This is a genomic window from Buttiauxella sp. S19-1, from assembly GCF_022134725.1.
Classification (GTDB): Bacteria; Pseudomonadota; Gammaproteobacteria; order Enterobacterales; family Enterobacteriaceae; genus Buttiauxella; species Buttiauxella ferragutiae.
Genome location: NZ_JAHWLU010000013.1, coordinates 1 through 57671, shown reverse-complemented (window position 1 = coordinate 57671; position 57671 = coordinate 1). Strand labels below are relative to the sequence as shown.

Annotated in this window: 57 protein-coding genes and 1 other annotated feature (1 of these 58 running past the window's edge); of the genes, 27 read left to right on the top strand and 30 right to left on the bottom strand. The window is 50.5% G+C overall.

Translation table 11 applies throughout. From position 1 onward, the window contains the following. Positions 1-688: the 5' portion of a crotonase/enoyl-CoA hydratase family protein gene (locus MES37_RS05345; RefSeq protein ID WP_064546391.1), read on the bottom strand. Its footprint begins 182 nt before the window's first position; only the first 688 of its 870 coding nucleotides appear in the window; its start codon is at positions 686-688; its stop codon lies beyond the left edge, outside the window. Between the two features lie 217 nt (positions 689-905). Here MES37_RS05345 and yciZ point away from each other — a divergent pair, with 217 nt between their 5' ends. Continuing rightward, the gene (gene yciZ / locus MES37_RS05340; RefSeq protein WP_064546389.1) at positions 906-1088 is read left to right on the top strand and encodes a protein YciZ/DeoL; all 183 of its coding nucleotides are present in this window, start codon (positions 906-908) and stop codon (positions 1086-1088) included. 28 nt (positions 1089-1116) lie between these two features. Here yciZ and fsa read toward each other — a convergent pair whose 3' ends face one another. After that, the gene (gene fsa, locus MES37_RS05335; protein ID WP_064546384.1) at positions 1117-1779 is read right to left on the bottom strand and encodes a fructose-6-phosphate aldolase; all 663 of its coding nucleotides are present in this window, start codon (positions 1777-1779) and stop codon (positions 1117-1119) included. A gap of 132 nt (positions 1780-1911) precedes the next feature. On the opposite strand from fsa, the gene MES37_RS05330 reads away from it, so the two are divergent. From MES37_RS05330 to osmB, 4 genes are all read left to right on the top strand, one after another. Beyond that, positions 1912-2811 (top strand): glycyl-radical enzyme activating protein, encoded by a 900-nt coding sequence (locus MES37_RS05330; RefSeq protein WP_237930324.1) that lies wholly within the window; start codon positions 1912-1914, stop codon positions 2809-2811. 4 nt (positions 2812-2815) lie between these two features. Continuing rightward, on the top strand, positions 2816-5248 hold the full coding sequence (locus MES37_RS05325; RefSeq protein WP_237930322.1) for a formate C-acetyltransferase/glycerol dehydratase family glycyl radical enzyme: 2433 nt from the start codon (positions 2816-2818) through the stop codon (positions 5246-5248). Between the two features lie 43 nt (positions 5249-5291). Then, complete coding sequence (yciT, locus tag MES37_RS05320; protein WP_064546378.1) at positions 5292-6050, top strand: DNA-binding transcriptional regulator YciT; 759 nt, start codon at positions 5292-5294, stop codon at positions 6048-6050. 265 nt (positions 6051-6315) lie between these two features. After that, the gene (gene osmB / locus MES37_RS05315) at positions 6316-6534 is read left to right on the top strand and encodes an osmotically-inducible lipoprotein OsmB (RefSeq protein WP_237930320.1); all 219 of its coding nucleotides are present in this window, start codon (positions 6316-6318) and stop codon (positions 6532-6534) included. A 136-nt stretch (positions 6535-6670) separates the two neighbouring features. Here osmB and yciH read toward each other — a convergent pair whose 3' ends face one another. The 5 genes from yciH to pgpB all read right to left on the bottom strand — a co-directional run bounded on the left by yciH (position 6671) and on the right by pgpB (position 10449). Then, positions 6671-6997: a stress response translation initiation inhibitor YciH gene (gene yciH / locus MES37_RS05310; protein WP_064546372.1), complete on the bottom strand. Its 327-nt coding sequence runs from the start codon at positions 6995-6997 to the stop codon at positions 6671-6673. Beyond that, positions 6997-7734, bottom strand: a complete 738-nt coding sequence (pyrF, locus tag MES37_RS05305) for an orotidine-5'-phosphate decarboxylase (protein WP_121813559.1) — start codon at positions 7732-7734, stop codon at positions 6997-6999. The genes yciH and pyrF overlap by 1 nt, the downstream gene beginning before the upstream one ends. Positions 7735-7938: 204 nt before the next feature. Then, positions 7939-9108, bottom strand: coding sequence for a lipopolysaccharide assembly protein LapB (gene lapB, locus MES37_RS05300; protein WP_121813560.1), 1170 nt, complete (start codon positions 9106-9108; stop codon positions 7939-7941). Between the two features lie 6 nt (positions 9109-9114). Further along, entirely contained in the window at positions 9115-9420 is a 306-nt protein-coding gene (locus MES37_RS05295; RefSeq protein WP_064546369.1) for a LapA family protein, read from the bottom strand. A 264-nt stretch (positions 9421-9684) separates the two neighbouring features. Beyond that, entirely contained in the window at positions 9685-10449 is a 765-nt protein-coding gene (gene pgpB, locus MES37_RS05290; protein ID WP_232885811.1) for a phosphatidylglycerophosphatase B, read from the bottom strand. 208 nt (positions 10450-10657) lie between these two features. Here pgpB and ribA point away from each other — a divergent pair, with 208 nt between their 5' ends. Then, complete coding sequence (ribA, locus tag MES37_RS05285; protein WP_064546364.1) at positions 10658-11251, top strand: GTP cyclohydrolase II; 594 nt, start codon at positions 10658-10660, stop codon at positions 11249-11251. A 36-nt stretch (positions 11252-11287) separates the two neighbouring features. On the opposite strand, the gene acnA is transcribed toward ribA, so the two are convergent. The 6 genes from acnA to topA all read right to left on the bottom strand — a co-directional run bounded on the left by acnA (position 11288) and on the right by topA (position 18823). Then, positions 11288-13963 carry an aconitate hydratase AcnA gene (gene acnA, locus MES37_RS05280; protein WP_064546362.1) on the bottom strand — a complete coding sequence of 892 codons (2676 nt, stop codon included), beginning with the start codon at positions 13961-13963 and terminating at the stop codon, positions 11288-11290. A gap of 183 nt (positions 13964-14146) precedes the next feature. Then, entirely contained in the window at positions 14147-14245 is a 99-nt protein-coding gene (gene ymiC / locus MES37_RS24725; protein WP_273693565.1) for a small membrane protein YmiC, read from the bottom strand. 161 nt (positions 14246-14406) lie between these two features. Continuing rightward, positions 14407-14577 carry a hypothetical protein gene (locus MES37_RS05275; protein ID WP_162302978.1) on the bottom strand — a complete coding sequence of 57 codons (171 nt, stop codon included), beginning with the start codon at positions 14575-14577 and terminating at the stop codon, positions 14407-14409. Positions 14578-14579: 2 nt separating this feature from the next. Next, positions 14580-14708 (bottom strand): YmiA family putative membrane protein, encoded by a 129-nt coding sequence (locus tag MES37_RS24720; protein ID WP_074388564.1) that lies wholly within the window; start codon positions 14706-14708, stop codon positions 14580-14582. A gap of 351 nt (positions 14709-15059) precedes the next feature. Then, positions 15060-16034, bottom strand: a complete 975-nt coding sequence (cysB, locus tag MES37_RS05265; RefSeq protein WP_064546360.1) for an HTH-type transcriptional regulator CysB — start codon at positions 16032-16034, stop codon at positions 15060-15062. A 191-nt stretch (positions 16035-16225) separates the two neighbouring features. Next, positions 16226-18823: a type I DNA topoisomerase gene (gene topA / locus MES37_RS05260; RefSeq protein ID WP_064546357.1), complete on the bottom strand. Its 2598-nt coding sequence runs from the start codon at positions 18821-18823 to the stop codon at positions 16226-16228. 399 nt (positions 18824-19222) lie between these two features. Here topA and MES37_RS05255 point away from each other — a divergent pair, with 399 nt between their 5' ends. After that, positions 19223-19474: a YciN family protein gene (locus MES37_RS05255; protein WP_064546355.1), complete on the top strand. Its 252-nt coding sequence runs from the start codon at positions 19223-19225 to the stop codon at positions 19472-19474. Between the two features lie 59 nt (positions 19475-19533). Here the strand turns inward: MES37_RS05255 and sohB are convergent, their stop codons facing one another. Then, positions 19534-20583 (bottom strand): protease SohB, encoded by a 1050-nt coding sequence (sohB, locus tag MES37_RS05250; RefSeq protein ID WP_121813562.1) that lies wholly within the window; start codon positions 20581-20583, stop codon positions 19534-19536. Between the two features lie 271 nt (positions 20584-20854). Between sohB and MES37_RS05245 the strand changes: the two genes are divergently transcribed. Further along, positions 20855-21616, top strand: coding sequence for a YciK family oxidoreductase (locus MES37_RS05245; protein WP_232885809.1), 762 nt, complete (start codon positions 20855-20857; stop codon positions 21614-21616). Further along, a complete protein-coding gene (gene cobO, locus MES37_RS05240) occupies positions 21613-22203 on the top strand; it encodes a cob(I)yrinic acid a,c-diamide adenosyltransferase (protein ID WP_064546349.1) in 591 nt (196 codons plus the stop codon). The genes MES37_RS05245 and cobO overlap by 4 nt, the downstream gene beginning before the upstream one ends. 32 nt (positions 22204-22235) lie before the next feature. Here cobO and rluB read toward each other — a convergent pair whose 3' ends face one another. The 3 genes from rluB to rnm all read right to left on the bottom strand — a co-directional run bounded on the left by rluB (position 22236) and on the right by rnm (position 24708). Continuing rightward, positions 22236-23114 carry a 23S rRNA pseudouridine(2605) synthase RluB gene (rluB, locus tag MES37_RS05235; protein ID WP_064546347.1) on the bottom strand — a complete coding sequence of 293 codons (879 nt, stop codon included), beginning with the start codon at positions 23112-23114 and terminating at the stop codon, positions 22236-22238. Positions 23115-23209: 95 nt separating this feature from the next. After that, positions 23210-23830, bottom strand: a complete 621-nt coding sequence (locus MES37_RS05230; protein ID WP_064546346.1) for an L-threonylcarbamoyladenylate synthase — start codon at positions 23828-23830, stop codon at positions 23210-23212. After that, positions 23827-24708 carry an RNase RNM gene (gene rnm / locus MES37_RS05225; protein WP_133521541.1) on the bottom strand — a complete coding sequence of 294 codons (882 nt, stop codon included), beginning with the start codon at positions 24706-24708 and terminating at the stop codon, positions 23827-23829. Before rnm ends, MES37_RS05230 begins: the two co-directional genes overlap by 4 nt. A 160-nt stretch (positions 24709-24868) precedes the next feature. Beyond that, positions 24869-24966 (top strand) — a sequence feature (Trp leader region). A 22-nt stretch (positions 24967-24988) separates the two neighbouring features. Between rnm and MES37_RS05220 the strand changes: the two genes are divergently transcribed. Genes MES37_RS05220 through trpA form a run of 5 tightly spaced genes read left to right on the top strand, consistent with a single transcriptional unit; the run spans position 24989 to position 31521 of the window. Further along, entirely contained in the window at positions 24989-26551 is a 1563-nt protein-coding gene (locus tag MES37_RS05220; RefSeq protein WP_232885808.1) for an anthranilate synthase component 1, read from the top strand. Then, the gene (gene trpD / locus MES37_RS05215) at positions 26551-28146 is read left to right on the top strand and encodes a bifunctional anthranilate synthase glutamate amidotransferase component TrpG/anthranilate phosphoribosyltransferase TrpD (protein ID WP_237930318.1); all 1596 of its coding nucleotides are present in this window, start codon (positions 26551-26553) and stop codon (positions 28144-28146) included. The genes MES37_RS05220 and trpD overlap by 1 nt, the downstream gene beginning before the upstream one ends. A 3-nt stretch (positions 28147-28149) precedes the next feature. Continuing rightward, on the top strand, positions 28150-29511 hold the full coding sequence (gene trpCF, locus MES37_RS05210; protein ID WP_064546335.1) for a bifunctional indole-3-glycerol-phosphate synthase TrpC/phosphoribosylanthranilate isomerase TrpF: 1362 nt from the start codon (positions 28150-28152) through the stop codon (positions 29509-29511). A gap of 7 nt (positions 29512-29518) precedes the next feature. After that, a complete protein-coding gene (gene trpB / locus MES37_RS05205; protein ID WP_064546573.1) occupies positions 29519-30712 on the top strand; it encodes a tryptophan synthase subunit beta in 1194 nt (397 codons plus the stop codon). Continuing rightward, on the top strand, positions 30712-31521 hold the full coding sequence (gene trpA, locus MES37_RS05200; RefSeq protein ID WP_064546333.1) for a tryptophan synthase subunit alpha: 810 nt from the start codon (positions 30712-30714) through the stop codon (positions 31519-31521). The genes trpB and trpA overlap by 1 nt, the downstream gene beginning before the upstream one ends. A 48-nt stretch (positions 31522-31569) precedes the next feature. On the opposite strand, the gene ompW is transcribed toward trpA, so the two are convergent. Then, positions 31570-32202 (bottom strand): outer membrane protein OmpW, encoded by a 633-nt coding sequence (gene ompW, locus MES37_RS05195; RefSeq protein WP_064546332.1) that lies wholly within the window; start codon positions 32200-32202, stop codon positions 31570-31572. 276 nt (positions 32203-32478) lie between these two features. Here ompW and MES37_RS05190 point away from each other — a divergent pair, with 276 nt between their 5' ends. Together MES37_RS05190 and MES37_RS05185 are read left to right on the top strand one after the other, a co-directional pair. Then, entirely contained in the window at positions 32479-33222 is a 744-nt protein-coding gene (locus MES37_RS05190) for a YciC family protein (protein ID WP_064546330.1), read from the top strand. A gap of 52 nt (positions 33223-33274) precedes the next feature. Then, positions 33275-33811 carry a septation protein A gene (locus tag MES37_RS05185; protein ID WP_064546329.1) on the top strand — a complete coding sequence of 179 codons (537 nt, stop codon included), beginning with the start codon at positions 33275-33277 and terminating at the stop codon, positions 33809-33811. A 70-nt stretch (positions 33812-33881) separates the two neighbouring features. Here MES37_RS05185 and MES37_RS05180 read toward each other — a convergent pair whose 3' ends face one another. Then, positions 33882-34310 (bottom strand): hypothetical protein, encoded by a 429-nt coding sequence (locus tag MES37_RS05180; RefSeq protein ID WP_237930316.1) that lies wholly within the window; start codon positions 34308-34310, stop codon positions 33882-33884. Positions 34311-34466: 156 nt separating this feature from the next. Here MES37_RS05180 and yciA point away from each other — a divergent pair, with 156 nt between their 5' ends. Next, positions 34467-34859, top strand: coding sequence for an acyl-CoA thioester hydrolase YciA (yciA, locus tag MES37_RS05175; RefSeq protein ID WP_121813568.1), 393 nt, complete (start codon positions 34467-34469; stop codon positions 34857-34859). A 15-nt stretch (positions 34860-34874) separates the two neighbouring features. Further along, a complete protein-coding gene (locus tag MES37_RS05170; RefSeq protein ID WP_083963367.1) occupies positions 34875-35522 on the top strand; it encodes a winged helix-turn-helix transcriptional regulator in 648 nt (215 codons plus the stop codon). Here MES37_RS05170 and dcp read toward each other — a convergent pair. From dcp to guaD, 5 genes are all read right to left on the bottom strand, one after another. Next, entirely contained in the window at positions 35519-37564 is a 2046-nt protein-coding gene (gene dcp, locus MES37_RS05165; RefSeq protein WP_237930314.1) for a peptidyl-dipeptidase Dcp, read from the bottom strand. The genes MES37_RS05170 and dcp overlap by 4 nt on opposite strands. A gap of 114 nt (positions 37565-37678) precedes the next feature. Then, entirely contained in the window at positions 37679-38452 is a 774-nt protein-coding gene (gene xdhC / locus MES37_RS05160; RefSeq protein ID WP_064546323.1) for a xanthine dehydrogenase accessory protein XdhC, read from the bottom strand. Then, a complete protein-coding gene (gene xdhB, locus MES37_RS05155; protein WP_237930305.1) occupies positions 38449-40794 on the bottom strand; it encodes a xanthine dehydrogenase molybdopterin binding subunit in 2346 nt (781 codons plus the stop codon). Before xdhB ends, xdhC begins: the two co-directional genes overlap by 4 nt. Then, positions 40784-42220 carry a xanthine dehydrogenase small subunit gene (xdhA, locus tag MES37_RS05150; RefSeq protein WP_237930303.1) on the bottom strand — a complete coding sequence of 479 codons (1437 nt, stop codon included), beginning with the start codon at positions 42218-42220 and terminating at the stop codon, positions 40784-40786. Before xdhA ends, xdhB begins: the two co-directional genes overlap by 11 nt. Then, positions 42217-43548 carry a guanine deaminase gene (guaD, locus tag MES37_RS05145; protein ID WP_237930301.1) on the bottom strand — a complete coding sequence of 444 codons (1332 nt, stop codon included), beginning with the start codon at positions 43546-43548 and terminating at the stop codon, positions 42217-42219. Before guaD ends, xdhA begins: the two co-directional genes overlap by 4 nt. Before the next feature lie 369 nt (positions 43549-43917). On the opposite strand from guaD, the gene ydfG reads away from it, so the two are divergent. Beyond that, the gene (gene ydfG, locus MES37_RS05140; protein ID WP_237930298.1) at positions 43918-44667 is read left to right on the top strand and encodes a bifunctional NADP-dependent 3-hydroxy acid dehydrogenase/3-hydroxypropionate dehydrogenase YdfG; all 750 of its coding nucleotides are present in this window, start codon (positions 43918-43920) and stop codon (positions 44665-44667) included. A gap of 93 nt (positions 44668-44760) precedes the next feature. Further along, complete coding sequence (locus tag MES37_RS05135) at positions 44761-45447, top strand: GntR family transcriptional regulator (RefSeq protein WP_232885802.1); 687 nt, start codon at positions 44761-44763, stop codon at positions 45445-45447. A 59-nt stretch (positions 45448-45506) separates the two neighbouring features. Here MES37_RS05135 and MES37_RS05130 read toward each other — a convergent pair whose 3' ends face one another. The 5 genes from MES37_RS05130 to MES37_RS05110 form a co-directional block, all read right to left on the bottom strand. After that, the gene (locus tag MES37_RS05130) at positions 45507-46958 is read right to left on the bottom strand and encodes a mannitol dehydrogenase family protein (RefSeq protein ID WP_237930296.1); all 1452 of its coding nucleotides are present in this window, start codon (positions 46956-46958) and stop codon (positions 45507-45509) included. A gap of 140 nt (positions 46959-47098) precedes the next feature. Continuing rightward, positions 47099-48499, bottom strand: coding sequence for an MFS transporter (locus MES37_RS05125; protein WP_064546309.1), 1401 nt, complete (start codon positions 48497-48499; stop codon positions 47099-47101). Between the two features lie 63 nt (positions 48500-48562). Beyond that, positions 48563-49576: a Zn-dependent oxidoreductase gene (locus MES37_RS05120; RefSeq protein ID WP_237930294.1), complete on the bottom strand. Its 1014-nt coding sequence runs from the start codon at positions 49574-49576 to the stop codon at positions 48563-48565. 14 nt (positions 49577-49590) lie between these two features. Next, positions 49591-50805, bottom strand: a complete 1215-nt coding sequence (gene rspA / locus MES37_RS05115) for a starvation-sensing protein RspA (RefSeq protein ID WP_064546305.1) — start codon at positions 50803-50805, stop codon at positions 49591-49593. Between the two features lie 187 nt (positions 50806-50992). After that, entirely contained in the window at positions 50993-51319 is a 327-nt protein-coding gene (locus tag MES37_RS05110; protein ID WP_121815628.1) for a YnfA family protein, read from the bottom strand. A 113-nt stretch (positions 51320-51432) separates the two neighbouring features. On the opposite strand from MES37_RS05110, the gene MES37_RS05105 reads away from it, so the two are divergent. Together MES37_RS05105 and speG are read left to right on the top strand one after the other, a co-directional pair. Further along, on the top strand, positions 51433-51783 hold the full coding sequence (locus MES37_RS05105) for a DUF1283 family protein (protein ID WP_064546304.1): 351 nt from the start codon (positions 51433-51435) through the stop codon (positions 51781-51783). A gap of 61 nt (positions 51784-51844) precedes the next feature. Continuing rightward, on the top strand, positions 51845-52402 hold the full coding sequence (gene speG / locus MES37_RS05100) for a spermidine N1-acetyltransferase (protein ID WP_064546302.1): 558 nt from the start codon (positions 51845-51847) through the stop codon (positions 52400-52402). Positions 52403-52451: 49 nt separating this feature from the next. Here the strand turns inward: speG and MES37_RS05095 are convergent, their stop codons facing one another. Next, on the bottom strand, positions 52452-53492 hold the full coding sequence (locus tag MES37_RS05095) for an oxidoreductase (RefSeq protein WP_064546300.1): 1041 nt from the start codon (positions 53490-53492) through the stop codon (positions 52452-52454). Between the two features lie 278 nt (positions 53493-53770). On the opposite strand from MES37_RS05095, the gene ydgT reads away from it, so the two are divergent. The 5 genes from ydgT to rsxC all read left to right on the top strand — a co-directional run. Continuing rightward, positions 53771-53986, top strand: a complete 216-nt coding sequence (ydgT, locus tag MES37_RS05090) for a transcription modulator YdgT (protein ID WP_034495755.1) — start codon at positions 53771-53773, stop codon at positions 53984-53986. A 91-nt stretch (positions 53987-54077) separates the two neighbouring features. Beyond that, positions 54078-54530 (top strand): DUF2569 domain-containing protein, encoded by a 453-nt coding sequence (locus MES37_RS05085; RefSeq protein WP_064546297.1) that lies wholly within the window; start codon positions 54078-54080, stop codon positions 54528-54530. Between the two features lie 80 nt (positions 54531-54610). Then, positions 54611-55192 carry an electron transport complex subunit RsxA gene (gene rsxA, locus MES37_RS05080; RefSeq protein WP_034455395.1) on the top strand — a complete coding sequence of 194 codons (582 nt, stop codon included), beginning with the start codon at positions 54611-54613 and terminating at the stop codon, positions 55190-55192. Next, on the top strand, positions 55192-55770 hold the full coding sequence (gene rsxB, locus MES37_RS05075) for an electron transport complex subunit RsxB (RefSeq protein WP_064546295.1): 579 nt from the start codon (positions 55192-55194) through the stop codon (positions 55768-55770). The genes rsxA and rsxB overlap by 1 nt, the downstream gene beginning before the upstream one ends. Continuing rightward, positions 55763-57671, top strand: a 1909-nt coding sequence (rsxC, locus tag MES37_RS05070; protein WP_237930284.1) for an electron transport complex subunit RsxC, incomplete at its 3' end; no start/stop codon positions are given. The genes rsxB and rsxC, both read left to right, overlap by 8 nt.

Sequence of the window (57671 nt, the reverse complement as noted above, 5' to 3'; positions counted from 1 at the left end):
CACCATTTAGCTTAGGCTGCAAGGTATCGATAAAGGTTCGCGTCGCAAGGTAACCCTGGCCCGGTTCAAATAATTCATCCACCAGGCCAAATTGCTGATGCCACTCAGCAGTATGTGACTCCCCTTTATAAATCAGCTCCTCAGCCAGTTTCATACCAGAGCGACGCGCAACCAGCGAATACGCTCCCATTCCAGGGAACAGGTTAAAGGCGATTTCCGGGAACCCCATGCGCGCATCCCGTTGTGCCAGGACAAAATGGTGCGCAAGTGCGGCTTCAAACCCGCCTCCTAATGCACTCCCTTCGACCATTGCAAGGCTAATCGCTCCACTATCAAAACCGCGGGAAGCCGCATGGACGCAGTCCACACAAGCGCGAGCATAAGCACGAAGTGCTTCACGACGGCCTTGCTGAATTGATTCAACAAAGAAGCCCAAATCGCCCCCCGTGTTATACATGCCTTGCACCAATGAGCCGGTCACCCAAAAATCAACGACAAAACCCTCCTGCTGCACCAGATACCGCAGGTTCATGATTTCTTCGATTAATTTATGGTTGAAACAAGGGCGAGGTTGAGCTCGTAACATCATCCATACAGTGCGTCGTTCTACTTCATAATAGCCAGACAATTGAGTGAATCGAGTAGTGTCCGTGAACAATTTGCAAGTTGGCTGGTTAATGACTGTCATTATCTTATCCTCATGTTATGAAAGCGCGTTACACGCAGGATCAGACTAATCCACTACTGCATTGGTATGAATGTATTGGAGTATTTAATAATTATTACTTATGTATTATTCGATAATTGATTGATGGATAAGAGTAAAAAAGCGCCTTAGCACCTTCTCTTTTGAGGGCTTTTTTTGCATTATGACGGTAACTTTTTCCCGAAAAACAGGATGCACTATGCCGACAGTGGACCCTCTGCAACTCGCAAAGCGTATTGATACCGTGCTGGATATTTTAGTGGGAGGCGATCATACGTCAGCCATTAATAACCTGGAGATTTTGAAAGCTGAATTGCTACTCATCGCAAATGGTGATGAACAAAAAGAAAGCGACTTAAAAAAGTCGCCCTGGGAGATTTGATCTGCTGCCGGCGAAAACCGGCACAGTTTTACAAGCTCAGTGAACCAAACGCCCCTTGCCAGTCCTTTTCGAATGTTGCAATCGCAGCATTCACCGCAGGTGTTGTCAGCAATTGCTCAGTGACATCAACCGGTAACGTAATCGCTTCACAACCCGCCAACAGGCAAGACATAGCCTGATGCGGCGTACGGAAACTGGCGGCCAGAACTTTCGATTGTGGTGCATGAAGCGTCAGCAATTGCTGTAAGTCCTGCACCATTTGAATACCATCGCCACCCTGCGCATCCAGGCGGTTCACATACGGTGCGACATATTCTGCACCTGCCAGCGCTGCCAGTAAGCCTTGCGCGGCACCATAAACCGCTGTCCCGAGTGTTGGGATGCCCAGTGCTTTTAATTGCTTCATTGCCGCCAGGCCTTCGACTGTGGTTGGAACTTTTACCACCAGACCCGGAACGCGTTTCACCAACAACTCGGCTTCTTTCACCATGTCATCAGCTTGTGCGGCAATGACTTGAGCAAATAATTTGCCTTCGCCACCCAGCGCATCCTGCAACGCGGGCAACACTTCCCAAAGGGAAATGCCCGCTTTAGCTACAATTGATGGGTTGGTAGTCACGCCCTGCAAAGGCAAAACACGCGCTAAGCGTTTCACTGCGGCAACGTCAGCAGTATCTAAATACAGTTCCATAAACTCTCCAGATTTGTCGAATATCTCATTGCTCACATCATAACGTCACTGTCTGTTCCTTTGCTGATCGAAATCAATAAAACTTTCATTCGAAAGTAATCTAATTTACGAACAGAAGATAAAGGCGGACTTATGCTATTTAATATCCAACGTTACTCAACACATGATGGTCCAGGTATCCGCACCGTGGTGTTCCTGAAAGGCTGCTCCTTAGGCTGCCGCTGGTGCCAGAATCCTGAAAGCCGTGCACGCAGTCAAGACGTTCTGTTTGATGAGCGCCTATGTCTTGCAGGCTGTGAGTTATGCCCACAAGCGGCTCCCCACGCTATCAGCCGTGTTGACGACTCGTTGGTTATCGCACGTGAGAAATTGCTGGCTGACGATATGGCCGCACTGGCCGACTGCTGCCCCACTCAAGCATTAAGCGTGTGCGGTGAGACACAGAGTGTTGATGCCATCATGCAGAAAGTCTTACGTGATAAACCGTTCTACGAACGTAGCGGTGGCGGTATTACGCTTTCCGGTGGCGAACCTTTTATACAGCCTGATATTGCTGAGCAACTGCTGCGAAAAAGCAAAGAAGCGGGGATTCATACCGCTGTTGAATCTTGCTTGCATGTACCCTGGAAATATATCGAACCGACGCTCGAACATCTCGATTTGCTGCTCGCGGATCTCAAACATGTTGACGCGAAGCGTTTCAAACAATGGACCGATGGCAGCGCCGAACGCGTGCTGGATAACTTCCGCAAGCTGGCGGCACGCAATGTCGAAATGACGATACGGGTGCCATTAATCCCTGACTTTAATGCTGATGAGCAATCTATTCGTGCCATCTGCGATTTTGCCGCCGATGAAATTGGCGTCAAAGCGATTCACTTTTTGCCTTACCACACTTTAGGTATTAACAAATACAAGCTCCTGAATCTCCCTTATACGGCCGCGCACCAACCGCTTGATGCGCCAGAACTGCTGCAATTTGCTGAGCAGTACGCAAGCCAAAAAGGGATGACCGCCTGGATAAGAGGATAAACCGATGACCCAACTGAATCTGAACACCTTAAGCCAACGCATCAAAGATCATAAAGAAGCGTTGATTCATATCGTTAAGCCGCCGGTTTGTACTGAGCGCGCACAACACTATACGGCGATTTATCAGCAACATCAGGACAAGCCATTACCCGTGCGCCGCGCCCTCGCCCTCGCCCATCACCTTGCTGAACGTACTATCTGGATTAAGCATGATGAGCTGATTGTCGGGAACCAGGCAAGCCATGTGCGCGGTGCACCATTTTTTCCTGAATATACGGTAGGTTGGATCGAAACCGAGATCGATGAACTGGGCGACCGCCCTGGCGCTGGCTTCTCGATTTCAGATGCAGATAAAGCGGTAATGCACGAAATTTGCCCCTGGTGGCGCGGCCAGACGGTACAAGATCGCTGCTACGGAATGTTCACCGATGAGCAAAAAGAGTTGCTGGCAACCGGGATTATCAAAGCCGAAGGCAATATGACCTCTGGCGATGCGCACCTGGCGGTCAACTTCCCGCTGTTGCTGGAACTAGGTATTGATGGTTTACGTGCCAAAGTCGCTGAGCGCCGCTCACGCCTGCATCTCACCGACTGGGAAGATTTGCATAAAGAACAGTTCCTGAAAGCTATCGATATTACGTTTGTCGCGTTAAGCGATCATATTCAGCGTTTTGCGGTGCTTGCTAAAGAATTGGCGGCCAGCGAAAAACGTGTTGCACGCCGTGTCGAGTTACTGGCCATGGCCGAAAACTGCGAGCTGATTGCCCACCAAAAGCCAACCTCGTTCTGGCAGGCTTTGCAATTAAGTTACTTCGTGCAGTTAGTCTTGCAGATTGAATCTAACGGTCACTCCGTTTCGTTTGGTCGCCTGGACCAGTTTCTGTATCCGTGGTATCGCCGCGATGTTGAACTTGAGCAAACTTTGGGCCGTGACCAGGCTATCGAGTTGCTGCAAAGCTGCTGGCTGAAGTTGCTCGAAGTTAACAAGATTCGTTCAGGTTCCCACTCGAAAGCATCTGCTGGTAGCCCGCTATACCAAAACGTGACCATTGGTGGCCAAACGCTAGTAAATGGTGAGGCCGTAGACGCGGTAAACCCACTCTCTTACGCCATTCTTGAATCATGCGGTCAGTTACGTTCAACACAGCCAAACTTGAGTGTGCGCTACCACGCAGGGATGAGTAATGACTTCCTCGACGCTTGCGTGCAGGTGATTCGCTGTGGTTTCGGGATGCCAGCGTTTAACAACGATGAAATCGTCATTGAAGAATTTATCAAACTGGGCGTCAGCCGCGAAGATGCTTATGATTATGCCGCTATCGGCTGCATCGAAACTGCGGTTGGTGGCAAGTGGGGTTATCGTTGCACAGGCATGAGTTTCATTAACTTCGCGCGGGTGATGTTGGCGGCGCTGGAACATGGGCGCGATGCAACCAGCGGTAAAATCTTCCAGCCACAACAACATGCGCTCTCCGCAGGCAACTTCACCCAGTTTGATCAGGTGATGAACGCCTGGGATACACAGATTCGCTATTACACTCAGAAATCCATCGAAATCGAATGTGTTGTTGATACCGTTCTGGAAGAAAATGCCCACGATATTCTTTGCTCTGCACTGGTTGATGACTGTATCGAACGCGGTAAGAGCATTAAGCAAGGCGGCGCTAAGTATGACTGGGTTTCAGGTCTGCAAGTCGGTATCGCCAACCTTGGCAACAGCCTTGCTGCGGTGAAAAAACTGGTGTTCGAACAAGGTGTCATTGGCCAGCAACAATTAGCCGAAGCGCTGGCAAATGATTTTGACGGTTTGACGGGTGAGCAACTGCGCCAACGCCTGATTAACAACGCGCCAAAATATGGTAACGATGAAGACGATGTCGATTTACTGCTGGCGCGCGCTTATCAGACGTACATTGATGAGCTAAAGCAGTATCACAATACTCGTTTTGGTCGCGGCCCTATCGGCGGGACATATTACGCAGGGACCTCTTCAATTTCTGCAAACGTGCCGTTTGGTGCTGCAACCATGGCAACACCAGATGGACGCAAAGCGACAACACCGCTGGCAGAAGGCGCAAGCCCCGCTTCAGGAACCGACCGCCTTGGGCCAACAGCCGTAATCAGTTCAGTGGGCAAATTGCCAACCAGTGAAATTCTGGGCGGTGTGCTACTGAATCAGAAACTGAATCCGGCGACACTGGATAACCCACGTGACCGTGAAAAGTTGATGATTATGCTGCGGACTTTCTTCGAAGAGCATAAAGGCTGGCATGTACAATACAACATTGTTTCCCGTGAAACCCTGTTAGATGCCAAACAACATCCTGATAAGTATCGCGATCTGGTGGTTCGTGTAGCAGGTTATTCTGCTTTCTTTACCGCCTTATCTCCGGACGCTCAGGATGATATTATAGCCCGCACAGAACACACACTTTAATAATCCAGGCGGTGCTTTATGCGCCGCCCAAAATTTGGCTGACATGAATTCCAGACAACAAATTATTTTACAGATGGTGATTGATCAAGGTCGCATGAGTGTGACCGATCTCGCTAAAAAAACCGGAGTCTCAGAAGTGACCATTCGCCAGGATCTCAATCTTCTGGAGAAAAAAAACTATCTGAAGCGTATCCATGGCTATGCCGTTCCATTGGATAGCGAAGACGTTGAAACGCGAATGATGAACAATTATTCGCTTAAACGGCATCTTGCTGATTTTGCAGCGACTTTAGTTAACGATGGCGAAACGATTTTTATCGAGAATGGCAGTTGTAATGCGCTGCTGGCGCGGGCACTGGCCGAGCAGAAAAAAATCACGCTGATTACTGTCAGCAGTTACATTGCTCATCTTCTGAAAGATACCGACTGTGAAGTTGTTTTGCTTGGCGGCATCTACCAGAAAAAAAGCGAAAGTATGGTTGGGCCTCTGACACGTCAATTTATCCAGCAGGTGCACTTCAGCAAAGCGTTCATCGGCATTGACGGTTTCTTGCCTGAAACTGGATTCACCAGCCGCGATATGATGCGTGCCGACGTGGTGAATACCGTGTTGGAAAAAGGCAGTGAAATCATTGTTCTGACAGACAGCACCAAGTTTGGTGCGATGCACCCCTACACGCTGGGGCCGATTTCATGTATCAATCGCGTGATCACTGATGACGGTATTAGCGAAATCACCGGTCAGCAACTGCAAGACACTGGTGTTCAAGTTAATATTGTTAAACAATTTCCCATTACGTAATCACGACGTTTAACTGCCTGCATCCCCCGCGGGCAGTCCTCATATCAGAATTATCCTGCACACCCTTTAAGATTATTTACCTGTTGTAATCCACCGTATAAATTAGAATATTTAACAGCGATATAACAGAACGTGATAATCACTGGCGTTATCTTTTAGGTCTATATCGACATGCAGTTTCACGGTAACTTTCTTTAAGTAGGTTAATTGCCTCTATACTTAAAGTGACTTATTTCCGTGAATCAATAATTCAGGAGAGAGTATTATGACCTTAAATAACAAAAAAATTGCTGCCGTTGCTGTGGCCTTGACCGTTGCGATGTCTTTGAGCGCCTGTTCTAACTGGTCTACACGTGACCGTAACACTGCGATTGGTGCCGGTGCAGGTGCTGTAGGTGGCGCGGTCTTAACCGATGGTAGTGCATTGGGTACCTTAGGTGGTGCGGCGGTTGGTGGTATTATTGGCCATCAGGTGAGTAAATAATTTTTGCTGCCAGCAAAAGCGTAAACGCTTTAATAATTATAAAAGCTATAATATTCAGGTCTGACTCCCGGCAGTCATAATAAAAGGCCACGGTAATTTTACCGTGGCCTAATTATTTTAGATTTCGATAGGTGAATCAACCGCCTGCTAATTTCACCTTCATACCTTTAGCTTCAAGCAGTGATTTAATCAGGTCGCGTTTGTCACCCTGAATTTCAATCACTCCATCCTTTAGCGAACCACCGCAACCACATTTCTTTTTAAGTTCTGCCGCTAAAGTCGCTAATTGCGCATCATCCATATCAATACCGGTTACCAGGCAAACACCTTTGCCTTTTCGCCCGCTGGTCTGACGTTGGATGCGCACCACACCATCCCCTTTTGGGCGGATGGTCGCGGCTTTAGGCTCATCAATACGTCCAGATTCTGTGGAATACACTAAACGGCTGTTATCGTCTTTCATCACGCCCCCTGCTGTAAAGAGGCCCGGATATCACGCAGAGTTTGAGCAGGATCTGTCGATTGGGTGATCGGGCGTCCAATAACCATGAAATCTACACCTGCAATCTGCGCTTGCTGTGGTGTCATAATGCGGCGTTGGTCGCCTGCATCACTACCAGCCGGACGAATTCCTGGGGTGACCAGTTTGAAGTCTTGACCCAGTTCACTTTTAAAACGCACAGCTTCTTGTGCGGAACAAACCACACCATCCAAACCACAATTCTGTGTCAATCGAGCCAGACGTTCTGCGTATTCAGCAGGCGTGGCCGTAATCCCGAGATCGGCCAAATCGTTGGCTTCCATGCTGGTCAACACGGTTACTGCAATCAGCAACGGAGCATCGTTACCAAATGGCAACAAAGCTTCACGAGCAGCACTCATCATGCGCGCCCCACCACTGGCATGAACGTTTACCATCCATACGCCAAGCTCGGCTGCGGCAGCAACTGCACGAGCTGTGGTATTTGGGATATCGTGGAATTTCAAATCGAGGAACACATCAAAGCCACGTTGCTGGATGTCTCGCACCAGTTGTGGCCCAAACAGAGTAAACATCTCCTTGCCCACTTTCAGGCGGCAATCGCGCGGGTCGATACGGTCAATGAAAGCTAAAGCTTTATCACGATTATCGTAATCAAGTGCGACGACAATAGGAGAATCAGTGGCAACACGGGAGGAGGAGGATGCAGTTGAATTCATGGCTAAACCTTCTGATGTTGGGCAGCAATGCGGCGCAAGAGATAAACGGCAAGCATTCTACCCGCGGGAGACACAAAATTACAGTTGCCATTGCACCTTGCAAGGCACAAACGACACGGTGTTGATGTGAGGATACCAGGATTAACTATTAGTATGTTGTAACTAAAGTATGGTGTTTTTTTATAGATGGGCAATAACTAACCGTTATTGCCCATCTAACCCCCGAATAGGTTTAATCGTCGACCAGGCACGGCAAGACGGACAATGCCAGTACAGCGTGAAAGCGGTAAAACCGCATTTTTGGCAGCGATAGCGTGGTTTGGTACGCACTTGTTCGCCAACCATATCACGTAGCACCATCAGGCTCTCTTTAGCACGCCCTTCTTCCGCTTCCTGCAAGTGATAGTCCATCAACCGATGGAACAGACGCATGGTCGGATGACGCTGGAGTTGGCGGTTGATATAAACCTGCGCGACTTCAGAACCTTCTTTTTGCTCAAGGATCTCAGCAAGCATCAGTTCAGCACCTGCCCCGGTATTTTCTTCAACACAACGTTTTAAGAACGCTTCCCACTCTGGTCGTTTGTCTAACTGTTGATAGCAAGTTTGCAACATTTCGAGAGTTTCGCTGACTAACTCGCTGTCTTGATCGATAACACGTTGTAGCGATTCCACGGCTTTAGCGTATTCATTACGAGCCATGAAGATACGGCCCATCATGATTGAAATACGCGCGCAGTTTTTATCGGCTGCGGCCCCTTTTTTTAGCAATGACATGGCACGTTCCAGGTCATCACTGGCAATCAACTGCAACGCTTGTTCACAATAGAAATGGGCAATTTCGGTGCGTTGCTTATCTTTACCAAGCTTAACCAGGCGCTCTGCTACATCAATGGCTTTTTGCCAGTCACTGGTAGCCTGGTGGATAAGCAGCAATTGCTGTAGTGCACCAATGCGGAAATCAGTTTCATCAATCAGTTGCGCGAACATATCTTCGGCACGGTCGTACAGACCAGCGGCCATATAGTCACGGCCCAACTGTTGTACAGCCAGCAAGCGCTGATCGTAAGTTAACGAGGCACTTTCCATTAATGATTGGTGGATTCGAATGGCGCGGTCAACTTCACCACGAGAACGGAACAAGTTACCCAGCGTGAGGTGAGCTTCAACAGTGCTGGTATCCTCTTTAAGCATATCGAGAAATAAATCGACAGCTTTATCTTGCTGGTTCGACAGCAAGAAGTTAACCCCCGCCACATAGTCACGCGACAGGCGGTTAGCTTCTTGTTGCTTATCTTGATGCGCGCTTCTGCGCCCCATATACCAACCGTAAGCGGCGGCAATAGGCAAGAGCAGAAACAACAATTCCAGCATGGCAGGTTATTCCTTCACAGCCGGTACCGCCGCTGCTATGGCGTCAGAATCCGTGGTAATTTGCTGCTCAAGGCGTTTGATCTTGCGATCGGCGCGTGTCAGCGAAACACGCAAACGCAGCCAAAACAGGCCACAAATAATCCAACCCAGTAAAAAACCCGCAGCAAAAAGGGTCGCCAGTAATGTGGAGACTCGATATTCGCCTTGTGCCAGCAGATAGTTAAAAGTAACAACCTGATCGTTTTGTGCGCCCAAAGTGACTGAAATCACAAAAATCGCTAGCACCAGTAAGAAAATGAATAAATATTTCACATTACTTCCCGTCATGTGGTCTTACGCGACTATCACCATTAACATTCGAGTGGCTGGCCGGCGGCAAGAAAACTTATCACGATGAGCTTACATTCGTAAGTCATCCGGTAAGTGAGTGCAACCAACATCCGCGCAGCTCGAAGGTTGATGGAGATACATTAAGCGCTAATGTTTTTCCAACTATATAAACTACCATTTCCCGGTTCTTCGTGGAATCCATTGAGCGCGTTCAATTCATAAGAAATGGGGGTTAAATCAATAATCTCAAGGCTCGGCATCCCGTTCGGCTATTTCGTCAGCTTCTTGCGGCGGCGGCGATAATGGTCCGCACAATTTCTGAGCAAGCAAGGTTGCCAGTGTTATCAGCACCCAAGAGATAAGTGTGGCAACGACTAAGTCACGGGGCCAGTGCATTCCGAGCACTAATCGACTGCCCATCACCCCCGTCGCCCAAACCAACAGTAAAGCGATGGTCCAGGTTCTTCGGCGGGGCCACAGTAGCCCTACTCCCAATAATGCCCAACTTGCCGCAAACATGGTATGCCCTGACGGGAAAGCAAAACCGGTCTCTTTTTGCCAGTGTTGGCGTAACCATTCTGGTAATTCTTGCTGCGATTTAAGCTGATTTTTTACCAACTCGCTACGCTGTTTACGTTTTAAATTGTAGAACTCATCTGTCGGAATATGTTGTGTTTTTTCAAGCCATACCACGAAAGGACGAGGTTCCTGCACTTTGTCTTTGATGACAGATTTAACGCCCTGCCCAATAAGAATAGCGGCTCCGAGAATCGCAAACAGCATCAGCGCGGCTTTTAGGCGAAACCTTAGGCACCATAAAAACCAGCCACATAGCAAAACATGGGTAATGATGCCCCAGGGTTGGGTGACGGTCTCCGTGACCCAATACATCATTTTCAACCAACTACCTTGCCCGCCAGGAACCCACTGCCAACCAGAGATCCACACGGCTAAAGGCATCACCAACAGTAATCCAGCACCCATTGTTGTTCGTTTTGCTATCGCTCGCATTGCTTATCCTTATGCTATTTGAATCTCAAGGATACCCGATAAACAGCATCGAAGGGAAAGCGGGAAGTCTTACATAGGGTAAAACCAGGAGTCTGCCCAGTCTATTAGGCGAAGTGGTCGGCGTTGTGGCAAACTAAGCAGTAGTAATTAAACAAGCCAGTCAGCTGGCAGGCACCGTAAGTGCCACTATAAGTACCTGGAGAATCACATGCAGCTTAAACGTGTGGCAGAAGCCAAACTGCCAACCCCATGGGGCGATTTCCTGATGGTGGGCTTTGAAGAATTGGCAACCGGGCAAGATCATGTTGCTCTGGTTTTTGGTGATATAACCGGAAATGATTCTGTTCTGGCGCGTGTACATTCAGAGTGTCTGACGGGCGATGCCCTATTCAGCCTGCGCTGTGACTGTGGTTTTCAGCTTGAAGCTGCATTAACCCATATCGCCGAAGAAGGCCGTGGTGTGTTGTTGTATCACCGCCAGGAAGGTCGCAATATTGGTCTGCTTAATAAAATCCGCGCTTATGCTTTACAAGATAAAGGCTACGATACCGTGGAAGCTAACCATCAGCTTGGTTTTGCCGCTGATGAACGTGACTTCACGCTATGCGCCGATATGTTTAAGTTATTAGGTGTCGATGCAGTTCGTTTGCTGACCAATAACCCGCGCAAAGTAGAAATTCTCAGCGAAGCAGGGATTAATATTGTGGAACGTGTGCCGCTCATCGTGGGCCGTAACCCTAAGAACGCACATTATCTGGATACTAAAGCCGCTAAAATGGGCCACTTGCTGTCTGAAGATTAAGTTATTTTCTCCCCCATCGCTGGGGGAGAATTCTGGCTAGTTCAGCATGTTACGAATCACATAATGCAGGATGCCGTCATTTTTGAAGTACGTCAGTTCATTACCGGTATCAATTCGGCAGCGACATTCAACCACCTCTTTTCTTCCATCCGCAAACGTCAATGATACAGGAACCGAAACGCCCGGCGTAAGGTCGTTCAGGCCACTAATATCAACAAACTCCTCGCCAGTCAGCCCTAACGTTTTGCGCGTCACACCGTCTGGAAACTCCAGAGGAAGAATGCCCATACCAATCAGGTTGGAGCGGTGAATACGCTCGAATGACTCCGCTATCACCACTCTTACACCGAGCAACCGTGGCCCTTTAGCCGCCCAGTCGCGGCTGGATCCCGAACCATATTCTTTACCGGCAAACACGGCTAACGGAATACCTTTATCGCGATAACGCATCGCCGCATCATAAATCGAAATAACTTCATCACCTGGTAGCAAGCGAGTCATGCCGCCTTCTACTCCAGGCACCATTTCATTGCGAATACGGATGTTGGCAAAAGTCCCGCGCATCATCACTTCATGGTTACCACGGCGTGAACCGTAGGAGTTAAATTCTTTACGTTCAACCCCATGATTCTGCAAATAACGCCCCGCTGGGCTATCAGGCTTAATGCTCCCTGCCGGAGAAATATGGTCAGTGGTAACAGAGTCTCCCAGCATGGCCAACACGCGCGCACCATGAATATCTTGCAGCGGTTTAGGTGTGGCTTCCATATCATCAAAGAATGGTGACAAGCGGATGTAGGTAGAATCACTCTGCCAGCCGTAAGTATCTGAGTGAGCGACTTCAATATTGCGCCATTCCGGCGTACCCTCGAACACTTCCGCGTATTCTTTGTGGAACATTTCTGTCGAAACTTGCGCGACTGCGCGGGCAATTTCCAGACTGCTCGGCCAAATATCTTTGAGATAAACCGGATCGCCTTTTTTATCATGCCCCAGCGGATCGGTTGTCAGGTTCACATTCATGTTCCCGGCCAGAGCATAAGCCACCACCAGCGGCGGTGAAGCCAGCCAGTTGGTTTTCACCAAAGGATGAATGCGCCCTTCGAAATTACGGTTCCCCGAAAGCACGGCCCCAACGGTAAGATCGCCCTTCTTGATTGCTTGTTCAATCGGATCGGGTAACGGACCGGAGTTACCAATGCACGTGGTGCAACCATAACCCACCAAATTAAAGCCTAAGGCGTTGAGATACGGCGTTAGCCCAGCTTTGGCCAGATAGTCAGAAACGACTTTAGAACCCGGAGCCAAAGAAGCTTTCACCCACGGTTGGCGTTTCAACCCTAAGGTCACTGCTTTTTTAGCCAGTAGCCCCGCGGCCATTAATACACTTGGGTTGGAGGTGTTAGTACAGGAGGTAATGGCTGAAATCACGACCGCACCGTCGGGTAATTGGTACTCACGCCCGTCCATGGTGTAGTCAACTGGAGCACGATCTTTATGAGAGGTGTTCACTTCCAGTTCGTTGCTGGCATTAAACGCTTTAGGAACATCGCCTAACGGCACGCGATCCTGTGGCCGTTTCGGCCCAGCCAGACTTGCTTCTACCTCGTCCATATCCAGTGCCAGTGTGCTGGTAAATACCGGTTCATCGCCAGTATTTCGCCACATCCCCTGCACCTTCGCATAGGCTTCTACCAGCGCGATTTGCTCCTCGCTGCGTCCACTCAGGCGCATGTAATCCAGTGTCACCGCATCAATCGGGAAGAAACCACACGTCGCGCCATATTCTGGCGCCATATTGGCAATGGTCGCACGATCGGCCAGTGGTAAAGTGTCGAGGCCGTCGCCATAAAATTCGACAAACTTGCCAACCACTCCGTGCTTACGCAGCATTTGTGTGACGGTCAATACCAGGTCTGTTGCGGTGATACCTTCACGCAATTTGCCATCAAGTTTAAAGCCGACGACATCCGGGATAAGCATGGAAACCGGCTGGCCTAACATGGCAGCCTCAGCTTCAATACCACCGACACCCCAGCCCAAAACGCCAAGGCCATTAATCATCGTGGTGTGGGAATCGGTGCCGACCAGCGTGTCAGGATAGGCAACCAACTCATTGCCCTGCATTTCGCTCCACACCGCTTTACCCAGATATTCGAGATTAACCTGGTGGCAAATCCCGGTTCCCGGTGGCACCACGCTAAAGCGACTGAATGCCTGCTGCCCCCAACGCAGGAAAACGTAACGCTCGTGGTTACGCTCCATTTCGAGGCGCACGTTTTCCTCGAAAGCTTCGTCATTACCGAAATGGTCAACCGTTACCGAGTGGTCGATAACCAGATCAACTGGGGACAGAGGATTGACTTTGGCGACATCGCCACCAAGACGTTTTACCGCCTCGCGCATCGCGGCCAAATCCACAACGGCGGGAACACCGGTAAAATCTTGCATTAGTACACGTGCGGGACGATAAGCTATTTCACGATCGGCATGGGCATTTTTCAGCCAACCTGCCAGGGCATGAATATCGTCCTGAGTAACGGAGTTTTCATCCTGCCAGCGCAACAGGTTTTCAAGCAGAACTTTTAACGACTTGGGTAAACGGGTGATATCCCCAAGTTCCTTTGCAGCCAGTGGCAAACTGTAATAATGATAGGTTTTATTCAGCGCCTGTAGAGTGTCCTTACTGGCCTCGCGTAGGGTTAACGACATAGCTCCTCCTTAAATTTCTTAGGATAGCGGTATCCCGGATGAATATCAGGGACAGTATTAAAGATAACACAAAGATGTCGTAACGATTTGATAACAACCCGAATTGATAAATCAGAAGGTGTAAAGGGAAAGGAAGAGTGAATCAGCGCCCCGGCAGAGAACCAGGGCACAAGCAAGAAAGTGTTACTGAGTCAGCATCCAGACCATTTGCGCCCAAAAGGCTAACGAAACGGTAAATGCGGTGAACCATGACCAGTACTTGACGCTACAGTGAGTATTCATAAGCCGCTCTCTTTATTTTAGTAAACACTGTGACTGAATAATTAATCAGTCGATTTGAATATTGCTGTGTGTAGTGATTACTTAAAGAGTGTGCTCTTAATCACGCTTAATTATAAAGTGTGACTGACAGCAAGTTAAATAAAGGTAAATGAGAATTATATTTATTGTTTAATATGTTCGTCTGTTGAAAACAGATCGATAAAGTCTTTTTGTTGTTGCGTCAGTTGCCACGATTCTGGCACCTGAGCTTTTCCAGGTTTCGCTTCTTGTTGTGGTTTGTCATCTTTCTGACGCACCGTTTTCTGCGCTTGTGTTTGAGCAAAGGAAGTCATTGTTACCCCCAAAAATGCCATGCAGCCACTGCAACGACTAGCCAAAACAAACCTGAGACCAGAAACACCGCCATCCAGGCTTTACGTTTCAGCCCTGATTCCCTTTGCGGTTCTTCACTTCCAGAAGGCATTGCTAACCTCATACAATCGGCACCACTTATCATATAAACTCAAACAATCGGTATAATTAATCGCTGACTGGGATTAATCCTAAAGAAACTCTAGTACAAAAGCCAGAGAAATTGCTCCCCGATTGCAGGAAAAGATTTAATCTTTTGACCTCAAATAAATAATTGAAACATTAAATTTGCATGGCGGTAAATTATTATCTACGGTTGTCTCTTAATTGAGACAGATTAACCACTTACATCTTATGGTTAATAAAAATCTGGCGGGATATTAATTATCAGGCGGGTTGAAACATATTCTTAAGTGCAACTGAGAAGAGGTATCTTTCCCTATGGAAAAGATACCTTGGGATATTATTTTGCGGGTAACTTAATATCTTTGAACATCGCCTCAATATCTTCGTTTGAACGTAATGCGACCGCAGTATCGACAACATCGCGAGTCAGATGTGGTGCGAAACGCTGAATAAAATCATACATGTAACTACGTAAGAACGTGCTGCGGCGGAAACCAATTTTGGTCGTGCTGTGGCTGAATACGCCCTGTGCTTCAATACGGACCAGATCCGGGTCAGAGACAGGATCAACCGCCATACTGGCTATCACGCCCACACCTAACCCCAACCTTACATAAGTTTTAATCACGTCAGCATCTGTTGCGGTAAACACAATACGCGGCGTCAAACCTGCACGATTAAATGCGGTATCCAGCTCGGAGCGCCCAGTAAAACCAAAGGTGTAAGTGACCAACGGATATTGCGCCAGCTCTTCGATAGAGACAGACTCTTTCGATGCTAACGGATGATCTGGGGTGACAACGATCGAACGGTTCCAGTGATAGCACGGCAGCATCACCAAATCATCGTAAAGGTGTAATGCTTCGGTTGCTATCGCAAAATCAGCATTCCCCTTGGAAACCGCTTCCGCAATTTGCGTTGGCGAGCCCTGGTGCATGTGAAGCGATACTCGCGGATAGCGTTCAATAAAGCCTTTGATCACATTCGGCAGCGCGTAACGCGCTTGTGTATGCGTCGTGGCGACGTACAAAGAACCTTTATCAGGCCAGGTGTGCTCACCCGCAACCGATTTAATCGCATCGACTTTCGACAGCACTTCACGGGCGATACGGATAATCTCTTGTCCCGCAGGCGTCACCTGCGTCAGGTGCTTGCCGCTACGAGCAAAGATCTGAATCCCCAGTTCATCTTCCAACATCCGAACTTGTTTACTGATCCCCGGCTGAGAAGTATAAAGCCCTTCGGCCGTCGAAGAGACGTTGAGGTTGTGGTTGACCACCTCGACGATATAACGAAGTTGCTGTAGTTTCATGGTGTTCCATCCGCAGTAAAAGCAGCCCCGATATGAACAGCGACGGGGATTCAGACGTGGTGAAATTTTCTTAAGCCACTATATCAGTTATATCTTCTATGTATAGTTTGAAAGAAAAAATAATAATAAGGTTATATACGCAGATATAAAAAAGCCGGAGCACAGGCCCCGGCTTTCAATGTTAAAGAGAGTTACTTCTTCCCTTCAACCCACTTACCATCCACAAAGAACGCAGACCAACCGGTCGCTTTGCCTTCTTTCTCGGAGGAAACATATTGCTGCTTCGTCTTACGGCTAAAACGAACAACGGCTTTATTGCCATCAGCGTCTTGCTGTGGTGCATCAGCCAGATAACGCAGTTTTTCTGGCAGACGGTCACGGAAGCGATACAGTTCTTCAACCAGTGGCGCACGTGTTTCACGAGATTTCGGGAAAGTGTTTGCCGCAAGGAAAACACCGGCCGCGCCATCACGCAGTACAAAGTACGCGTCTGATTTCTCACAAGGCAACTCTGGTAATGGAACCGGATCTTCCTTCGGTGGAGCCACATCGCCATTACGCAGGATCTTACGGGTATTTTTACAATCGTCGTTAGTACAAGCCATGTACTTACCAAAACGCCCCATTTTCAGGTGCATTTCAGAACCACATTTCTCACACTCAACAATTGGACCGTCATAACCTTTGATGCGGAACTCACCCTCTTCGATTTCGTAGCCATCACAAGTTGGGTTGTTACCACAAACATGTAACTTACGTTTCGGATCGATGAGATAGCTGTCCATTGCGGTGCCGCATTTAGCACAACGACGTTTCGCACGCAGCGCATTGGTTTCCGCATCATCCCCTTCGAGGACGTTGAGGACTTCATTTTCCGGCACCAGGTTAATGGTGGTTTTGCAACGCTCTTTGACGGGCAACGCGTAACCTGAGCAACCTAAGAACACACCAGTACTGGCGGTACGGATACCCATTTGACGACTACACGTTGGGCAATCGATACTGGTCAGAACCATTTGGTTTGGACGCATGCCGCCTTCTTCCGGATCCAGTTCAGCTTTACCCAACTGTTCACTGAAATCACTGAAGAAGTTATCCAACACCCCTTTCCACTCGGCCTGATTGTTAGCGACCTGGTCGAGGCTGCTTTCCATTTGCGCGGTGAAATCGTAGTTCATCAACTCGCGGAAGTTTTCTTCCAGGCGGTCGGTAACAATTTCACCCATTTTCTCCGCATAGAAACGGCGGTTTTCCACACGCACATAACCACGATCCTGGATGGTGGAAATGATAGATGCGTAGGTAGACGGACGGCCAATGCCACGTTTTTCCAGCTCTTTAACCAACGAGGCTTCACTAAAGCGCGCCGGTGGTTTGGTAAAGTGCTGTCCAGGGATGACTTCTACAAGCGCCAGTTCATCACCCTGCTCAACAGCAGGCAATGTGCGGTCTTCGTCGCCCTTGCGCAGCGCAGGCATTACTTTCGTCCAGCCATCAAAACGCAGCGTGCGACCACGCGTTTTAAGACGGAAATCACCCGCTTGCACCGTTAGGGTGGTGGAGTCGTATTGTGCAGGAGTCATCTGACACGCTACAAACTGACGCCAGATCAACTGGTAGAGTTTTTGCGCGTCAGCTTCCATATCTTTAAGCGACTCAGCAACCACACTCACGTCAGAAGGACGAATCGCTTCGTGCGCTTCTTGCGAGTTTTCTTTGCTGGAATACTGGTTTGCAGCGGCTGGAAGATATTTCTTACCGAAACTCTCTTCGATATAGCCACGCACCATGCCCACGGCATCCTGGCTCAAGTTGGTTGAGTCGGTACGCATGTAAGTAATGTGACCCGCTTCATACAGACGCTGAGCCATCATCATGGTTTTCTTCACACCAAAACCAAGACGGGTACTTGCGGCTTGCTGCAACGTGGATGTGATAAACGGCGCACCAGGCTTACTGCTGGTTGGTTTATCTTCACGCTCAAGCACTGAGTAACGTGCTTTTTCCAACTCGCTAACCGCAGACATGGTCTGCTCGCGGTTAACCGGGCGGAACGGTTTGTCTTTATGGTGGCTGACCTGAACCGGCAGACTGTCACCTTTCGGCGTCGTCAGATTCGCGTCAACTTCCCAATATTCTTCTGGCACAAACGCTTTAATTTCGCGTTCGCGGTCAACAACCAGACGTACAGCAACAGACTGTACGCGGCCGGCAGACAGGCCACGGGCAATTTTCTTCCACAGCAGCGGCGACACCATATAACCCACAACACGGTCCATAAAGCGACGCGCTTGCTGTGCGTTAACACGGTCGATATTCAGTTCGCCCGGCTTTTCAAACGCCTGTTGAATGGCGTTTTTAGTAATTTCGTTAAACACCACGCGGCTATAACGCGTGTCATCACCACCGATAACTTCCCGCAGGTGCCATGCAATGGCTTCCCCTTCGCGGTCAAGGTCGGTTGCGAGATAGATATGGTCTGCTTTTTCAGCCAGTGATTTCAGTTCTGAAACCACTTTTTCTTTACCAGGCAGCACTTCATATTGTGCTTCCCAGTTGTGCCAGGGATCGACACCCATACGATTTACGAGCGCGCCGCGTTCATCCTTTTTGACCTTTTTGGTCCCTTTGGTGGAGGCGGAGTCAGCGCTCTTCTTGGTGGTTGATCCACTGGTCGGCAAATCACGGATATGACCTACGCTGGACTTAACCACGTAGTCATTGCCGAGATATTTGTTGATCGTTTTGGCTTTTGCCGGGGACTCAACGATGACGAGAGCTTTACCCATATTCACCTTACCTAATGTAATTCTTCCAGGAACGTCGCACGTTACTTTCACCTTCCACTGGCGACTCGCTTTTCTATATTGCGACAGCGTCAATGGATATCAACTCTTTTTTCATCACCAGCCTGATTGAGCTAAATGCGCAGGTGATTGAGATAGCGAGTCTTTCGCATCGGTGACATAGCACGACGGAAGTTTGGTTGAATGTCAAGCAATTCCGTTGCCAGATTTGCGAAAGCGTCACACTCTACCTGATAAAATGAGTTAAGCAACTTTATTAGCATGCAGCAGCGTTTCCTGCCAGAACAGTAAACGGATTAAATCACCCTGGGTTTACTCAGGAATATTGCCCTTTGCAGTATAGCGGAAGTACACTACTGCCAGTTTTTAAAGGAGGAAATAATGAAACCAACCACTCAACCTATCGATAAACAATCACTACTCGTTGAAGCCAACAAAGTCATCCGCGCACATGAAGACTTCATGCACGGAATGGAAGCAACGGACGTAGAGCAAAAAAACGGGGTGCTGGTGTTCAAAGGTGAATACTTCCTTGATGAGCAAGGCTTACCTACCGGGAAAAGCACCGCGATTTTTAATATGTTTAAGCATCTTGCGCATGTGTTTGCAGATAAATATCACCTGCAAGACTAATGAAAAAAACGAGGCCAAATGGCCTCGTTTTCATTTAATGTTGTTCAGCCAAAACTGGCTTACAGCAATGGTTTTTCACCGCGCTGCCACCAGCGCATCAGCAGGTTATCAACGCTATTTGCCGCACTGCCGGTAAATCTGTCCATCATTTTCTTGCGGCGCGTATAGTGAACATTAATCACTTCATGATTTTTCATCAGATTGATCAGTAAATCGTCGCTGGTGCTTACTGCATCAATCAAGCCTTTTTCCAGTGCTTGCGTACCGTACCAGTGCTCACCTGTCGCCACCGAATCGATATCAAGTGTCGGGCGCATGTCATGAACAAACTGCTTAAATAGCAGGTGAGTTTCATTGAGGTCTTCGCGGAATTTCTCACGCCCCTGCTCGGTGTTTTCACCAAACAACGTCAAGGTGCGCTTGTATTGCCCTGCGGTATGCAGCTCAACATCTATATCATTACGTTTTAACAGGCGATGGAAGTTAGGCACCTGCGCGACTACACCAATCGAGCCAATAATAGAAAACGGTGCTGCGACAATTTTGTCTGCCACACAAGCCATCATATAGCCACCGCTGGCAGCGACTTTATCCACTGCGACCGTCAGACGGACTTTGTTGTCACGCAGGCGCTGCAATTGCGAAGCAGCCAGGCCATAACCATGCACGACTCCGCCTGGGCTCTCCAGGCGCAGTAGAACTTCATCCTCAGGTTTGACGACCGCTAATACCGCTGTTATCTCTTCACGAAGCGAAGTCACTTCGTGGGCATCCATACTTCCTTTAAAATCCAATACATAAAGTGTTGGTTTATCAGAAATAACCTTTTCACCCCGTTTAGCACGCGCTTTAGCTTGTTTTGCTTCCAGCTTATGTTTTTTCTTCTCTGCTTTATGCCAGATTTTTTGCTGGTGATGGTCAAGCCTTGCCACCTGCATTTCTTCCTGCATTTCCTGATATTGTTCACTTAAATTGGTGAGATGTAATTCCCCACGCTGATGTCTTTTACGCCCTGCCACATTCACGATAATGGTGACAAGAATGCCAATAGCCGCAACGACAGTGACGATTTTCGCCAAAAACAGCCCATAGTTTGCAATTAGATCCACACTTTCCGCCTTCCGTTCAGAGCATTAAATACCTGTCGCCCAGTGTAACCGAGCACTGATTCTACGTCTGCAACCAACTATAAATGCTGCGAGATGCATTCCTGAACGGCTTTAGTAAAAGGAAACTTTTGCAAAATGTTAATCAAAGGTATTGTCTCCTGTTGCCTGATTGAAATAACCGCCTCTTTCAGGCATAAAGCCTGAAGGCCAAATAAACCCAGGCATTTCTGAGAATTAAGACGCGAGCTTTGCATCGCGCGAGGAGTTGAAAGTGCACTATCAACCGAAAACTGATTTACTGCAAAACCGCATCATTTTAGTCACCGGTGCCAGCGATGGCATCGGGCGTGAAGCCGCCTTAACCTATGCGCGTTATGGGGCAAGCCTCGTGTTGTTGGGGCGTAATGAAGAAAAATTACGCACCACAGCCCAGGAGATTAACACCCGCTTCGGTGGCCAGCCACACTGGTTCGTGCTGGATTTTGCCACCGCTACACCTGCAGATTGCCAGCATCTGGCGCAAAAACTTTCCGGGCTCATTCCTCGTCTGGATGGAGTATTACACAATGCAGGGATTCTCGGCGATGTTCGGCCAATGGACGAACAAGATCCGCAAACGTGGCACAACGTCATGCAGGTGAATGTCAACGTCACCTTCTTTCTGACCCAGGCCCTGCTTCCTTTATTACTGAAGTCAGATTCAGGTTCGCTGGTGTTTACCAGCTCCAGTGTTGGCCGTCAGGGTCGTGCGGGTTGGGGGGCATACGCGGTGTCAAAATTCGCCACTGAGGGCATGATGCAGGTGTTGGCTGAGGAATATAAACAGCATAACCTACGCGTAAATTGCATTAATCCAGGCGGGACGCGCACCGCCATGCGCGCCAGTGCATTTCCAACTGAAGACCCCGAAAAGCTTAAAACACCGCGGGATTTAATGCCGCTTTATTTATGGCTGATGGGTGATGATAGTCGCCGTAAAACAGGTATGAGCTTTGACGCGCAACCCAACCGTAAACCAGGAATTTCCGAATGAGTGAAGATCGTTATCAACAACGCCAGCAGCGCCAGAAAGAAAAAGTGGATGCCCGTGTTGCAGCAGCGCAAGAAGAACGCGGTATTTTGATTGTCTTTACCGGAAACGGTAAAGGTAAAACTACTGCAGCATTTGGCACCGCAACCCGCGCAGTTGGGCACGGACAAAAAGTGGGCGTCATTCAGTTTATCAAAGGTCAATGGCCGAATGGGGAGCGTAATTTACTCGAACCTGCCGGTGTCGAATTTCAGGTAATGGCGACAGGTTTTACCTGGGACACGCAAAACCGCGAAACGGATACCGCCGCCTGCCAGGAAGTGTGGCAACACGCAAAGCGTATGCTCGCCGATAGCGCACTGGATATGGTTATCCTCGACGAAATAACCTATATGGTGGCATACGATTATTTACCGCTAGAAGAGGTGCTGGCCGCGCTGACACAGCGTCCTGAGAACCAGACCGTGATTATTACTGGCCGTGGGTGTCATCGGGATATTCTTGAAGTGGCGGATACGGTGAGTGAATTGAGGCCGGTGAAACATGCTTTTGATGCGGGTGTTAAAGCACAGATAGGTATCGACTATTAGTAAAAAACCCCTCAGTTGAGGGGTTTGATATTTTAGCTGCTGCGTCCACCACGGCGGCCGCCGCCAGTGGTTTGCGTGTGGCGTTTCACCGCACGACGAATCTGGTTCGCCTTCATGCGACGACGGTCTTTTTCAACCGCCACTTTGCTTTCTGTCTCTTCCGGCAACTCTACCAGCTTACGCAGGTAGTTGGTTGGGCCCAGGTCGAGTTCAGTATAGCCGCCACGTGGCAAGCCTTTCGGCAACTGAATGTCACCGTAACGCACACGGATCAAGCGGCTAACCTGCACACCTACCGCTTCCCACAGGCGACGCACTTCACGGTTGCGGCCTTCGGTCAGGGTCACGTTGTACCATTGGTTAATGCCTTCGCCACCGGTAAACTTGATGGTTTTAAATGCGGCCGGGCCATCTTCAAGCTGCACACCACGACCGAGTTGCTTCACTTTGTCGTCGTCAATTTCGCCGAAGACACGCACTGCATACTCACGCTCTACTTCACGGCTTGGGTGCATCAGGCGGTTTGCCAGCTCACCATCCGTCGTGAAAAGCAGCAGACCGCAGGTATTCACATCCAGACGACCGACCGCAATCCAGCGCGCACCGCGCAGTTTTGGTAAACGGTCAAATACAGTTGGACGCCCTTCCGGATCGTTACGCGTACACAATTCGCCTTCCGGCTTATAGTAAGCCAGCACGCGACAAATCTGTTCAGCGGATTCTTTAATAGAGATCAGGTGACCATCAATACGGATTTTCAGGGCCTGAGTCACTTCAACACGGTCGCCTAGCTTGGCAATTTTGCCATCAACGCTAACGCGGCCTGCGGAGATAATGGTTTCAATTTCACGGCGTGAACCGTGGCCGGCGCGAGCCAGGACTTTTTGTAACTTTTCGCTCTTATCGCTCATTGAGCTTCCTCGGGTGTCGCCTTCACAGGCGTCGAATTGGGATAATGGGGCACATCAGCCCCATTTTAGGCCGGACAGTATAGCTGTAGATGCACTTATAAGAAAGGTTTTGCGTCGCCCACGCCTTCACGAATAACCACTGGTGCATCATCCGTTAAATCAACCACGGTTGTCGGTTGCTGACCAAGATAACCACCGTGGATAACCAGATCGACAACCTTCTCCAGGCGGTCTTTGATTTCTTCCGGATCTGACTCCGTAAACTCACTGCCTGGCAGCATCAGTGATGTCGATAACATCGGCTCGTCCAGGACTTCCAGCAAGGCTAAGGCAATCGGATTCGACGGCACACGCAAACCGATGGTTTTGCGTTTTTCCTGCAACAAACGACGCGGAACTTCTTTGGTGCCTTTGAGAATAAAAGTGTAATTACCTGGCGTGTTATTTTTGATTAAGCGAAACGCCACGTTATCAACAAATGCGTAAGTTGAAAGCTCCGACAAATCACGGCACATCAAGGTAAAATTGTGCCCGTCGGGTAATTGACGAATGCGGCAAATACGCTCCATTGCCGTTTTATCTTCAAGTTTACAGCCCAGCGCATAACCCGAGTCGGTTGGGTAAACAATCACGCCGCCCTTGCGAACAATTTCAACCGCCTGGTTGATCAGGCGCTGCTGTGGGTTATCCGGGTGAATATAGAAAAATTGACTCATAAAACCCTCTCTTTTGCGATGTGGCCGCCACCCCAATTCTGCCAGACAGGCACCACACCTGCCGGGAGCCAAAGCTTGCGTCCTAGCTCAATCCACGCACACGGCATATGGAAATCTGAGCCCTGTGATGCCAACAAATTAAACTGCTGGGCATAACTGGCAAGCTGGGTGCGCTCATTGGGGGCTTGCTGACACTGCGCGACTTCCATGGCATCGCCACCACTTTCGGCAAACTGCGCCAGCAATCTTTTCAGCCATTTAGCCGTCAGGTCATAACGGCCTGGATGTGCCAGAACCGCCTGCCCGCCAGAATGATGAATCACATCAATAGCTTGTTCTATTGTACACCACTGTGGCGGAACGTAACCGGTTTTCCCTTTTGCGAGATATTTCTTAAACACGTCCGCCATGGTCTTGGCTTTACCGCACTCCACCAGGTAACGTGCAAAATGCCCACGCGTGACTTCCCCGCCGTTGGCATGGCGCATCGCGCCTTCTAACGCACCGGGGATATGTGCTTTTTCAAGCCGTTCGGCGATCAACGCCGCACGTTGTACACGGCGCTCACTTTGTTGCGCCAAAAATTCCGCCAGTGCCGGGTGATGTTCATCAACACCTAACCCAACGATATGGATTTCATGATTTTCCCAGAGGGTGGAAATCTCAACACCACTGATTAAACGCAATGGCAATTGCAGACGTGATACTGCTTCCCTTGCCGCGGCAATTCCGGCTACTGTGTCATGGTCGGTGATTGCCAGAATACCAACACGCATATCGACAGCACGTTGCACCAACGCCTCGGGCGTTAACAGGCCATCTGACGCGGTGGTATGGCTATGTAAGTCGTAAATCACCGCAAGTGTGGTTTCGCTCAAAATGGCTCCGGGTGTGTTAGTAAACTTAAAAAACGCCGCTCATCATAGCGATTTTATCGATAACTAAAAATCGCTATTGACTTTGAATCATCGAACTAGTTAACTAGTACGCAAGTTCACACGATAAAGGTATCTGAAAATGAAAGCGATAATCCGCATGCACAGCTGGTGGCGTACTTCCTGATAACGGGCAGTGTAATCGCTATGGCTGTAATTCAGCCCAGATACCAGGCCCGCCAACGAAGCGGGCTTTTTTTTGAACAAAATATGAGAGCAGAACATGCAAACACAAAAACCAGCGCTCGAACTCTTGGTTAATGAAGCGCCCTATCGCGATAACCCTGGCGCAGTTTTCCATCAGCTGTGCGGAGCGCGTCCGGCAACGTTGTTGCTGGAATCGGCAGATATCGATAGTAAAGACGATTTGAAAAGCCTGCTGTTAGTTGACAGCGCGCTGCGCATTACTGCATTAGGTGACACTGTCACCATTCATGCGCTTTCAGACAACGGTGCCTCACTGCTACCCCTGCTTGATGCCGCGCTGCCTGCGGGTGTTGAAAACACACACTCTCCGCAGGGCCGAGTTCTGCGCTTCCCGGTTGTTAGTTCCCTGCTGGATGAAGATGCGCGTCTGTGTTCGCTGTCAGTGTTCGATGCTTTCCGTTTAATGCAGGAACTGGTTACTGTGCCGGTCAATGAGCGCGAAGCGATGTTCTTCGGCGGCCTGTTTGCCTATGACCTGGTCGCGGGTTTTGAAGATTTACCAGAACTGGTGCAAGACAACCGTTGCCCTGACTACTGTTTTTATCTGGCTGAAACTCTGCTGGTTATTGACCATCAGAAAAAACACACCCGCATCCAGGCGAGCTTGTTTACCCCATCAGCCGCAGAAAAACAGCGTTTGCTTCAGCGCACTGCGCAGCTGATTAAACAAATGGAGCAAGAACCAGCTGCATTGCCGGTACAAAAAGTGGAACACATGACCTGCGAATGCAGCCAGAGCGATGAAGAATTTGGCGACGTGGTTCGTAAGATGCAGAAAGCAATTCGCATCGGTGAGATATTCCAGGTCGTGCCATCGCGCCGTTTTTCACTGCCTTGCCCGTCTCCGCTCGCCGCTTATCAGACACTGAAAAAGAGCAATCCAAGCCCGTACATGTTCTTCATGCAGGATAACGACTTCACCCTGTTTGGTGCCTCACCGGAAAGCTCGCTCAAATATGATGCCACTTCGCGCCAGATTGAAATCTACCCGATTGCCGGGACTCGCCCGCGTGGTCGCCGTGCAGACGGAACGCTTGACCGCGATCTCGATAGCCGCATTGAACTGGAAATGCGTACCGACCATAAAGAGATGTCCGAGCACCTGATGCTGGTTGATTTAGCGCGTAACGACCTGGCGCGTATTTGCACGCCTGGCAGCCGTTATGTTGCAGACTTAACTAAAGTCGACCGTTATTCCTTTGTGATGCACCTGGTTTCGCGCGTGGTTGGCGAGCTGCATAAAGATCTTGATGTGCTGCACGCCTACCGCGCCTGCATGAATATGGGCACCCTGAGCGGCGCACCGAAAGTTCGCGCTATGCAGCTGATTGCCAAAGCCGAAGGCGTACGTCGTGGCAGTTATGGTGGTGCAGTGGGTTACTTCACCGCCCATGGTGATTTGGATACCTGCATCGTCATTCGCTCCGCCTACGTTGAAAATGGCATCGCCACCGTTCAGGCCGGGGCTGGCGTGGTTCTGGACTCTGTGCCGCAATCTGAAGCCGATGAAACCCGCAACAAAGCCCGCGCTGTACTACGCGCCATTGCTACCGCGCATCACGCACAGGAGATTTTCTGATGGCTGACATTCTGCTGCTCGATAACATCGACTCGTTCACCTATAACCTTGCCGATCAGCTGCGTGCCAATGGTCACAATGTGGTTATTTACCGCAATCACGTTCCTGCACAGACTTTAATTGAACGTCTGGCGACCATGGACAACCCGGTGCTGATGCTTTCGCCAGGCCCTGGTGCGCCAAGCGAAGCAGGTTGTATGCCTGAACTGTTAACGCGTCTGCGTGGCAAATTACCGATTATTGGTATTTGCCTGGGCCACCAGGCGATTGTTGAAGCTTACGGCGGTTATGTCGGCCAGGCAGGTGAAATTCTGCATGGCAAAGCGTCGATTATTTCTCACGATGGCGAGGCGATGTTTGCCGGTTTGCCTAACCCGCTTCCTGTAGCCCGTTATCACTCACTAGTTGGCAGCAATATTCCGGCGGGTTTAACCATTAACGCCCATTTTGAGGGCATGGTGATGGCGGTTCGCCACGATGCAGATCGGGTGTGTGGTTTCCAGTTCCATCCGGAATCCATTCTGACCACCCATGGTGCACGTTTGCTTGAACAAACTCTCGACTGGGCGCTGCTGAAATTAAAACAAGCCAACACGCTGCAACCTATTCTCGACAAACTTTATCAGGCGCAAACCCTGAGCCGCGAAGAGAGCCACCAGCTGTTTGCCGCCATTGTGCGTGGCGAGTTGAAACCTGAACAACTGGCGGCGGCGCTGGTCAGTATGAAAGTACGTGGTGAACATCCGAATGAAATCGCTGGTGCAGCCACCGCGTTGCTGGAAGCCGCAGCACCGTTCCCAAGCCCGGACTATCCGTTTGCTGACATCGTCGGTACCGGTGGCGATGGCAGTAACAGCATCAATATTTCCACCGCCAGCGCCTTTGTTGCCGCCGCGGTTGGGCTGAAAGTAGCCAAACACGGTAACCGTAGCGTTTCCAGCAAATCTGGCTCGTCGGATTTACTGGCCGCCTTCGGTATTAACCTGGAAATGAGTGCTGAATCGTCGCGTAAAGCCCTTGACGATTTGGGCGTCTGCTTCCTGTTTGCACCGAAATACCACACCGGTTTTCGCCACGCGATGCCTGTGCGCCAGCAGCTAAAAACGCGCACCTTGTTCAATGTGCTTGGGCCGTTGATTAACCCCGCACATCCACAGATGGCGCTGATTGGTGTCTACAGTGCGGAACTGGTGTTGCCGATTGCAGAAACGTTGCGTGTGCTGGGATACAAACGTGCGGCAGTGGTACACAGCGGCGGTATGGATGAAGTTTCTCTGCATGCCACCACTCAGGTTGCCGAACTTCACGATGGCGAGATCAAAAGCTACCAACTGGAAGCCACCGACTTTGACTTGCCAGCTTATCATCAGGATCAGCTGGCAGGCGGTACGCCAGAAGAAAATCGTGACATTCTCACCCGCCTGTTACAAGGTAAAGGAGAGACTGCTCATGAGTCTGCAGTAGCCGCGAACGTCGCTATGTTAATGCGTCTGCATGGGCAAGAAGATCTAAAAGCGAACGCACAACGAGTGCTGGAAGTGTTGCGCAGCGGCGCGGCATATGACCGGGTTACAGCACTGGCCGGAAGAGGATAAGTCATGCAGGAAACCGTATTAAAGAAAATCGTCGATGATAAGGCGATCTGGGTTGAAGCACGCAAGCAACAACAACCCCTGGCAAGTTTCCAGAACAACATTGTGCCGGCGACACGCAACTTTTATCACGCACTGCAAGGTGCCCGAACTGCCTTTATTCTGGAGTGCAAAAAAGCGTCTCCGTCCAAAGGCGTGATCCGTGATGATTTTGACCCGGCACGCATTGCCAACGTTTATAAGCACTACGCGTCTGCTATCTCGGTATTGACAGACGAGAAATATTTCCAGGGCAGTTTTGATTTCCTGCCCATTGTCAGCAACATCGTCACGCAACCTGTGTTGTGCAAAGACTTTATTATCGACGCCTATCAGATTCTGCTGGCGCGTTTTTATCAGGCCGATGCTTGTCTGCTGATGTTGTCGGTGCTCGATGACGAACAGTATCGCCAGCTTGCTGCTGTTGCGCATAGCCTGAATATGGGCGTGCTGACAGAAGTGAGTAATGAAGAAGAGCTGGAACGTGCCATTGAGCTGAAAGCCAAAGTTGTCGGTATCAACAACCGCGACCTGCGCGATTTATCCATCGACCTGAACCGCACTCGCCAGCTCGCGCCTCGTTTAGGCCACGGTGTGACGGTTATCAGCGAATCGGGGATCGGCAACTACGGCCAGATCCGTGAACTCAGCCACTTTGCTAACGGCTTCCTGATTGGTTCGGCCCTGATGGGTGAAGATGACCTGAATGCTGCGGTTCGCCGTGTAACGTTGGGTGAAAACAAAGTCTGTGGCCTGACTCGTCCGCAAGATGCCCGCGCCGCCTTCGAAGCCGGGGCAATTTATGGCGGCCTGATTTTTGTGCCTGCATCACCGCGTTTTGTCAGCGATGAAACAGCCGCTGCAGTTATTGCCGCAACGCCGCTGAAATATGTCGGAGTGTTCCGCGACACGCCAGTTGGCAATGTCGTGCAAAAAGCAGAGCAATTTAATCTCGCCGCCGTGCAGCTGCATGGCGAAGAAAACCAGGCCTATATAGACCAACTTCGCGCAGCCCTTCCGGCAAGTGTCCAAATCTGGAAAGCGTTAAGTGTCAAAGAAAGCCTGCCCGCTCGTGATTTAAACCATATCGATAAATACCTGTTCGACAACGGCCAGGGCGGTAGCGGCCAACGTTTTGATTGGTCACTCCTTGCAGGCCAGAATCTGGAAAACGTGATTCTCGCTGGCGGACTGGGTGCTGATAACTGCATAGAAGCAGCGAAAGCGGGCTGCGTAGGTTTAGATTTCAACTCAGGTGTCGAAAGCGCACCGGGTATTAAAGATGCTAACAAGCTGGCTGCCGTCTTCCAGACGCTGCGGGCTTACTAAGGAAAATATCATGACATTATTGAATCCCTATTTTGGTGAGTTTGGCGGCATGTACGTGCCACAAATTTTGATGCCTGCACTGCGCCAACTGGAAGAAGCGTTTGTAGCAGCACAAAGCGATGCAGAATTTCAGGCTGAATTTAACGACCTGCTAAAAAACTACGCCGGCCGTCCAACAGCGCTGACCAAGTGCCGCAACCTGACAGCCGGCACCAAAACTACCCTCTATTTAAAACGTGAAGATTTGCTGCACGGCGGCGCGCACAAAACTAACCAGGTGCTCGGCCAGGCGTTGCTGGCAAAGAAAATGGGCAAAACTGAGATCATCGCCGAAACCGGTGCGGGTCAACACGGTGTGGCATCAGCCTTAGCCAGCGCCCTGCTCGGCCTGAAATGCCGCATCTACATGGGTGCAAAAGACGTTGAGCGCCAGTCGCCAAACGTGTTCCGTATGCGTTTGATGGGTGCAGAAGTCATCCCAGTACATAGTGGTTCCGCCACATTGAAAGATGCGTGTAACGAAGCGCTGCGCGACTGGTCCGGCAGCTACGAAACCGCGCACTATATGCTCGGCACCGCAGCCGGCCCGCATCCATTCCCGACTATCGTGCGTGAATTCCAGCGCATGATTGGCGAAGAAACCAAAGCGCAGATCCTTGAAAAAGAAGGCCGTCTGCCAGATGCGGTTATCGCCTGTGTCGGCGGTGGTTCGAATGCCATCGGCATGTTTGCTGATTTCATCAACGAACCTAAAGTCGGTCTGATTGGTGTTGAACCGGCGGGTCACGGTATCGAAAGCGGTGAACACGGCGCGCCACTGAAACATGGCCGTGTGGGGATTTACTTCGGTATGAAATCGCCGATGATGCAAACCGACGAAGGCCAAATCGAAGAGTCGTATTCCATCTCTGCCGGTCTGGACTTCCCGTCTGTCGGGCCGCAGCATGCACACCTCAACAGCATTGGCCGTGCAGATTATGTTTCGATTACCGATGACGAAGCTCTGGAAGCCTTCAAAACGTTGTGTCTCAAAGAAGGGATTATCCCGGCACTGGAATCTTCACACGCGCTGGCTCACGCCCTGAAGATGATGAAAGAAAATCCAGAAAAAGAACAACTGTTGGTGGTCAACCTCTCTGGCCGTGGTGACAAAGACATCTTCACCGTTCACGACATTTTGAAAGCGCGAGGGGAAATCTAATGGAACGTTATCAACACGCATTTGAGCAGTTACAAGAACGCCGCGAAGGTGCATTTGTTCCTTTCGTGACTCTGGGTGATCCATCACCAGAACAGTCTTTGAAGATCATCGACACGTTGATTGAAGCGGGTGCTGATGCGCTGGAGTTGGGTATTCCTTTCTCTGACCCGTTAGCTGATGGCCCAACCATTCAGAATGCCGCACTGCGTGCATTTGCCGCCGGTGTCACCCCAACACAATGCTTTGAAATGCTGGCGGTAATTCGCCAGAAACACCCAACCATCCCAATTGGCTTACTGATGTACGCCAACCTGGTGTTTAACCGTGGCATTGATGAGTTTTATGCACTGTGCGCCAAAGTGGGTGTCGATTCGGTGCTGATTGCCGATGTGCCGATTGAAGAGTCTGCGCCTTTCCGCCAGGCCGCCATGCGCCACAACGTTGCGCCAATCTTCATTTGCCCACCGAATGCCGATGACGCGCTGCTGCGTGAAATCGCCACACATGGTCGCGGTTATACTTATCTGTTGTCTCGTGCTGGTGTAACCGGTGCCGAAACACGCGCTCAATTGCCGCTTCATCACCTGGTGGAAAAGCTGGCTGAGTTTGGTGCAGCCCCTTCACTGCAAGGTTTTGGGATTTCTGAACCTTCGCAAGTTAAGGATGCGGTTGCTGCGGGCGCTGCCGGGGCGATTTCAGGTTCGGCCATTGTGAAGATTATCGAGCAGAATCTTGATAAGCCGGAAGTGATGTTAAGCGAGTTGAAAGCTTTTGTGCAGAGCTTGAAAGCCGCGACGCGCACGGCATAAGCAAACACAGAGGCCGGAGCAATTCCGGCCTTTGTTATCTCAATAACATTAGAAACGATAACCCGCCGAGAACATAAACACCCACGGATCGATACGCGTATTGATGTTCTGCTGCTCGCCACCGGCTTTAAACTTCACTTCAGTGTCGATATCCATGTACCAAACCGACATGTTCAGCAGCCAGTTTTCATTGATCATGTAATCCAGCCCCACCTGGCCTGCCACACCCCACGAATCTTTAACGCTCAAATCCGATAAGCCTGCATCTTTGCCGGTCTGGTTAAAATCAGCATCAAAGAAAGTGGTGTAGTTAATACCCACGCCGACATACGGGCGAACTTTACTTTGCGCATTACCAAAGTACCACTGCGCCATCAGTGTTGGCGGCAATTGGCTCACGGTTGCGATGTCGCCCGTTGGCCCTAAGCCAACGTGATGACGAAATGGAGTGGCGGCCAGTAGTTCGATACCGATGTTATCCGTCACCATGTAATCAAATGTCAGTCCCAGTTGGGTATTGTTGCTGACGCTAAACCCGCCCATTCCCAGCACATTGTCCGAACCCTCCGTTGGACGCACGGTTGCAGAACCGGCGCGCATGAAGAATTCACCTTGTTGATGTGCCAGCGCTTCACCTGACAAACAGGTTAATGCGAGTAACGCCACAGACAGTTTTTTCATAGCCCTCTCCTTGTTATGGTTTTAACAGCGGGCTGAATATACTCATTAATGAGTACAAAGTGATCTAGCATCGATCACACTTCACTGGCTAATTTAACATTTAATGATCTGGATTAATTTTTCCGCATATTGCTTAAAATGCCACTTACCCACTCCAGATCAATTTTTCTTACTGACAGTAACTTACTCAAGGCTTACATCTTGTCGGTGCCACATCCCTTCAACCAGGGTACAATTGGCCGCTGATTTTTAACCGAGCAACATCAAGGAGAGTGCATGTCTATCACGGCGGGTTCTGTGTACCGTGACACGGGGAATTTTCTACGCAATCAGTTTGTTACTGTCTTACTGATCGCGTTGCTTTGTGCTTTTATTTCGGTTGTGATCGGTCACGCCTTTTCACCCAGCGACGAGCAAATGTCTATCCTTAGTGAGGGAGATAATTTAGCCAATAGCGTTGGGCTGTTTGACCTTGTGCAGAACATGACGCCTGAGCAACAGCAAGTGCTACTCAAAGCCTCTGCGGCTTCGACATTTTCTGGTCTGATCGGCAATGCTATCCTCGCAGGTAGCGTGCTTGTACTTATCCAGATGGTCAGTGCCGGACAACGTGTGAGTGCCCTTCGCGCCATTGGCACATCGGCGCCTGTGTTACCAAAAATCTTTATTCTGATGTTCCTGACCACTTTCCTGGTGCAAATTGGCATTATGCTGATTGTGGTTCCGGGTGTGCTGTTAGCGATTCTGCTTTCATTTGCACCGGTTATGGTTGTTCAGGATAAAGCGGGTGTTTTCCAGTCACTGCGCAGCAGCATGCGTCTTGCCTGGGCAAATATGCGTCTGGTCGCACCTGCGGTGATTAGCTGGTTACTGGCGAAAACTGCTCTTTTGATGCTCGCGTCTTCATTTGCGGCGCTCTCACCGTCGGTTGGCGCGGTGATTGCAAATACGATCAGCAACCTTATTTCTGCGGTGTTGCTCATCTATTTATTCCGTTTGTATATGCTGGTTCGCCAATAACTTTCACCTGCTCCTGAGCATGGCGCTCAGGAGTCATTTTACGGAACAGATTATGAAGCAGTTTCTCGACTTCCTGCCCCTGATTGTCTTCTTCGCATTCTACAAAATGTACGATATCTACGTGGCTTCCGGTGCGCTGATTGTCGCCACCGGTTTTGCACTGGTGTACAGCTGGTACAAATTCCGCAAGCTGGAAAAAATGGCGCTGATCACCTTCCTGATGGTGGCTGTATTCGGCGGCCTGACGCTATTCTTCCATAACGATGAATTTATCAAATGGAAAGTGACGGTGATTTACGGGTTGTTTGCTGCCGCGTTGCTGATTAGCCAGTTCTTCATGGGCAAACCGTTGATTCAACGCATGTTGGGTAAAGAAATCTCGCTGCCAGAAACGGTATGGTCGCGGCTGAACATCGCCTGGGCACTGTTCTTTATCGCCTGCGGTGCGCTGAACATTTATGTAGCTTTTTGGCTGCCACAAAGCGTGTGGGTCAACTTTAAAGTGTTTGGACTGACAGCTGCCACACTGGTGTTTACTCTGCTCAGCGGCGTGTATATCTACAAGCATATGCCGCAAGAAGAGAAGTAATTCTCAAGCTTTAAGGCAAAAAAAAAGCACACCTTTAAAAGTGTGCTTTTTCATTTCTGGCAATGAACAATTACACCGATTTATCCACGGTGGTATTCGAACCCGAAGTCATGATGCGAACCTTATCTCCAGGGTTAAAGGTGATGCTGCCGTTATAATCCTGTACCACCTGGATTATTTGCCCGCCATTAGTCTTGATCTGCAAATTCACCTGTTGAGGGTTCTGCTGCTGGCTTTGACGGTGGCGTGAGGCTTCTACCCCGGCAACCGCCCCCGTGGCGGTCATAATCGTTTTCCCGGAACCACCACCAAACTGGTTACCAATAGCGGCACCTGCAGCACCTGCGGCAATGGTACGCAATGGTCTGGAATGAGTCTGGGTGGTGATAATTTGGCTATTTTGAACAACGCCGTATTCCACCAGCGTTTTGCTTCCCGCAAAACTGGGCTGGCTGGATAGCGTGAGAAGACTAAGAGCAATAAGTGCGAATTTCTTCATGTTGTCCACTGTGTAGTATCAATTAAACCGCGATTTTGCCAGTCTTAAAACAAAGCCTTTAAGTCAATAATGCTACTTCGTGACTGAATTGTCTGATGCTATTAAACTATAGCAAGATACATAGTAACTGACCCTTAGTAATTTTCAGGAAGACAAATGACTCAGCAAGACACTCCTTCAGGGGAATTGGTATTACGTACGATGGCAATGCCTGCAGACACTAACGCCAACGGCGATATCTTTGGTGGTTGGTTGATGGCACAAATGGATATGGGTGGCGCAATTCTGGCCAAAGAAATCGCCAAAGGTCGCGTAGTGACGGTTCGCGTGGATGGGATGACATTCCTCAAGCCGGTCGCGGTGGGTGACGTGGTGTGTTGCTACGCCAAATGTGTAAAAAGCGGAACCAGCTCCATTACCATTAACGTGGAAGTGTGGGTTAAAAAAGTCTCATCTGAACCTATTGGTCAGCGTTATAAAGCAACAGAAGCCATATTCATTTATGTGGCAGTTGATACCGAAGGCAAACCGCGCCCTATTCCGCGCTAACCCAAGCTGGTCGCTATGAAACCCCGTGACAATGCAGAACAAAACACACAGTTGCTGAGCTCTCAGGCCACCCTCGATTTAGTGGAAAAACTCAGCCCCCATGTCACGTATGTGAAAGTACCGGCGCGCCGTCGCCTGTACTACTCCGCGAAAGGCGTCGACATGTGTTATCTCATCCGATCGGGGTTAGTACACATTCGCCGCGACATCGATGAAATTGTGCTCAGCTTGCTGCCAACGCCCAATATTGCCGGAATCACTAATTTATTGTCTAAAACGGGAGCGGGACTGTTTCTTGAAACACTCAGTGAGTGCGAGATAGCAACGATAACCACCGAACATGCACATAAACTGGTCGATGATCTCAATCTTTGGGAGTTAATGGCGAAACACGTGACTAAAGTTGCCAGTAATATTTACCTTCTTCAGGTCAGACTGACTGCGCCTACGGCCTACGAAATTGTGCGCTTCCAGTTATTTGGCTTAATGCGTGAACCCGAAAGCCTCAGAGACAAGACGTCCGCCGCCAAATACATTATGGACCGGACGCACTTGTCTCGTAGCTCGGTGATGAAGATCCTTGCGCAGTTAAAACAAGGTGACTACGTGCAAATTGAAGACGGCATTCTCAAAGCGCTGAATAATTTGCCCGCCAGGTATTAGCCCTGTAACCCCCGGTTTTTCAGCATCGGTTCGCTATATGGCGCGTGTCCCCGCCAGTCGCTGTATAAGGTTTTAAGTTCGCGACTGTTGCCCTGTGCCAAAATCGCATCGCGGAAACGCTGGCCATTTTGCGCGCTCAGCCCGCCTTGTTCGACAAACCACTGATAACCGTCGTCCGCCAGCATTTGCGTCCAGATATAGGCGTAATAACCTGCGGCGTAACCCCCGCCAAAGATATGAGCAAAATAGCTGCTGCGATAACGTGGTGGCACCGTAGCCAGATTAATCCGTTCCTTTTCGAGTGCCTGAGTTTCAAACCATGCGACATCATCGATTTCACTGCCCGCAGGCAAGCTGTGCCAGTTCATATCCAGCAACGCGGCAGCGAGTAACTCCGTCATGTCGTAGCCTTTATTGAATTGCGCGGCACGGAATAATTTATCTTTCAGCGCCTCGGGCATCGGTTCGTTGGTTTGATAATGGCGCGCATAGTTGGCGAAAACCTGCGGCTGGCGCGCCCAGTGTTCATTGATTTGCGATGGAAACTCGACAAAGTCGCGTGGCGTATTGGTACCGGAAAGTGTTGCATAACGCTGGGTGGCAAACAGCCCGTGCAAGGTATGGCCAAACTCATGGAACAATGTCACAACATCATCCCAGGAAATCAGTGCCGCTTCGCCGCTGGCAGGTTTGTTGTAGTTACAGACGTTGTAAATTACCGGGTCATTTTCCAACAACGTGGATTGTTCCACAAAGTTGCCCATCCACGCCCCGCCGCCTTTGCTGTCACGGGCAAAAAAGTCACCATAGAACAGCGCCATGCCACGCCCGTCGTTATCGAAGATTTCCCACACGCGTACATCATCGTGATAAACCGGAATATCGAAACGTTCGACAAACTTCAGGCCGAAAAGCTGGCTCGCCGCCCAAAAGACGCCATTGGTTAGCACGTTGTTGAGTTCAAAATAAGGTTTGATTTGTGCTTCATCGAGGTCGTATTGCGCATGTCGAACTTGCTCGGCATAAAATGCCCAATCCCAGACTTCTGCTTTAAAGCCGCCCTGCTGGGCATCGATAACTTGCTGGATGTCGGCCAGTTCCCGTTGCGCGCGGGCAGTCGCCGCAGGCACGATATCACGCATAAATTGCAGTGCTGCCTGTGGTGTTTCTGCCATTTGGTCGGCAATTTTCCACGCCGCGTAGCTTTCAAAACCCAGCAGTTGCGCCTGTTCAGCGCGCAGGGTTGCAAGGCGTGCCACAATCGCCCTGGTATCATTGCTATCGTTATGTTGTGTGCGTTGCCAACCAGCATTAAACAGCTTTTCACGCGTTTGTCTGTCACGCAGCGATTGCAGCGCGGGCTGTTGGGTGAAATTGAGTAAAGGAATGACGTATTTCCCCTCCAGCCCTTTAGCACTGGCCTGTTGCGCGGCAGCAGCAATTTCTGCCGGAGTTAATCCATCAAGTTGCTGTACGTCATCAACCACCAGCCCCGCCGCTTTATTAGCGGCGTGCAGACGATTATTAAACTGGCTGTTCAACTGTGCGGCTTCTTTATTCAGCACTTTCAGGCGCGCTTTTTTATCGTCGCTAAGGGTGGCTCCCGCCAGGGTAAAACTCTGCCAGACCACTTCAACCAGACGCAGGGATTCGTCATCAAGCCCCAGCGTATTGCGGCGCTGGTACACACTGTTTAAACGCGAAAACAGTGCACTATTGAGGCGCATTTCATCGGCTAATTCGGCCAGCTCTGCGGCAAACTCTTCATCGAGCTGTTGCAGATAATCATTGGTATTTGCCGCGGTCATGGCAAAGAAAACCTGAGTAACGCGCGCCAGCATGTGGCCGGTTTTTTCCAGCGCCAGATAGGTATTTTCAAACGTTGGAGCCGCTGTTTCGTTGGCAATCGCCGCAATTTCTTCACGCTTAATTCGTTTCGCTTCGTCAAAAGCCGGACGATAGTGACTGTCTTTGATGTCATCAAAGTGAGGGGCTTGATACGGCAATAAACTGATGCGGTAAAACGGATTAACTGACAGCATCCTGAACTCCTGAAATAAGTCCTGCAGGAAGGTGGAACACGCTCACGCTTTTCCACCCTACGAAGAAAGTTAAGTGATTGTAGGGCGGATAAGCGTGAGCGTCATCCGCCAGGCTCAACTCGCCGCCTGATACACAGCAATTATTTCGGCGGTGATGGCTACAGCAATTTCGGCTGGCAGTTTACCTTTCACGTCCGGCAGCCCCACCGGGCAACGTAAGGTACTGAGTTGTTCCGCCGTGATGCCTTTTCCCGCCAGCCGATACTCAAAGCGCTGGCGTTTAGTCTGCGAGCCAATTAACCCGAGATAACGGTAATCGCCGCGCTTCAGTATCGCTTCGGTCAACTCCAGATCCCGCGGATGGCTGTGGGTCATGACGATAAAATAACTCTGCGCAGGTGCGGCGTGAACTGCATCCAGCGGGTCTTCTGCGTGAACGGTTTTCACCCCTTGCGGGGCGTCAGAAAATAAATCGGCGCGCTCATCAACCCAGATAATGTGACAGGGTAACGTTGATAACAGCGCCACCAGCGCCTGCCCGACGTGGCCTGCGCCAAATACCGTGATCTGCGGTTGTGCCTGAATCAACGGTTCAAACAGCACCGTGGTCATGCCGCCACAACACTGCCCAAGCCTGGCGCCCAGATTAAAATGCTCGGTATGCAGCATCGTGCTTTGCTTCTCCAGCATCGCTCGTGCCATGGCGATAGATTGATATTCCAGATGCCCGCCACCGATAGTCAGAAACGTCTGTTCACGGCCCACAATCATTTTGGTGCCACAGTTTCGCGGCACCGAGCCTTTATCAGCCAGCACAGTCAACAACACGCAAGGTTCGCGCCGCTCGCGCAACTGCATCAAAATAGCGATCCATTTATCGTCGTTCATGGCGCCTCCTGACAACCCCAAAATACGCGTTCTGGCGTGGCGGGCGCATCCAGCATTGGGTGTTTCAGGTAATCAGTGACACTTGCCACGGCGTCCTGTAAGGCGCACCACACGGATATTCCCAGCATAAACGGCGGTTCACCGACGGCTTTTGAACGATAAACGGTGTGCTGAGGGTTGGCATAATTCTCCAGCAACTTAACCCGTAAGTCGGCTGGCGCATCGCTTATCGCCGGTATTTTGTAGCTCATCGGGCTGTCGGTCAGCAACCGTCCTTTGTCATCCCAGACCAACTCTTCGCAAGTCAGCCAGCCTGCCCCTTGTACAAAACCACCTTCAATTTGCCCGATGTCGAGTGCCGGGTTCAGCGAATTGCCAACGTCATGCAGAATGTCGGTACGCAACAGACGGTACTCTCCGGTCAGCGTGTCGATAATCACTTCCGAACAAGCCGCCCCCCAGGAGAAGTAATAGAATGGCTGCCCACGACCGGCGGCACGGTCGTAATGAATTCCCGGTACTTTGTAGAACCCGGTGGCAGACAGCGGGACCTGGTTCAGCCAGGCAAGACTGGCGATTTCACTAAAGCTAAAATGCCGCCCTGGGACTTTCACCACGCCATTACGAAACTCCACTTGTTCGGTTTCGCAACCGTGTAAACGACAGAGCATTTCTACCAGCCGCTCTTTAATGGTCAGTGCGGCAATTTCCGCCGCTTTACCGTTGAGATCGGCACCCGATGAAGCCGCCGTCGGTGAGGTATTCGGCACTTTTCCGGTGTTGGTTGCGGTGACCTGGATCTGTTCGACGGGGATTTGCAACACCTCCGCCACCACTTGCGCCACTTTGGTGTTCAGCCCCTGGCCCATTTCTGTGCCGCCGTGGTTGAGCTGCACCGTGCCATCGGTGTAAATCAGCAGCAATGCCCCAGCCTGGTTGAGGAAACTGGAGGTAAAAGAGATGCCGAATTTTACCGGCGTCAGCGCCAGACCGCGTTTGAGTATTGGGCTGCTGCGGTTAAAATCCGTGATTTCTGTGCGGCGCTTTGCGTAATCTGCGCTGGCCTCGAGCTGACGGGTAATTTCCGTCATGATGTTGTGTTCGACCGTTTGATGGTAGTGCGTCACATTGCGTTCAGTGTCGCCATAGTAGTTACGTTTACGCACTTCCAGCGGATCAAGGCCAAGCTCCCGTGCGATGTGGTCCATAATCTGTTCGATGGCAACCATACCTTGCGGCCCGCCAAATCCACGGTAGGCGGTATTCGATGCCAGATTGGTGCGGCAACGGTAGCCAGTCACGCGCGCATCACCGAGGTAATAAGCGTTGTCGGCGTGGAACATAGCGCGATCGCAGATCGATCCTGACAGATCCAGCGAATATCCGCAGTTAGCCGCCAGATCGATAACCACTCCGTGCAACATGCCAGAATCAGTGAAACCCACGTCATAGCGCACAAAAAACGGATGCCGTTTGCCGGTAATACGCATGTCGTCACGGCGTGCAAGACGCATTTTTACCGGGCGGCCAGTTAATACCGCTACCAGCGCGGCGTGGCAGGCAATACCCGCCGCCTGGGTTTCTTTGCCGCCAAACCCACCGCCCATGCGGCGCATATCTACTGTGACTTTGTTCATCGTGACGCCAAGCACTGAAGCCACCAGCTTTTGCACTTCTGTCGGATGCTGGGTTGACGACCAGACCAACACACAGCCATCTTCCCCAGGCTGGACTACTGCAATCTGTCCTTCGAGATAAAAGTGCTCCTGGCCACCGATGTGAAATTGCCCCTGAATGCGGTGCGCAGCGCTTGCCAGCGCAGCATCAGCATCACCGCGTTGATGAACGTGCGGTTCCTGAACATAGTGTTCGCGACGTAATGCCTCTTCAACATCCAGCACCGCTTCAAGCACGTCATATTCGATAACGATCTTTTGCGCGGCTGCACGCGCGGCTTCTGGGGTATCGGCGGCTACCGTGAGGACAACCTGGCCGTGATACTCAACTTTGTCGCGGGCAAATAGCGGGTCGCCTGGCGCTAACGGGCCAATATCCAACTCGCCGGGAACATCCTGCCAGCTAAAAACACGGATTACACCGGGTATGGCGTAACATTCGCGAGTATCAATATCGAGGATGCGCGCGTGGGCGTGTTGGCTGAGAACCGGGCATAAGTGCAACATGCCGGGCAAAGTCAGTTTGTCATCAATGTATTCCGCTTTACCGCTGACGTGTTTATCTGCGCTTTCATGTTTGCGGCTTTCGCCTGCGCCACCGTGCAATTTGCGAGAAAACTGCTCGATCAATGACTGTTCTGACAGGCGCACAGGATTAGTTGACATAATGTTGTACCTCCAGTGCGTAAGCCGTTTCGGCGTGTTGTAGCACCAGGCGTCGTAGCAGATTTTGCGCGAGTTTCAGGCGATAGACTCCGCTGCCACGGAAATCACTTAACGGCTGGAAATCTTCGGCCAGCGCGGCACACGCCTGAGCCAGTGATTGCGAGTTGAGCGGCAAACCTGTCAGCGCGTTTTCAGCCCCTTTTGCGCGCGCCGGAACCGCCGCCATGCCACCGAAAGCCAGCCGAGCGCTCTGCACTTTTCCGGCGGAAAAATGCAGGTTGAATGCGCCAAAGACTGTCGAAATATCGTCATCCATCCGTTTGGATATTTTCCATGCGGCAAACGTCGGGGAGACTGCCGCCCGCTCAATAATCACCGCAGTGATAAATTCCCCAGGTTGCAAAGCTGTTTTGCGATAACTGAGGAAGAATTCATCGAGCGGCAACGTGCGCAGTTCATCACCGCAGCGCAATTCCAGTTGCGCACCGAGCGCCAGCAGCATTGGCGCACCATCGCCAATCGGCGAAGCGTTAGCCAGATTTCCGGCAAGCGTGGCGTGATTGCGAATTTGCGGCGAGGCAAAGCGGTCGAGCATCTGCGAAAATGCCGGGATCACTGGCTGTAAAACCTCCTGACACGCCTGCAATGTTGCCATCGCCCCAATGCGAATTTGGCTGTCGGTGATGGAAACCGTTTTGAGTTCATCCACCTGATTGAGTGCAATAATCAATGGCAGTGTCTGAAATTGCTGGGTGATAGTTAGCACCAGATCGGTACCACCAGCCAGCAAGCGAGCCTGCGGATTTTGCTGGTACAGCGATGCCAGTTGCTCAACGGTCTTTGGCAACAGGCAGCGGTTGGATTTACTAAGCTCGGCGACCTGCGATTGTTGCAGCGACTTTAAGCGTGCGACAGTTTGCATCTCAGTGCGAGTAAACTGGTCAGTACGCGTACCGCAACTTTGCTGCATCGCCTGAATAATTGGCCGATAACCCGTACAACGGCACAGGTTTCCGGCGAGTTGTTTTTCTATTTCATGACGGTCAGTCGGGCTATGCGCTTTTTGCAGTGCGAATCCCGACATCACAAAACCTGGGGTACAAAAACCACATTGCGAAGCGTGGCAATCGCTCATCGCCTGCTGCACCGGATGCAATTTGCTGCCGTCTGCTAAATCCTCCACGGTCAGCAACTGTTTGCCATCAAGCTGGCTGACCAGCGTGATGCAGCTATTGGCGCTGTCATAGCGCATTTTCTCGCCATCAACCTGGCCGAGCACCACCGTACACGCCCCGCAATCACCCGATGCGCACCCTTCTTTGCTGCCACAGCGCTGTTCACTGCCGCGCAGCCAGTTCAGCACCGTGGTATTTGGGTCAACGTTATCAAGGGTCTTTAAGGTTTGATTGAGCAAAAATTGAATCATGCCGCGACCTCCAGCGAGCCACGTTGCCAGACGCATTTACCGTTTACCCAGGTGTGCCAGATGTTACGGTCATCGCCGAGCGTCATCAGCACGAACAACTTTTCATAAATATCCCGACTGTTGGCGTAGCGCAGTTTCTGCAATGGCGTTACGGCTAAGTCCAGCACCACAAAATCCGCCTCTTTACCGGGCAGGAAGTTGCCGATTTTGTCATCCAGATCCAGCGCGTGTGCCCCGCCCAATGTAGCGTGATAAAACGCTTCGCTAGCGCACAGACGGTATCCTTGCAGTTGGGCAACTTTGTATGCTTCGGCCAGGGTTTGTAGCATGTTAAAGGTGGTGCCTGCGCCAACGTCGGTACCAATCCCCATGCGGATCCCCCGCTCATGGCACTGTTTGAGGTTAAACAGCCCGCTGCCGAGAAACAGATTTGAGGTTGGGCAAAAGGCGATGGCCGATTCAGTGCGGTGCAGGCAATCCCATTCACACTCTTGCAAATGGATGGCGTGAGCAAACACGCTGCGTTTTCCGGTGAGTTGGTACTGGTGATAAACGCCAAGATAGCTTTCAGAGTCGGGCCACAGGTTTTTCACCCATTCCACTTCGGCACTGTTTTCACTTAAATGGGTATGCAGCCAGGTATCGGGAAATTCTTCGCGCAGTGTCTGCACCACTTTGAGTAATTCAGGTGAAGATGTCGGCGCAAAACGCGGCGTCAGCGCATAGTTCAGGCGCCCTTTTTTATGCCAGCGCTGAATCAACTCACGCGTTTGCTGATAACTTTGCGCCGGTGTTTCGGTAAGATATTCCGGCGCGTTGCGATCCATCATCACTTTGCCCGCAATGATGCGCATGGAAAGATGTTCTGCTGCGCTGAAAAGCGCTTCCACCGACTGCGGATGAACCGTGCCAAAAACCAATGCGGTGGTGGTACCGTTGCTCAACAGTTGGCCAAGGAAAAATGCTGACATTTTCGCGGCGTACGAACTGTCCTGATACTGGCTCTCAACCGGGAAAGTGTAAGTTTGTAGCCATTCGAGTAACTGCTCGCCATACGCGCCTATCATTTCTGTTTGCGGATAATGCAGGTGGGTATCAACAAAGCCGGGAATGATTAATTTGCCGCGATAATCGAGATAATCACTTTCGCTACGCAAATGCATGCGCCCTTCTTCCCATGGCAACAAAGCCACCACCGTACCACCATCAATAAATAACAACGCATCATCATGGTGACGCGCATTCGCCAGCAACTCGTCAGGACGAGTTCCGGTTTGGGTTATATCGAAGAACTGGCCGCGTAACGCCTGCGTGTAATTAACTGTCATCGCCATGCCTGTAATGGTTTTGTGAAGAATGAGTTAATGATTGCAATGTTGATGCCACATTGAGGTTTGTCTTTAATCTTTTTTATAACAGTAGCTTAGAATACATTTTCCTTTGCTGCGCAACATTTAAGCAACTTTAGAGAAGGCAATCGGTTGCCTTTGGTCGCAATCGGTTGCCTTTTGGTATTATTAGTTGAGGATGCAAAAATCCGCGGGGTCTCATGCACCAGAAAGTTGCACACGGCAGATACCGCTGCACCAGCAGCGTGCAGGCCCTTGCAACGTCGTTTTTAGCACAAAGTTGAATTATCACTAACTGCCTTAGCATGCTAAGGTATTACCAAACAAAAACCTTTGAGGAACAGTGAGATGATTATTTTGGTGACCGGTGCAACTTCCGGATTTGGTGAGAGTATTACTCGTCGTTTCGTACAACAGGGTCATAAAGTCATTGCTACTGGACGCCGTCAGGAACGTCTGCAAGAGCTCAAAGATGAGCTGGGTGAAAGCATCATTACGCTGCAACTTGATGTGCGTAACCGTGCGGCTATCGAAGTGGCGATGGAACAGTTACCGGCGGCCTGGCGCAACATTGATGTGCTGGTGAATAATGCGGGCCTGGCGCTGGGTATGGAACCGGCTCATAAAGCGGACCCGGATGACTGGGAAACGATGATTGATACCAACAACAAAGGCCTCGTGTATATAACGCGCGCCGTGCTGCCTGGCATGGTCGAGCGTGATCGCGGTCATATTATTAATATCGGTTCTACCGCGGCTAACTGGCCATATGCTGGTGGCAACGTGTACGGGGCCACGAAAGCATTTGTGCGCCAGTTCAGCCTGAACTTACGTACCGATCTGCATAAGACGGCAATCCGCGTGACGGATATCGAGCCTGGTTTGGTCGGCGGTACTGAGTTTTCCAATGTACGTTTCAAAGGTGATGACGGCAAAGTCGAGAAAACCTATGAAAACGCCAACGCTTTAACCCCTGAAGATGTGACCGAAGCGGTTTGGTGGGTGGCGACACTGCCTAAACACGTCAACATCAATACGCTTGAGATGATGCCGGTTAGCCAGACGTTTGCTGGATTAAGCATTCACCGCGAAGGTTAATCACCTTGTCCATATTCGAAGGGATTTCGGGTATGGGCGACCGTGCAAATAAATGTTAAATTTGCACGGTTCTTCCAAAAAAAGAAAAATTTAATGCTACCGTCAACATTGCTTAACCCCACTCAGCCCGTTAACCAACAAATCTATCGCATTTTGCGTCGCGATATTGTGCGTTGCCTGATTCCGCCAGGAACGCCGCTGTCTGAAAAAGAAGTGGCAATCCGCTTTGAAGTGTCCCGCCAACCGGTTCGTGAAGCCTTTATCAAACTGGCGGAAACTGGCCTGGTGCAAATTCGCCCGCAGCGTGGAACTTACGTTAATAAGATTTCCGTCAGCCATGTTAAGAACGGCTGCTTTATCCGTGAAGCGATTGAGCGTGCGGTAGCGAAGCGTGCGGCAAGTATGGCGACAGACGAGCACCTTTATATGCTCGAGCAATTGCTGAACCAACAACGCATCGCCATTGACCGCAACCAGTTAGACGACTTCTTCCAGTTAGATGACGAATTTCACCAGCAACTGGCGCTGGTTGCCGATTGTAGCCTGGCCTGGGACACGGTCGAAAACATCAAAGCGACGATGGACCGGGTGCGTTATATGAGCCTTGATCACGTTTCGCCACCAGAGATGCTGCTCGCACAACATTACGATATTTTCGACGCCTTAAAACGCCATGATGAAGACGGTGTGGATCAGGCGATGTACCGCCATCTGCATGAGATTAGCCAGTCGATATTATTGATTCGTAAAGAGAAGCGTGACTGGTTTAGTGAAGAGTAATGTTTGAAGAAGAATGATTGAAGTCTCGCCCGTCACCGGGCGAGATTAATATGTAGTATTTAGAACTTAGCCACTGTCGCTTTCGCACCGTTTTCACGTAACGCCAAATAACTCTCAGTGACTCGCTGAACGAATTTCTCGTTAGCTGGCAAATCCTCACCAAAGATAGTTTTCAGCCCCAGAAGAGCTTTAACACGGGTTTCCCCTTCTTTGCTTGACGCCACCGCTTGCTGAATCGCCGGCAGTAATGGGTCGCTCACTTCAATTGGATTACCCTGCTCATCAACACCGCCAACATAACGCATCCAACCGGCAACACCCAGCGCCAACAGATCAAACTGACTACCGTTTGCCAGATGCCAACGAATGGAGTCTAACCAACGTTGTGGCAGCTTCTGGCTACCGTCCATGGCAATTTGCCAGGTACGGTGGCGCAGTGCCGGGTTGGTGTAACGGGCAATTAATGAATCCGCATATTTTGCCAGATCAACACCCTGCACGGTTAAGGTAGGTGCTTGTTGTTGCAGCATTAATGCCTTAGCAGTCCGACGGTAGTTTTCATCCTGCATACATTCAGAAATATGCTGATAACCCGCCAGGTAACCCAGGTAAGCCAGGAAGGAGTGGCTGCCGTTGAGCATGCGAAGTTTCATTTCTTCGTATGGCAGAACGTCTTTTACGAGTTCCGCGCCTGCTTTTTCCCATTCAGGACGGCCAGCAACGAAGTTATCTTCGATGACCCACTGACGGAAAGGTTCGCAAGCCACAGCCGCAGGATCAGCAACGCCGGTCGCTTGTGCCACTTGTTCCAGCGTTTCAGCCGTAACCGCTGGCACAATGCGGTCAACCATGGTGGATGGGAATGTCACATTCGCTTGGATCCACGCCGCCAGTTCCGGGTTCAACGCCTGCGCATAGGCAGTAATAACGTTACGGGTGACATGACCGTTTTCAGGCATGTTGTCACAAGACATCACGCTAAATGCTGGCAGACCCGCAGCTTTACGGCGCGCCAGCGCTTCAACAATCACACCTGGCGCAGATTTTGGCTGCTGTGGATTAGCAAGATCATGGGCGATTAACGGGTGGTCCAGCAGGATGGTGCCGGTAGCTGGAGTGTGGCAATAGCCTTTTTCAGTCACGGTCAGGGAAACAATGGCCACTTCAGGTTGGGTCAGTGCACTAAATACCGCTTCCAGACCATCAACCTGCGCATGAATGGCGTCTTTCACCACACCCACTACGCGGCAATGCCAGGCGTCGGCAGACATTTCTGCCACGCTATAAAGGTTGTCCTGCTGCTTCAAATCAACAATTTGCTGCTCGCCACCAATCAAATTGACTTCGCAGTAACCCCAGTCGCTACCATGTTCATTAGCCAGGATGTCGGCATAAACTGCCTGATGTGCGCGATGGAACGCACCAAAACCCAGATGAACGATGCGTGATACCAGTTTGCTACGGTCATATTTCGGGAGAATAGCTTTTGCAGATAAGAGTTTGTTTTCCATTTTTACAACTCGCTGTGTAGTAACTTGGGGACAGCTACAGACTACCTGCTATGGTAGTCTGCATTTTGATTTGAATTAAACTTTAGCCATTTGGTATGACACGAAATTCAAAGCTGTATAACAACTCATGGTTTGCGCTTTCACACATGCAGGCCTTTTACCGCGCGCTGTGATTTTGGCGTTTCAGCGGCATCTTCCAGTACGCTGAGGTCGCGGTCTCTGACTTCCGGCATCAGCAGTGCTGAAATCAAACCAACGACAGAGTAAGCAATCATCATCACTACAATCGGCCACCAGGAATCGGTCATGTTGACGAAAATACCCGCCAGCACCGGGCCAAAGCCGACGGCTACCAGACCACCCGCCTCTTTAGATATTGCCATTCGGGTAAAGCGATTACGCGAACCAAACATTTCTGCCATGGTGATATTTTCCAGAGCAAACAGCCCCAGTACCGCCACATTATGAATAATGATGATCGAGGCCATAATCACATTCACCTCGTTGCTCTTATCCATAATCATCGACAGCATTGGATACGCGAGAATAATCGAGGAGATACTGACGATAATATAAGGAACACGACGCCCTATTTTATCGGACAGCCAGCCGAGGAATGGAATGGTAAAGAAGCCAATCACGGAGCTAATCATCAGGGCATCGGTCGGTACACTTTTCTCAAACAGCAGTGTCTGAACGAGGTAACCGGCGAGGAAGGTTTGAATCAGCCCTGAGTTACCCGCCTGACCAAAGCGCAGCCCTGTAGCCAGCCAGAATGATTTACTGGTGAACATCGCACCCAAAGAATGGGTTTTATCCGCGGCTTGTTTTGCCGCCGCAGTGTTCCCTGCTTCGTCGTTTACTTTCTCAAATACCGGGCTTTCTTTGAGGTTCATACGCAGCCAGATGGCAAAAATCATCACCACTACACTTGCGAGGAACGGCACACGCCAGCCCCAGGCCAACAACTCTTCTTTTGACAGGAAGAAGAACATGATGGCCCAGATAGCGGTCGCTGATAATGTGCCGCAGTTAGTCCCCATCGCCACCAGCGAAGAAATAATGCCGCGCTTACCTTTTGGCGCATATTCAGCAAGCATGGTTCCGGCACCGGATATTTCGGCACCCGCACCCAATCCCTGAATAATACGCAGCAACACCAGTAACATCGGCGCAAAGATACCAATTTGCGCGTAGGTCGGTAACACGCCAATTAAGGTGGTACAGATCCCCATCATGGTGATGGTAATAAACAACACTCTCTTACGACCAATGGTGTCCCCCATGCGGCCAAAGAAGAAAGCCCCCGCTATACGGGCGATGTAACCGGCTCCATAAGTCCCCATCGCCAGGATAAGTGCCATAGCGGCAGATTGTTCCGGGAAGAAGATTTCGTGGAAAACCAGTGCCGCCCCAAGGGAGTACAACTGGAAATCCATGAATTCCAGCGCGGTTCCCAGCCAACCGGAAACCGCGGCTTTAACTAAATCGGATGTACTTCTTTCAGGCTGACTATTATTTAGCTCTATTTTTGTATTCATTTTTCTGTTCTCTGCAATTTGTCGTTGTAGGTACAGCAAATATTCGGGTTCAGAGGTTGTTGCTTAGAATTTCAATAGGACCTTGCAGCATTGCTTTTGGTCTTTCTCGAAGAGTTCCATTGCATCAAGCACCTGTGTGTAGGCGTACTGGTGGGTGATGAGTTTCTCCGGTTGGATCTTCCGCTCAGTCATCCAGTTAATGACCATTGGGAATCGATTACTGTTAAGGCGCGAACTATAAATAGTCAGTTCTTTGCTAGTGATGGCCTGCTGGCTCAGAACACAGGGATCAGAAGAGAATCCCATAATGCCAATACGTGCCGCAGGCGAGGCAATGCCGATAGCTTCCGGCAAAATCGAAGGATGACAGGCAGCGTCAATGATAAGCGTCGGGCGAATGCCCAGTTTTTCGAGTTCGGTTTTCAACTCAATATGAGTGTTGTTGATGACCCGGTCAGCACCATTGGCTTTCGCCATATCCAGGCGTTCATCAATACGATCAGCAACAATGATTTCTTTCACGCCGTAAACACCGCGCAGTGCCTGAATCGAGGTTAACCCCATTGGGCCTGCGCCATAGACAAGCGCCGTATCCAGCGGGCCAGGATTCATCTGGCTACAAATGTTTGCCGCAATGGTAAACGGCTCGACCATGGTGGCTTCGTTATCGGGAATACTGTCTGGCACCCGATGTGCATTGTTGGCAGGCAAAGTGACATATTCGCTAAACCCGCCATCGCGATGTACGCCAACCACCTGAAGTTCAGCGCAAACATTTGGCCGCCCGACTAAACACGGATAGCAATGACCGCAACTCACCACCGGGTCGCCAACCACGCGCTCGCCAATGCGTGAAGACTCAACACCTTCACCCACCGCATCTATGTGGCCGAAAAACTCATGTCCAATGACGCGTGGGTATTTAGCAAACGGGTTATGGCCACGATAAATATGCACATCGGAACCACAAATACCGGCGCTGCTTACACGAATACGCACTTCTCCCGGTTGTGGTTGTGGAACGGGACGTTCTTCAATGACCAATTTTTCAGGCTGCTGTATGGTTACGCTTTTCATAGTTTTCTCTCCTGTTACCAGTTCCACAAGGTGCCATCTTCAAGGCGTGCGACCGGCAAGTAAGCAGGTTCGTAGGGGTATTTCGCGGCCAGTTTTTCGTCGAACTCAATTCCGATGCCCGGTTTTTCACCCGGGTGCATGTAGCCATTGTCGAACGTCCAGTTGTGTGGGAACACTTCGAGCATTTGTTCGGAGTAACCCATGTATTCCTGCACGCCGAAGTTCGGTACCCACAAGTCAAAGTGCAGCGCCGCAGCGTGGCAAATTGGCGAAAGGTCAGAAGGCCCATGCGAACCGGTGCGCACCTGGTAAAGCGAAGCAAAGTCGGCAATTCGGCGCATCCCACTGATGCCGCCCGCGTGAGTGATGGTGGTGCGGATGTAATCGATAAGCTGTTCTTCGATAAGCTGTTTACAGTCCCAGATGCTGTTAAATACTTCGCCCACTGCGATCGGCGTAACGGTGTGTTGACGAATTAAACGGAAGCACTCCTGGTTTTCGGCAGGTGTCGGGTCCTCCATCCAGAACAAGCGGTGTTCTTCGATGCTCTTACCAAAGCGCGCAGCTTCGATTGGCGTCAGACGGTGGTGCATGTCATGCAGCAGATGTTCGTTAAAACCAAATTTATTGCGCACCGCTTCGAAAAGCTTCGGTGTGAAATCGAGGTATTTTTCAGTGGACCACAGCTGTTCTTCCGGCCAGTCGCCTTTGGTTGCTGGTTCGTAAGCCTGCCCTTTTCCTTTTGCCATGCCGTAGGTCGTTTTCATGCCGGGCACACCGCACTGCACGCGAATGGCTTTGAAACCCAACTCTTTGTGACGCGCGTAGTCGTCCAGTACCTCGTCGATGGAATGGCCGGTGGTGTGGCAGTAAACCATCACTCCTTCACGGGATGCGCCACCCAACAATTGGTATAGCGGCATGTTGGCGGCTTTGGCTTTAATGTCCCATAACGCCACGTCGACCGCCGAAATTGCCGACATAGTGACAGGGCCACGACGCCAGTACGCGCCTTTATAGAAGAACTGCCAGATATCTTCGATGCGATGTGCATCACGGCCAATTAACTGCGGGCAGACATGATCTTTGAGGTAGGAGGCGACAGACAACTCGCGGCCATTTAACGTGGCATCTCCCAGCCCGGTGAGTCCATCGTCAGTAGTAATTTTTAGCGTGACAAAGTTACGTCCAGGGCAAGTGACAAAAACTTCTGCTTTTACAATCTTCATTCGGATTCCCTTACAACACATTGGTCGACAGTCTTCAATGCATGTAAAACTACGTCACCGCCAACTACCATACAAGTATGCTTATTGAATTTTAGCGTGTTGAGTCACAATTAATTTGTGACTCTTGCGTAGTGTTTCAGTGGGAATGCGAGAAAAGCAGGAAGATTATCCGAAGGGAAATGACGTATCAGGCGCGGCCCCAACCCGCCACGATAATTAACATGCCGCTAAACGCGACGGCCGCCCCCACCCAGTCGTATGTACTTAACTTAACGCCGTCAATCCAGCGTAACCACAGCAAAGCTGTCATCACATAAACCCCGCCATAAGCGGCATACACGCGCCCACTAGCTGCCGGATGGAGGGTTAACAGCCAGACAAACATCGCCAGTGATAATGCCGCGGGAACCAGCAACCACGCCGAACCATCGCGTTTTAACCAAAGCGTCGGTAAAACACAGCCGATGATTTCAGCGAGCGCAGTAACAAAAAAGAGCAAGGTTGTTTTGATCATATTGAACATTGTCTGGAATAATGAGGTCAATAAGTGGGTCATCTGATATATCCCACTCGCCAGTGGTATTTTTTACATCAACAAAAGGGGCTTCACCCTAAAAGGAATCGACAATGAACACAATCCTTCGCAAACGTCTGTCCGTGGCAATTTTGCCGTTGGCAATGTTGCTGAGCGCAGTTGCGTTTGTTCAACCAGCTCATGCTCAGACAAGTAAGCTGATCGTTGAGTCAGGTGACAATGCGCAAACTCGCCAGGATGCGGCGATGGACAAAGAGCAATGGAATGACACACGCCAGTTGCGTCAGAAAGTGAACAAACGCACCGAGAAAGAGTGGGATAAAGCCGACGTGGCTTTCGATGCCCGTGATAATTGCCAGAAAAGCACCAACCTTAACGCCTATTGGGAACCCAACACCCTGCGTTGTCTGGACCGTCGTACCGGTCGCGATGTCGCACCGTAACTGGCAACTGTAGTCAATAAGGCTTCTGCCTGGAAGCCTTACCACTTTGAAAGGAACTCACATGCCCCACGATTTGCAAATCAAACTTCGCCCGCTAGAACGCGAAGATCTCCGTTTCGTCCATCAACTGGATAACAACGCAAGTGTGATGCGCTACTGGTTTGAAGAGCCCTACGAGGCGTTTGTCGAATTGTCAGATTTGTACGACAAACATATTCACGACCAAAGTGAGCGGCGTTTTGTCATTGAATGTAATGGCGAGAAAGCCGGTCTGGTGGAATTGGTCGAAATTAACCATGTTCACCGCCGTGCCGAATTCCAGATAATTATTTCGCCAGACTATCAGGGCAAAGGGCTGGCATCTCGAGCCGCTATACTTGCGATGGATTACGGGTTTATGGTGCTGAACCTGTACAAGCTGTATTTAATTGTTGATAAAGAAAATGCCAAAGCCGTGCATATCTATAAGAAACTGGGCTTTATGGTGGAAGGCGAATTAATCCACGAATTCTTTATTAATGGTGAGTATCGCAACACAATCCGGATGTGCATTTTCCAGCATCAGTATCTGACAGAGCACAAAACCAGCGGCAGTCTGTTAAAACCTACCGCGCAGTAAACAAGTCCATCTCACCCTGGACCAGGGTGAGATGTCCTATAAATGCGGGCTATGACAGATTCAGCGTGGCGCGATGTTTGGCAGACTCCATCCCTAGCTCAATCATTTCCATAACCTGAATAGCTTGTGCTGCCGGCACTGGGTTTTCGCCGTGACCGGTAAGAGCATCACGAATCGCCGCATAGTAAGCCGGGTAATTACCAGGCACTGTCAACAGCGTTTGTTCCGCCATCACGTCGCCCTGCGCCAGCGTTAATACGCCATCACGCATATCATAACCCCAGTCTTCCTGCGGTAGACGTTCGCCCGCTTTCAGGCGATCTTCCTGTGGGTCCAGGCCATATTTGATGTAACTGCCACGCGCTCCGTGCACGATATAACGAGCAGTTTCTGCCGCCGCCAACAAAGTGCCGTGTAAGACAACGCGGCGTTGAGGATAGGCCAATACCGCGTGGAAGTAGTCAGTGGCTTGCGCACCCGGGCGCAACTGGCCTAAATCCACGGTCAGGCTTACCGGCAATCCGAAAAGATTTAGCGCCTGGTCGATAAGATGTGGCCCTAAGTCGTACCAGATACCACTGCCGACACCAGCCTGCTCACGCCAGCGATTGCGAACTTGCGGACGGTAGCGGTCGAAGTGCGATTCAAAATAGGCCACTTCGCCCAAAGTACCGTCTGCCAGCAGCCCTTTCAGGGTTAAGAAATCACTGTCCCAACGGCGGTTATGGAATACTGAGAGTAACAAACCACAGCTTTTTGCCAGTGCATCCAGTTCACGCGCTTGTGACAACGTCACGGTAAACGGTTTATCGACCACCACATGCTTGCCTGCTTCCAGCGCGGCTTTAGCCAACGGGAAATGCGTGTCGTTAGGTGTTGGGATAACAATCAGGTCGATATTTGGGTCGTTGAAAAGATGATGAGGGTCAGAGACAACCGGCATGTTTGGCCAGTCAGCATGAACTTTCGTGGCATCGCTGCTGGAAACACCCGCCAGGACCATGCCAGGCGTACCGACAATTAATGGTGCGTGAAAGGTTTTGCTGGCGTAACCGTAACCGATTAGTCCGACACGAATGTTATCACTCATTTGCGTTCCTCATTATTTTTGACGGTTCATTTGACACCATCCCACAGATTGTAACAACAGGTAATTATATTGTTGCGTGCTAGTTGCGTATTCCACAGCCTACCTGTCCGTAAGACGGCATCCAACTGGCGTTTTGCCATAACCAGCCGATGAAAACTCCTAAAAATTTAAACTCGGGTTATTCGTAGATAAATAAAAAGCGATTTACGGTTATTATTCGGACAAAACAAACGTACTGCGTGCCCTTTCCTCTTTTATTTTATGGATAACCACCCCCCATGACTGCTCTCGATTATTTAATGAAGTTCCGTAAAATCAGTTCGTCCGAAAGCCTTGAAAAACTGTTTGATCATCTTAACTACACCCTGACAGATAATAATGAACTGATGAATATGTATCGCGCAGCCGATCATCGTCGGGCGGAATTAGTTTCAGGCGGACGTCTGTTTGATTTAGGCTGTGTGCCAAAATCGGTCTGGCGGTATGTGCTCTAGCATCACAGGTAGCAAAGCGCTGAAAAAACCTTATAATCCTCCCGCCTTATGATTCGCATAAGGAAAGTCTCATACTTTTTCGGGAGGTAACATGACGACGACCCAAGAACCCATGCAAGCACCTCGTATTGCAGGCTGGCTTCTGGCCCCTCTCGCCTGGCTTTTGATGACGCTTCTCAGCAGCACTATTGCGCTAGCCATTTATCTTATGATGCTCATCACCCCAGAAAGCCATCGACTTATGAGCGCACAAGGCCCCAAAATGGTGCTCCTTTGGTACACCTCAATTGCCTGTGCCATTGCCATGTGGGGTTACACCATGTGGTTGACTATTGCCTTCTTCAAACGTCGTAAGAATGTGGTACGTCATTATATTCTTTGGTTATTACTGTCAGTACTGTTAGCGATTAAAGCCTTCGCATTTTCCCCAGTAAGTGACAGCCTGGCATTACGTCAGTTGATGTTTCCTTTGTTGGCTGCCGCCTTGTTGGTTCCTTACCTCAAGCGTTCACAGCGCGTGAAGCAAACATTTATTAAACCGTAATAACCCTATAATCGTTCTGTTGTCGTCATCGGCCTGTTGGCCGATAATAGGCGGCTTTTTTTTGGTTTCAGGTCTTATTCATGACAGATTATTTGCTGCTCTTTGTTGGAACGGTGCTGGTCAATAACTTCGTATTAGTGAAGTTTCTTGGTCTGTGTCCGTTTATGGGGGTTTCCAAAAAACTGGAGACCGCTATTGGCATGGGGCTGGCGACCACTTTTGTACTGACGCTGGCTTCTATTTGCGCCTGGCTGGTCAATGAGTTGATCCTTATTCCTCTCGACTTAGTCTATTTGCGCACGCTGGCCTTTATTCTGGTGATTGCCGTTGTTGTTCAATTTACCGAAATGGTGGTTCGCAAAACCAGCCCGGCGCTCTATCGCCTGTTGGGGATCTTCTTGCCACTGATTACCACTAACTGCGCGGTGCTCGGCGTTGCGTTGCTCAACATCAATCTTGGCCACAACTTCCTGCAATCCGCGCTTTATGGCTTTTCAGCTGCGGTAGGTTTTTCACTGGTGATGGTGTTGTTTGCGGCTATTCGGGAACGTCTGGCGGTTGCCGATGTGCCTGCGCCTTTTCGCGGGAATGCCATTGCACTAATCACCGCAGGCTTGATGTCTTTGGCCTTTATGGGCTTTAGCGGCCTGGTAAAGTTCTGATGAGTACTATTTGGATTGCGGTGATAGCTCTGGGCCTGTTAGGCCTGGTATTCGGGCTGATCCTCGGCTATGCCTCACGCCGTTTTCGTGTCGAAGAAGACCCGATTGTCGATAAAATTGATGAGTTGCTGCCGCAAAGTCAGTGCGGCCAATGCGGTTACCCTGGCTGCCGTCCCTATGCCGAAGCGGTAGGAAACCAGGGTGCGAATATCAACTTGTGCGCACCCGGCGGTGAGGCGGTGATGCACAAAATTGCCACATTACTTAACGTCGACCCGCAACCTATTGATGGTGATGCCGATGCGCAAGAGCCCGTGCGTATGTTGGCGGTTATCGACGAAGCCAACTGTATTGGCTGCACCAAGTGCATTCAGGCTTGCCCGGTTGACGCCATTGTCGGCGCAACCCGAGCCATGCACACCGTTATTAGTGACCTTTGCACCGGATGCAATTTATGTGTCGACCCGTGCCCAACGCGCTGTATTGATTTGCGCCCGGTCGAAACCACCACAGAAAGCTGGAAGTGGGATCTGCAAACCATCCCGGTTCGACTCATTCCGGTGGAGCAAAATGTTTAAGCTATTTACCCGTTTCAAAAAAGATAAAATTTGGGATTTTGACGGTGGCATTCATCCACCGGAAATGAAAACTCAATCCAACGGCACGCCGCTACGCCAGGTTCCTTTACCGCAAAAACTGGTTATCCCGTTAAAGCAGCACATTGGTGCTGAGGGAGAGCTGTGCGTGAAACCCGGTGATTACGTGCTGCGTGGTCAACCATTGACTCGCGGGCGTGGTCGCATGTTGCCGGTTCACGCTCCTACCTCAGGAACCGTTACCGCCATTGCGCCCCACTCTACAGCTCATCCTTCTGCGCTGGCTGAGTTGAGTGTCCTGATTGAAGCCGATGGCGAAGACCAATGGATTGAACGCGACGGCTGGCAGGACTATACCTCCCGCAGCCGTGAGGAGCTGATTGAGCGCATTCATCAGTTTGGCGTGGCAGGTTTGGGTGGCGCAGGTTTCCCCACGGGCAATAAATTGCACGGTGGCGGCGATAAAATCGAGACGCTGATTATCAATGCGGCTGAATGCGAACCGTACATTACTGCCGATGACCGCCTGATGCAGGATTGTGCCGCGCAAATCGTCGAAGGTGTGCGCATCCTCGCGCATATCTTAAAACCTCAGCGCGTTTTAATCGGTATTGAAGACAATAAACCGCAGGCGATTTCGATGCTGCGTGCGGTGTTATGTGATACCCACGGCATTCAACTACGCGTCATCCCAACCAAATATCCGTCTGGTGGCGCAAAGCAACTGACTCAGATTCTGACGGGGAAACAGGTACCACAGGGTGGGCGTTCTTCCGATATCGGCGTGCTGATGCAAAACGTCGGGACGGCCTTCGCGGTGAAGCGCGCCATTGTTGATGGTGAGCCTTTAACTGAGCGCGTAGTGACGTTAACCGGCGGTGCCGTTCAACAGCCAGGTAATGTCTGGGCACGGTTAGGAACTCCGGTTCGCCATCTGCTTGATTTTGCAGGATTCCGTCCGGGCCATGATCAACAAGTGATTATGGGCGGCCCACTGATGGGCTTTTGTCTGCCGTGGCTGGATGTTCCGGTAGTTAAAATCACCAACTGTTTGCTGGCCCCATCGGCCAACGAAATGGGTGAGCCGCAGGAAGAACAGAACTGTATCCGTTGCAGCGCCTGCGCCGATTCTTGCCCGGCTGATTTGTTGCCACAGCAGCTTTACTGGTTTAGCCGTGGGCAGCAGCACGATAAAGCCCAGGCTCACAACCTGAAAGATTGCATTGAATGCGGCGCTTGCGCCTATGTGTGCCCCAGCAACATTCCGCTGGTGCAGTACTTCCGTCAGGAAAAAGCCGAGATCCGCGAAATCGAGCTGGAAGCAAAACGCACTGCTGAAGCGAAGATTCGCTTTGAGGCACGCCAGGCGCGTCTTGAACGTGAAAAAGCCGCTCGTCAGGAACGCCATAAGAAGGCAGCGGTTCAGCCAACTGCGAAAGATAACGATGCAATTCAGGCAGCACTTGCTCGCGTGAAAAACAAGCAAGCACAAAGCAATGAACCGATTGTGATTCAGGCAGGTAGTCTGCCAGATAACCAGCAGGTTATTGCGGCGCGTGAAGCTCGCAAAGCGCAGGCTCGCGCTCGTCAGGCAGAGAAAGATACGCAAACAAGCGTGGCAGAAACCACGGCGACAGACCCGCGCAAAGCAGCCGTTGAAGCGGCTATCGCCCGTGCTAAAGCGCGTAAAGCGGCGCAAGCTGGCGAATCTGCTCCGGTAACTGAGAGTGCTGAAGTCACTAAAGTCGACGCCGTTGACCCGCGTAAGGCGGCTGTCGAAGCGGCTATCGCCCGCGCTAAAGCGCGTAAAGCGGCGCAAGCTGGCGAATCTGCTCCGGTAACTGAAAGCGCTAAAGCCACTAAAGTCGACGCCGTTGACCCAC

Bases quoted from the DNA above. Each gene is read 5' to 3' on its own strand.
- MES37_RS05105 (WP_064546304.1), top strand. From the start codon at position 51,433: ATGAACACAATCCTTCGCAAACGTCTGTCCGTGGCAATTTTGCCGTTG.
- yciZ (WP_064546389.1), top strand. From the start codon at position 906: ATGCCGACAGTGGACCCTCTGCAACTCGCAAAGCGTATTGATACCGTG.
- MES37_RS05180 (WP_237930316.1), bottom strand. From the start codon at position 34,310: ATGAAGAAATTCGCACTTATTGCTCTTAGTCTTCTCACGCTATCCAGC.
- xdhB (WP_237930305.1), bottom strand. From the start codon at position 40,794: ATGTCAACTAATCCTGTGCGCCTGTCAGAACAGTCATTGATCGAGCAG.
- MES37_RS24720 (WP_074388564.1), bottom strand. From the start codon at position 14,708: ATGCCTTCTGGAAGTGAAGAACCGCAAAGGGAATCAGGGCTGAAACGT.
- speG (WP_064546302.1), top strand. From the start codon at position 51,845: ATGCCCCACGATTTGCAAATCAAACTTCGCCCGCTAGAACGCGAAGAT.
- MES37_RS05185 (WP_064546329.1), top strand. From the start codon at position 33,275: ATGAAGCAGTTTCTCGACTTCCTGCCCCTGATTGTCTTCTTCGCATTC.
- yciH (WP_064546372.1), bottom strand. From the start codon at position 6,997: ATGAAAGACGATAACAGCCGTTTAGTGTATTCCACAGAATCTGGACGT.
- MES37_RS05325 (WP_237930322.1), top strand. From the start codon at position 2,816: ATGACCCAACTGAATCTGAACACCTTAAGCCAACGCATCAAAGATCAT.
- dcp (WP_237930314.1), bottom strand. From the start codon at position 37,564: ATGCTGTCAGTTAATCCGTTTTACCGCATCAGTTTATTGCCGTATCAA.
- MES37_RS05125 (WP_064546309.1), bottom strand. From the start codon at position 48,499: ATGAATACAAAAATAGAGCTAAATAATAGTCAGCCTGAAAGAAGTACA.
- pyrF (WP_121813559.1), bottom strand. From the start codon at position 7,734: ATGAATTCAACTGCATCCTCCTCCTCCCGTGTTGCCACTGATTCTCCT.
- xdhA (WP_237930303.1), bottom strand. From the start codon at position 42,220: ATGATTCAATTTTTGCTCAATCAAACCTTAAAGACCCTTGATAACGTT.
- MES37_RS05275 (WP_162302978.1), bottom strand. From the start codon at position 14,577: ATGACTTCCTTTGCTCAAACACAAGCGCAGAAAACGGTGCGTCAGAAA.
- cobO (WP_064546349.1), top strand. From the start codon at position 21,613: ATGAGTGAAGATCGTTATCAACAACGCCAGCAGCGCCAGAAAGAAAAA.
- ribA (WP_064546364.1), top strand. From the start codon at position 10,658: ATGCAGCTTAAACGTGTGGCAGAAGCCAAACTGCCAACCCCATGGGGC.
- rsxB (WP_064546295.1), top strand. From the start codon at position 55,192: ATGAGTACTATTTGGATTGCGGTGATAGCTCTGGGCCTGTTAGGCCTG.
- trpD (WP_237930318.1), top strand. From the start codon at position 26,551: ATGGCTGACATTCTGCTGCTCGATAACATCGACTCGTTCACCTATAAC.
- rspA (WP_064546305.1), bottom strand. From the start codon at position 50,805: ATGAAGATTGTAAAAGCAGAAGTTTTTGTCACTTGCCCTGGACGTAAC.
- MES37_RS05170 (WP_083963367.1), top strand. From the start codon at position 34,875: ATGAAACCCCGTGACAATGCAGAACAAAACACACAGTTGCTGAGCTCT.
- trpCF (WP_064546335.1), top strand. From the start codon at position 28,150: ATGCAGGAAACCGTATTAAAGAAAATCGTCGATGATAAGGCGATCTGG.
- yciT (WP_064546378.1), top strand. From the start codon at position 5,292: ATGAATTCCAGACAACAAATTATTTTACAGATGGTGATTGATCAAGGT.
- MES37_RS05135 (WP_232885802.1), top strand. From the start codon at position 44,761: ATGCTACCGTCAACATTGCTTAACCCCACTCAGCCCGTTAACCAACAA.
- MES37_RS05095 (WP_064546300.1), bottom strand. From the start codon at position 53,492: ATGAGTGATAACATTCGTGTCGGACTAATCGGTTACGGTTACGCCAGC.
- osmB (WP_237930320.1), top strand. From the start codon at position 6,316: ATGACCTTAAATAACAAAAAAATTGCTGCCGTTGCTGTGGCCTTGACC.
- ymiC (WP_273693565.1), bottom strand. From the start codon at position 14,245: ATGAATACTCACTGTAGCGTCAAGTACTGGTCATGGTTCACCGCATTT.
- yciA (WP_121813568.1), top strand. From the start codon at position 34,467: ATGACTCAGCAAGACACTCCTTCAGGGGAATTGGTATTACGTACGATG.
- ydgT (WP_034495755.1), top strand. From the start codon at position 53,771: ATGACTGCTCTCGATTATTTAATGAAGTTCCGTAAAATCAGTTCGTCC.
- topA (WP_064546357.1), bottom strand. From the start codon at position 18,823: ATGGGTAAAGCTCTCGTCATCGTTGAGTCCCCGGCAAAAGCCAAAACG.
- xdhC (WP_064546323.1), bottom strand. From the start codon at position 38,452: ATGAACGACGATAAATGGATCGCTATTTTGATGCAGTTGCGCGAGCGG.
- ompW (WP_064546332.1), bottom strand. From the start codon at position 32,202: ATGAAAAAACTGTCTGTGGCGTTACTCGCATTAACCTGTTTGTCAGGT.
- cysB (WP_064546360.1), bottom strand. From the start codon at position 16,034: ATGAAACTACAGCAACTTCGTTATATCGTCGAGGTGGTCAACCACAAC.
- lapB (WP_121813560.1), bottom strand. From the start codon at position 9,108: ATGCTGGAATTGTTGTTTCTGCTCTTGCCTATTGCCGCCGCTTACGGT.
- MES37_RS05220 (WP_232885808.1), top strand. From the start codon at position 24,989: ATGCAAACACAAAAACCAGCGCTCGAACTCTTGGTTAATGAAGCGCCC.
- acnA (WP_064546362.1), bottom strand. From the start codon at position 13,963: ATGTCGTTAACCCTACGCGAGGCCAGTAAGGACACTCTACAGGCGCTG.
- trpA (WP_064546333.1), top strand. From the start codon at position 30,712: ATGGAACGTTATCAACACGCATTTGAGCAGTTACAAGAACGCCGCGAA.
- MES37_RS05230 (WP_064546346.1), bottom strand. From the start codon at position 23,830: ATGAGTCAATTTTTCTATATTCACCCGGATAACCCACAGCAGCGCCTG.
- MES37_RS05330 (WP_237930324.1), top strand. From the start codon at position 1,912: ATGCTATTTAATATCCAACGTTACTCAACACATGATGGTCCAGGTATC.
- MES37_RS05190 (WP_064546330.1), top strand. From the start codon at position 32,479: ATGTCTATCACGGCGGGTTCTGTGTACCGTGACACGGGGAATTTTCTA.
- MES37_RS05120 (WP_237930294.1), bottom strand. From the start codon at position 49,576: ATGAAAAGCGTAACCATACAGCAGCCTGAAAAATTGGTCATTGAAGAA.
- pgpB (WP_232885811.1), bottom strand. From the start codon at position 10,449: ATGCGAGCGATAGCAAAACGAACAACAATGGGTGCTGGATTACTGTTG.
- guaD (WP_237930301.1), bottom strand. From the start codon at position 43,548: ATGACAGTTAATTACACGCAGGCGTTACGCGGCCAGTTCTTCGATATA.
- rluB (WP_064546347.1), bottom strand. From the start codon at position 23,114: ATGAGCGATAAGAGCGAAAAGTTACAAAAAGTCCTGGCTCGCGCCGGC.
- MES37_RS05255 (WP_064546355.1), top strand. From the start codon at position 19,223: ATGAAACCAACCACTCAACCTATCGATAAACAATCACTACTCGTTGAA.
- ydfG (WP_237930298.1), top strand. From the start codon at position 43,918: ATGATTATTTTGGTGACCGGTGCAACTTCCGGATTTGGTGAGAGTATT.
- MES37_RS05110 (WP_121815628.1), bottom strand. From the start codon at position 51,319: ATGATCAAAACAACCTTGCTCTTTTTTGTTACTGCGCTCGCTGAAATC.
- MES37_RS05085 (WP_064546297.1), top strand. From the start codon at position 54,078: ATGACGACGACCCAAGAACCCATGCAAGCACCTCGTATTGCAGGCTGG.
- fsa (WP_064546384.1), bottom strand. From the start codon at position 1,779: ATGGAACTGTATTTAGATACTGCTGACGTTGCCGCAGTGAAACGCTTA.
- rsxA (WP_034455395.1), top strand. From the start codon at position 54,611: ATGACAGATTATTTGCTGCTCTTTGTTGGAACGGTGCTGGTCAATAAC.
- MES37_RS05130 (WP_237930296.1), bottom strand. From the start codon at position 46,958: ATGGAAAACAAACTCTTATCTGCAAAAGCTATTCTCCCGAAATATGAC.